63 protein-coding genes and 1 pseudogene (1 of these 64 cut by a window edge) are annotated in these 54,238 nt (G+C 67.9%); 44 read left to right on the plus strand and 20 right to left on the minus strand.

The window, feature by feature from the left end; genetic code table 11:
• Positions 1-853, plus strand: an 853-nt coding sequence (locus tag AC5Y4T_RS12955) for an HNH endonuclease signature motif containing protein (protein WP_499953511.1), incomplete at its 5' end; no start/stop codon positions are given.
• Positions 854-868: 15 nt separating this feature from the next.
• On the opposite strand, the gene AC5Y4T_RS12960 is transcribed toward AC5Y4T_RS12955, so the two are convergent.
• Positions 869-2,191, minus strand: coding sequence for an adenylate/guanylate cyclase domain-containing protein (locus AC5Y4T_RS12960; RefSeq protein WP_499953513.1), 1,323 nt, complete (start codon positions 2,189-2,191; stop codon positions 869-871).
• 327 nt (positions 2,192-2,518) lie between these two features.
• On the opposite strand from AC5Y4T_RS12960, the gene rplN reads away from it, so the two are divergent.
• The 10 genes from rplN (at position 2,519) to rplO (ending at position 6,791) form a co-directional block, all read left to right on the plus strand.
• Positions 2,519-2,887: a 50S ribosomal protein L14 gene (rplN, locus tag AC5Y4T_RS12965; RefSeq protein WP_003403649.1), complete on the plus strand. Its 369-nt coding sequence runs from the start codon at positions 2,519-2,521 to the stop codon at positions 2,885-2,887.
• Positions 2,888-3,205 (plus strand): 50S ribosomal protein L24, encoded by a 318-nt coding sequence (gene rplX, locus AC5Y4T_RS12970; protein ID WP_066999320.1) that lies wholly within the window; start codon positions 2,888-2,890, stop codon positions 3,203-3,205.
• Positions 3,205-3,768, plus strand: a complete 564-nt coding sequence (rplE, locus tag AC5Y4T_RS12975; protein WP_067122532.1) for a 50S ribosomal protein L5 — start codon at positions 3,205-3,207, stop codon at positions 3,766-3,768. The genes rplX and rplE overlap by 1 nt, the downstream gene beginning before the upstream one ends.
• A gap of 4 nt (positions 3,769-3,772) precedes the next feature.
• Entirely contained in the window at positions 3,773-3,958 is a 186-nt protein-coding gene (locus tag AC5Y4T_RS12980; RefSeq protein WP_003873499.1) for a type Z 30S ribosomal protein S14, read from the plus strand.
• Between the two features lie 85 nt (positions 3,959-4,043).
• Positions 4,044-4,442: a 30S ribosomal protein S8 gene (gene rpsH, locus AC5Y4T_RS12985; RefSeq protein WP_406817042.1), complete on the plus strand. Its 399-nt coding sequence runs from the start codon at positions 4,044-4,046 to the stop codon at positions 4,440-4,442.
• A 23-nt stretch (positions 4,443-4,465) separates the two neighbouring features.
• Positions 4,466-5,005, plus strand: a complete 540-nt coding sequence (gene rplF / locus AC5Y4T_RS12990) for a 50S ribosomal protein L6 (RefSeq protein ID WP_499953515.1) — start codon at positions 4,466-4,468, stop codon at positions 5,003-5,005.
• Between the two features lie 41 nt (positions 5,006-5,046).
• Entirely contained in the window at positions 5,047-5,415 is a 369-nt protein-coding gene (gene rplR / locus AC5Y4T_RS12995) for a 50S ribosomal protein L18 (protein WP_499920786.1), read from the plus strand.
• 37 nt (positions 5,416-5,452) lie between these two features.
• Positions 5,453-6,136: a 30S ribosomal protein S5 gene (gene rpsE / locus AC5Y4T_RS13000; protein WP_067346345.1), complete on the plus strand. Its 684-nt coding sequence runs from the start codon at positions 5,453-5,455 to the stop codon at positions 6,134-6,136.
• On the plus strand, positions 6,133-6,351 hold the full coding sequence (rpmD, locus tag AC5Y4T_RS13005; protein WP_499920710.1) for a 50S ribosomal protein L30: 219 nt from the start codon (positions 6,133-6,135) through the stop codon (positions 6,349-6,351). The genes rpsE and rpmD overlap by 4 nt, the downstream gene beginning before the upstream one ends.
• On the plus strand, positions 6,348-6,791 hold the full coding sequence (gene rplO / locus AC5Y4T_RS13010) for a 50S ribosomal protein L15 (RefSeq protein WP_064950241.1): 444 nt from the start codon (positions 6,348-6,350) through the stop codon (positions 6,789-6,791). The genes rpmD and rplO overlap by 4 nt, the downstream gene beginning before the upstream one ends.
• Here the strand turns inward: rplO and AC5Y4T_RS13015 are convergent, their stop codons facing one another.
• Positions 6,792-7,718: an LLM class flavin-dependent oxidoreductase gene (locus AC5Y4T_RS13015; RefSeq protein ID WP_499953517.1), complete on the minus strand. Its 927-nt coding sequence runs from the start codon at positions 7,716-7,718 to the stop codon at positions 6,792-6,794.
• A 38-nt stretch (positions 7,719-7,756) separates the two neighbouring features.
• On the opposite strand from AC5Y4T_RS13015, the gene sppA reads away from it, so the two are divergent.
• Positions 7,757-9,529, plus strand: a complete 1,773-nt coding sequence (gene sppA, locus AC5Y4T_RS13020; RefSeq protein WP_499953520.1) for a signal peptide peptidase SppA — start codon at positions 7,757-7,759, stop codon at positions 9,527-9,529.
• Here sppA and AC5Y4T_RS13025 read toward each other — a convergent pair.
• Genes AC5Y4T_RS13025 through AC5Y4T_RS13035 form a run of 3 tightly spaced genes read right to left on the minus strand, consistent with a single transcriptional unit; the run spans position 9,526 to position 12,299 of the window.
• Positions 9,526-10,455 (minus strand): class I SAM-dependent methyltransferase, encoded by a 930-nt coding sequence (locus AC5Y4T_RS13025; RefSeq protein WP_499953522.1) that lies wholly within the window; start codon positions 10,453-10,455, stop codon positions 9,526-9,528. The genes sppA and AC5Y4T_RS13025 overlap by 4 nt on opposite strands.
• A gap of 10 nt (positions 10,456-10,465) precedes the next feature.
• Entirely contained in the window at positions 10,466-11,362 is an 897-nt protein-coding gene (locus tag AC5Y4T_RS13030) for a class I SAM-dependent methyltransferase (RefSeq protein WP_499953525.1), read from the minus strand.
• Complete coding sequence (locus AC5Y4T_RS13035; protein WP_499953527.1) at positions 11,355-12,299, minus strand: class I SAM-dependent methyltransferase; 945 nt, start codon at positions 12,297-12,299, stop codon at positions 11,355-11,357. The genes AC5Y4T_RS13030 and AC5Y4T_RS13035 overlap by 8 nt, the downstream gene beginning before the upstream one ends.
• A 97-nt stretch (positions 12,300-12,396) precedes the next feature.
• Here AC5Y4T_RS13035 and AC5Y4T_RS13040 point away from each other — a divergent pair, with 97 nt between their 5' ends.
• The gene (locus tag AC5Y4T_RS13040) at positions 12,397-13,173 is read left to right on the plus strand and encodes an SDR family NAD(P)-dependent oxidoreductase (RefSeq protein WP_499953529.1); all 777 of its coding nucleotides are present in this window, start codon (positions 12,397-12,399) and stop codon (positions 13,171-13,173) included.
• Positions 13,170-14,402 carry a zinc-dependent alcohol dehydrogenase gene (locus AC5Y4T_RS13045; protein ID WP_499953531.1) on the plus strand — a complete coding sequence of 411 codons (1,233 nt, stop codon included), beginning with the start codon at positions 13,170-13,172 and terminating at the stop codon, positions 14,400-14,402. Before AC5Y4T_RS13040 ends, AC5Y4T_RS13045 begins: the two co-directional genes overlap by 4 nt.
• Here the strand turns inward: AC5Y4T_RS13045 and AC5Y4T_RS13050 are convergent.
• Genes AC5Y4T_RS13050 through AC5Y4T_RS13060 form a run of 3 tightly spaced genes read right to left on the minus strand, consistent with a single transcriptional unit; the run spans position 14,399 to position 17,086 of the window.
• Positions 14,399-15,433, minus strand: a complete 1,035-nt coding sequence (locus AC5Y4T_RS13050) for an NAD(P)H-dependent amine dehydrogenase family protein (RefSeq protein ID WP_499953533.1) — start codon at positions 15,431-15,433, stop codon at positions 14,399-14,401. The two genes, AC5Y4T_RS13045 and AC5Y4T_RS13050, sit on opposite strands and share 4 nt — an antisense overlap.
• 22 nt (positions 15,434-15,455) lie before the next feature.
• Positions 15,456-16,109: an L-fuculose-phosphate aldolase gene (locus tag AC5Y4T_RS13055; protein WP_499920689.1), complete on the minus strand. Its 654-nt coding sequence runs from the start codon at positions 16,107-16,109 to the stop codon at positions 15,456-15,458.
• Complete coding sequence (locus AC5Y4T_RS13060; RefSeq protein ID WP_499953535.1) at positions 16,106-17,086, minus strand: NAD(P)-dependent oxidoreductase; 981 nt, start codon at positions 17,084-17,086, stop codon at positions 16,106-16,108. The genes AC5Y4T_RS13055 and AC5Y4T_RS13060 overlap by 4 nt, the downstream gene beginning before the upstream one ends.
• A 30-nt stretch (positions 17,087-17,116) precedes the next feature.
• Between AC5Y4T_RS13060 and AC5Y4T_RS13065 the strand changes: the two genes are divergently transcribed.
• Positions 17,117-18,487 (plus strand): xylulokinase, encoded by a 1,371-nt coding sequence (locus AC5Y4T_RS13065; RefSeq protein ID WP_499953537.1) that lies wholly within the window; start codon positions 17,117-17,119, stop codon positions 18,485-18,487.
• Positions 18,488-18,496: 9 nt separating this feature from the next.
• Positions 18,497-19,162 (plus strand): GNAT family N-acetyltransferase, encoded by a 666-nt coding sequence (locus AC5Y4T_RS13070; RefSeq protein ID WP_499920683.1) that lies wholly within the window; start codon positions 18,497-18,499, stop codon positions 19,160-19,162.
• A gap of 4 nt (positions 19,163-19,166) precedes the next feature.
• Here AC5Y4T_RS13070 and AC5Y4T_RS13075 read toward each other — a convergent pair whose 3' ends face one another.
• Complete coding sequence (locus AC5Y4T_RS13075; RefSeq protein ID WP_499953539.1) at positions 19,167-20,081, minus strand: class I SAM-dependent methyltransferase; 915 nt, start codon at positions 20,079-20,081, stop codon at positions 19,167-19,169.
• 230 nt (positions 20,082-20,311) lie between these two features.
• Here AC5Y4T_RS13075 and secY point away from each other — a divergent pair, with 230 nt between their 5' ends.
• The 14 genes from secY to AC5Y4T_RS13145 all read left to right on the plus strand — a co-directional run bounded on the left by secY (position 20,312) and on the right by AC5Y4T_RS13145 (position 34,421).
• The gene (gene secY / locus AC5Y4T_RS13080; RefSeq protein WP_499920784.1) at positions 20,312-21,637 is read left to right on the plus strand and encodes a preprotein translocase subunit SecY; all 1,326 of its coding nucleotides are present in this window, start codon (positions 20,312-20,314) and stop codon (positions 21,635-21,637) included.
• Positions 21,634-22,179 (plus strand): adenylate kinase, encoded by a 546-nt coding sequence (locus AC5Y4T_RS13085; RefSeq protein WP_499920679.1) that lies wholly within the window; start codon positions 21,634-21,636, stop codon positions 22,177-22,179. The genes secY and AC5Y4T_RS13085 overlap by 4 nt, the downstream gene beginning before the upstream one ends.
• Positions 22,180-22,181: 2 nt before the next feature.
• On the plus strand, positions 22,182-22,982 hold the full coding sequence (gene map, locus AC5Y4T_RS13090; RefSeq protein WP_499953543.1) for a type I methionyl aminopeptidase: 801 nt from the start codon (positions 22,182-22,184) through the stop codon (positions 22,980-22,982).
• A gap of 61 nt (positions 22,983-23,043) precedes the next feature.
• Positions 23,044-23,589: a sigma-70 family RNA polymerase sigma factor gene (locus tag AC5Y4T_RS13095; protein ID WP_499947804.1), complete on the plus strand. Its 546-nt coding sequence runs from the start codon at positions 23,044-23,046 to the stop codon at positions 23,587-23,589.
• Positions 23,590-23,628: 39 nt separating this feature from the next.
• A complete protein-coding gene (locus AC5Y4T_RS13100) occupies positions 23,629-24,339 on the plus strand; it encodes an anti-sigma factor family protein (RefSeq protein WP_499920780.1) in 711 nt (236 codons plus the stop codon).
• A gap of 45 nt (positions 24,340-24,384) precedes the next feature.
• Positions 24,385-25,575, plus strand: a complete 1,191-nt coding sequence (locus AC5Y4T_RS13105) for a flavin-containing monooxygenase (RefSeq protein ID WP_499953546.1) — start codon at positions 24,385-24,387, stop codon at positions 25,573-25,575.
• Positions 25,576-25,584: 9 nt separating this feature from the next.
• The gene (locus AC5Y4T_RS13110; protein ID WP_499953549.1) at positions 25,585-26,925 is read left to right on the plus strand and encodes an FAD-binding oxidoreductase; all 1,341 of its coding nucleotides are present in this window, start codon (positions 25,585-25,587) and stop codon (positions 26,923-26,925) included.
• A gap of 92 nt (positions 26,926-27,017) precedes the next feature.
• The gene (locus AC5Y4T_RS13115) at positions 27,018-28,760 is read left to right on the plus strand and encodes a thiamine pyrophosphate-binding protein (RefSeq protein ID WP_499953552.1); all 1,743 of its coding nucleotides are present in this window, start codon (positions 27,018-27,020) and stop codon (positions 28,758-28,760) included.
• Positions 28,741-29,406 carry an SRPBCC family protein gene (locus tag AC5Y4T_RS13120; protein ID WP_499953554.1) on the plus strand — a complete coding sequence of 222 codons (666 nt, stop codon included), beginning with the start codon at positions 28,741-28,743 and terminating at the stop codon, positions 29,404-29,406. Before AC5Y4T_RS13115 ends, AC5Y4T_RS13120 begins: the two co-directional genes overlap by 20 nt.
• A gap of 10 nt (positions 29,407-29,416) precedes the next feature.
• Positions 29,417-30,436: a 3-oxoacyl-ACP synthase III family protein gene (locus tag AC5Y4T_RS13125; protein WP_499920667.1), complete on the plus strand. Its 1,020-nt coding sequence runs from the start codon at positions 29,417-29,419 to the stop codon at positions 30,434-30,436.
• Entirely contained in the window at positions 30,436-31,473 is a 1,038-nt protein-coding gene (locus AC5Y4T_RS13130) for a pyridoxal phosphate-dependent aminotransferase (protein ID WP_499953558.1), read from the plus strand. The genes AC5Y4T_RS13125 and AC5Y4T_RS13130 overlap by 1 nt, the downstream gene beginning before the upstream one ends.
• Positions 31,474-31,506: 33 nt before the next feature.
• Positions 31,507-32,013: a MarR family winged helix-turn-helix transcriptional regulator gene (locus tag AC5Y4T_RS13135; protein ID WP_499947792.1), complete on the plus strand. Its 507-nt coding sequence runs from the start codon at positions 31,507-31,509 to the stop codon at positions 32,011-32,013.
• Positions 32,014-32,088: 75 nt separating this feature from the next.
• The gene (locus AC5Y4T_RS13140; protein ID WP_499953562.1) at positions 32,089-33,303 is read left to right on the plus strand and encodes an FAD-dependent oxidoreductase; all 1,215 of its coding nucleotides are present in this window, start codon (positions 32,089-32,091) and stop codon (positions 33,301-33,303) included.
• Complete coding sequence (locus AC5Y4T_RS13145) at positions 33,303-34,421, plus strand: methyltransferase (protein ID WP_499953565.1); 1,119 nt, start codon at positions 33,303-33,305, stop codon at positions 34,419-34,421. Before AC5Y4T_RS13140 ends, AC5Y4T_RS13145 begins: the two co-directional genes overlap by 1 nt.
• On the opposite strand, the gene mmsB is transcribed toward AC5Y4T_RS13145, so the two are convergent.
• Genes mmsB through AC5Y4T_RS13160 form a run of 3 tightly spaced genes read right to left on the minus strand, consistent with a single transcriptional unit; the run spans position 34,396 to position 37,991 of the window.
• Positions 34,396-35,280, minus strand: coding sequence for a 3-hydroxyisobutyrate dehydrogenase (gene mmsB / locus AC5Y4T_RS13150; RefSeq protein ID WP_499953567.1), 885 nt, complete (start codon positions 35,278-35,280; stop codon positions 34,396-34,398). The genes AC5Y4T_RS13145 and mmsB overlap by 26 nt on opposite strands.
• 14 nt (positions 35,281-35,294) lie before the next feature.
• Positions 35,295-36,461 (minus strand): acyl-CoA dehydrogenase family protein, encoded by a 1,167-nt coding sequence (locus AC5Y4T_RS13155; protein WP_499953569.1) that lies wholly within the window; start codon positions 36,459-36,461, stop codon positions 35,295-35,297.
• 9 nt (positions 36,462-36,470) lie between these two features.
• Positions 36,471-37,991 (minus strand): CoA-acylating methylmalonate-semialdehyde dehydrogenase, encoded by a 1,521-nt coding sequence (locus tag AC5Y4T_RS13160; protein WP_499953572.1) that lies wholly within the window; start codon positions 37,989-37,991, stop codon positions 36,471-36,473.
• A gap of 119 nt (positions 37,992-38,110) precedes the next feature.
• Between AC5Y4T_RS13160 and AC5Y4T_RS13165 the strand changes: the two are divergent.
• The 6 genes and pseudogenes from AC5Y4T_RS13165 to AC5Y4T_RS13190 form a co-directional block, all read left to right on the plus strand.
• Positions 38,111-38,410, plus strand: a pseudogene (locus tag AC5Y4T_RS13165) (DUF7956 family protein); the annotation flags it as partial.
• A gap of 124 nt (positions 38,411-38,534) precedes the next feature.
• Entirely contained in the window at positions 38,535-39,074 is a 540-nt protein-coding gene (locus AC5Y4T_RS13170) for an RNA polymerase sigma factor (RefSeq protein WP_499920650.1), read from the plus strand.
• Positions 39,071-39,778: a QcrA and Rieske domain-containing protein gene (locus AC5Y4T_RS13175; protein ID WP_499920648.1), complete on the plus strand. Its 708-nt coding sequence runs from the start codon at positions 39,071-39,073 to the stop codon at positions 39,776-39,778. The genes AC5Y4T_RS13170 and AC5Y4T_RS13175 overlap by 4 nt, the downstream gene beginning before the upstream one ends.
• A 41-nt stretch (positions 39,779-39,819) precedes the next feature.
• On the plus strand, positions 39,820-40,209 hold the full coding sequence (locus tag AC5Y4T_RS13180; RefSeq protein ID WP_499920646.1) for a cupredoxin domain-containing protein: 390 nt from the start codon (positions 39,820-39,822) through the stop codon (positions 40,207-40,209).
• Positions 40,206-41,141: a metallophosphoesterase family protein gene (locus AC5Y4T_RS13185; protein ID WP_499953574.1), complete on the plus strand. Its 936-nt coding sequence runs from the start codon at positions 40,206-40,208 to the stop codon at positions 41,139-41,141. The genes AC5Y4T_RS13180 and AC5Y4T_RS13185 overlap by 4 nt, the downstream gene beginning before the upstream one ends.
• Complete coding sequence (locus tag AC5Y4T_RS13190) at positions 41,138-41,524, plus strand: hypothetical protein (RefSeq protein ID WP_499953579.1); 387 nt, start codon at positions 41,138-41,140, stop codon at positions 41,522-41,524. The genes AC5Y4T_RS13185 and AC5Y4T_RS13190 overlap by 4 nt, the downstream gene beginning before the upstream one ends.
• On the opposite strand, the gene rfbC is transcribed toward AC5Y4T_RS13190, so the two are convergent.
• The 5 genes from rfbC to AC5Y4T_RS13215 are packed head-to-tail and all read right to left on the minus strand — an operon-like array spanning position 41,496 to position 47,230.
• Positions 41,496-42,119 carry a dTDP-4-dehydrorhamnose 3,5-epimerase gene (gene rfbC, locus AC5Y4T_RS13195; RefSeq protein WP_499953581.1) on the minus strand — a complete coding sequence of 208 codons (624 nt, stop codon included), beginning with the start codon at positions 42,117-42,119 and terminating at the stop codon, positions 41,496-41,498. The genes AC5Y4T_RS13190 and rfbC overlap by 29 nt on opposite strands.
• A 1-nt stretch (position 42,120) precedes the next feature.
• Positions 42,121-43,116, minus strand: coding sequence for a dTDP-glucose 4,6-dehydratase (gene rfbB / locus AC5Y4T_RS13200; RefSeq protein ID WP_499953583.1), 996 nt, complete (start codon positions 43,114-43,116; stop codon positions 42,121-42,123).
• A gap of 26 nt (positions 43,117-43,142) precedes the next feature.
• Positions 43,143-43,994 (minus strand): LLM class F420-dependent oxidoreductase, encoded by an 852-nt coding sequence (locus AC5Y4T_RS13205; protein WP_499947772.1) that lies wholly within the window; start codon positions 43,992-43,994, stop codon positions 43,143-43,145.
• Positions 43,995-44,022: 28 nt separating this feature from the next.
• Complete coding sequence (locus AC5Y4T_RS13210) at positions 44,023-45,558, minus strand: ATP-binding protein (protein ID WP_499953585.1); 1,536 nt, start codon at positions 45,556-45,558, stop codon at positions 44,023-44,025.
• A 7-nt stretch (positions 45,559-45,565) separates the two neighbouring features.
• Positions 45,566-47,230 (minus strand): NAD(P)/FAD-dependent oxidoreductase, encoded by a 1,665-nt coding sequence (locus AC5Y4T_RS13215; protein ID WP_499947768.1) that lies wholly within the window; start codon positions 47,228-47,230, stop codon positions 45,566-45,568.
• Positions 47,231-47,482: 252 nt separating this feature from the next.
• On the opposite strand from AC5Y4T_RS13215, the gene infA reads away from it, so the two are divergent.
• From infA to truA, 8 genes are all read left to right on the plus strand, one after another.
• Positions 47,483-47,704 carry a translation initiation factor IF-1 gene (gene infA, locus AC5Y4T_RS13220; protein WP_003418601.1) on the plus strand — a complete coding sequence of 74 codons (222 nt, stop codon included), beginning with the start codon at positions 47,483-47,485 and terminating at the stop codon, positions 47,702-47,704.
• A 51-nt stretch (positions 47,705-47,755) separates the two neighbouring features.
• The gene (gene rpmJ / locus AC5Y4T_RS13225; RefSeq protein WP_003879483.1) at positions 47,756-47,869 is read left to right on the plus strand and encodes a 50S ribosomal protein L36; all 114 of its coding nucleotides are present in this window, start codon (positions 47,756-47,758) and stop codon (positions 47,867-47,869) included.
• Between the two features lie 183 nt (positions 47,870-48,052).
• The gene (gene rpsM / locus AC5Y4T_RS13230; protein ID WP_067129331.1) at positions 48,053-48,427 is read left to right on the plus strand and encodes a 30S ribosomal protein S13; all 375 of its coding nucleotides are present in this window, start codon (positions 48,053-48,055) and stop codon (positions 48,425-48,427) included.
• 6 nt (positions 48,428-48,433) lie between these two features.
• Positions 48,434-48,853, plus strand: a complete 420-nt coding sequence (gene rpsK / locus AC5Y4T_RS13235; RefSeq protein WP_067129334.1) for a 30S ribosomal protein S11 — start codon at positions 48,434-48,436, stop codon at positions 48,851-48,853.
• Between the two features lie 9 nt (positions 48,854-48,862).
• Entirely contained in the window at positions 48,863-49,468 is a 606-nt protein-coding gene (rpsD, locus tag AC5Y4T_RS13240; protein ID WP_067833946.1) for a 30S ribosomal protein S4, read from the plus strand.
• Between the two features lie 131 nt (positions 49,469-49,599).
• Positions 49,600-50,643, plus strand: coding sequence for a DNA-directed RNA polymerase subunit alpha (locus AC5Y4T_RS13245; RefSeq protein WP_007773471.1), 1,044 nt, complete (start codon positions 49,600-49,602; stop codon positions 50,641-50,643).
• A gap of 59 nt (positions 50,644-50,702) precedes the next feature.
• The gene (rplQ, locus tag AC5Y4T_RS13250) at positions 50,703-51,335 is read left to right on the plus strand and encodes a 50S ribosomal protein L17 (protein WP_499920633.1); all 633 of its coding nucleotides are present in this window, start codon (positions 50,703-50,705) and stop codon (positions 51,333-51,335) included.
• Positions 51,265-52,176 carry a tRNA pseudouridine(38-40) synthase TruA gene (truA, locus tag AC5Y4T_RS13255; protein WP_499920631.1) on the plus strand — a complete coding sequence of 304 codons (912 nt, stop codon included), beginning with the start codon at positions 51,265-51,267 and terminating at the stop codon, positions 52,174-52,176. The genes rplQ and truA overlap by 71 nt, the downstream gene beginning before the upstream one ends.
• Before the next feature lie 4 nt (positions 52,177-52,180).
• Here truA and AC5Y4T_RS13260 read toward each other — a convergent pair whose 3' ends face one another.
• The 3 genes in view from AC5Y4T_RS13260 to AC5Y4T_RS13270 are tightly spaced (at most 42 nt apart) and all read right to left on the minus strand, a layout consistent with a single transcriptional unit that may run on beyond the window.
• Positions 52,181-52,831, minus strand: a complete 651-nt coding sequence (locus tag AC5Y4T_RS13260; protein ID WP_499920629.1) for a cutinase family protein — start codon at positions 52,829-52,831, stop codon at positions 52,181-52,183.
• 2 nt (positions 52,832-52,833) lie between these two features.
• A complete protein-coding gene (locus AC5Y4T_RS13265; RefSeq protein WP_499920627.1) occupies positions 52,834-53,469 on the minus strand; it encodes a cutinase family protein in 636 nt (211 codons plus the stop codon).
• A 42-nt stretch (positions 53,470-53,511) separates the two neighbouring features.
• On the minus strand, positions 53,512-54,238 hold the 3' portion of the coding sequence (locus tag AC5Y4T_RS13270) for a cutinase family protein (RefSeq protein ID WP_499920776.1). The gene runs 101 nt beyond the window's last position; 727 of the gene's 828 nt are visible here — the last part of the coding sequence; the start codon falls outside the window, past its right edge; the stop codon is at positions 53,512-53,514.

The following is a 54,238-nucleotide window of genomic DNA, read 5'->3' on the forward strand; positions in this document are numbered from 1 at the left end:
CCTGGCGGGCACGGTGTGTGAGCACGATCCGCGTACCCACGAGCAGCGCCGCGCCGATGCGTTGGGCGCGCTGGCGGCCGGGGCGGACCGGTTGGGCTGTCGGTGCGGGCGATCGGAGTGCGCCGCGGGGAAGCGGCCCGCGTCGAGCCCGGTGGTGGTCCATGTGATCGCCGAGCGTCCCACGCTAGGTGATGGCCGGGCACCGGCGGTCGAAATGGGTGCTGAGGGGTTGATCGCGCCGGAGTTGATAGCCGAGTTGGGCGCCTCGGCCAAGGTGGTGCCGCTGGTCCATCCCGGTGATGCCGGCCCGGAGTCTGGTTATGTGCCGTCGAGGGCGTTGGCCGATTTCGTGCGGTGCCGGGATTTGACGTGTCGCTGGCCCGGGTGTGATCGCCCGGCGTCCGACTGCGACCTTGACCATACGATTCCGTACGCCGCCGGCGGGCCCACGCACGCCTCGAATCTCAAGTGCTTATGCCGCACACATCATTTGGTGAAAACGTTTTGGGGGTGGCGCGACCAGCAGCTGCCCGACGGCACGCTGATCTTGACCTCGCCGGCCGGACATACGTATGTCACCACTCCGGGCAGCGCGCTGCTGTTTCCCAGCCTGTGCCTGGCCACCGGCGCGATACCCGCCGCCGAGGCCGACCCATCCCCCGATTACTGCGCCGAGCGCACCGCGATGATGCCCAAACGTCGCACCACCCGCGCGCAAAACCGCGCCCATCGCGTCGCCACCGAACGGCGGCAAAACCACCATGCCCGCCTACCGAAACGCCGAGAACGTGAGGCCGCCTACTTCGGCCCCGCACCTCCGGCCGAAGGGGACGACGACCCGCCGCCATTCTGATTGGCGCGCAACCTTTTACCCAGAGGCGACGGCGAACAGACGCCACTCGCCGGGCACGCCCTTGAGCTGGTGAGCGCCGCGTTCCTCGAACTCGAGCCCTGAGCCGATCACTAAGTCGCGCAGTGTGCTGGAGACCAGCACGTCGTTCGGCCCGGCCAGGGCGCTCACCCGCGCGCCGATGTGCACGCCGATCCCGCCGATGTCGTCGCCGCGGACCTCGCACTCGCCGGTGTGCAGCCCGGCGCGCACCTGGATGCCCAGCGCCTGCACCGCGTCACGAATTGCCAAGGCGCAGCGGATCGCTCGCTGCGGGCCGTCAAACATCGCGAGGAAGCCGTCACCCGACGTGTTCACCTCGCGGCCCCGGAAGCGGGACAGCTGCGAGCGCACGATCGCGTCGTGTGCGTCGAGCAACGCACGCCAGTCCCGATCACCCATATCGGCCGCGCGCCGCGTCGAATCCACGATGTCGGTGAACAACACCGTGGCGAGAACCCGGTCATCGGCCACGTCGGCCTGCTCGCCGGTGAGGAACTCGGCGATCACCTGGAAGCATTCGCGCCACGGTTCGACGAAGTGATACGAGTTGCGTCCAGGCAGCTCAACGTATGTCGCGCCCGATATGCGATCGGCGACGTCCTTCCCTAGAACCGGCAGGGCGATCGGGTCGTCGGCGTGGTGCACGACGAGAGTCGGCACGCGGATTGTCGGAAGCACCGCCCGCACGTCCATTTCAGCCAGCAGCGGCTGCATGAGGGCGACGGTCGCTGGGCTCGCCGCCAAGCGTTCGTATCGGGCCCACGCTGCCCGGATCTCCTCATTCCACGGCATATCCGGATTAAGCACATGCTCGAGTTCTCCCGTGCCCCACATGGCGACCACGGCGGCAATGATTTCTTCGGCCGCGGGCGCTTCAGTCGTCAATTCGGCCTGCGGAATGGCGTAGCCCTCAAGCACGACGAGCGCGCTGGTGCGGGACGGATGTGATGCCGCGAACAGCGCCCCCGTCGCGAACGAGCCATCGAAGGTGACGAGGACCGCTTCGCGACTTCCGAGCTCGTCCAATACGGCGGTGATGCTGTCGGCCCACTGCTCCAAAGTCGGAAGGGCTCCCGGCGTGACCGGATCAGACGCTCCCGTGCCCGGCTGGTCCAAAAAGATCAGTCGCCCGAGCGACGTCATGGCCTCGACCCATCCTTGAACGGACGGTAGCTCCGGAAGAAGCTCGCAGCACGTGAACCAGTTCGGGACGACCACGATGTCTCGAGAACCTTCACGCGACGCGCGGTAGGCGACGCGCAGGTCCCCATTCATCGCATACCGCGTCTCGGAGAACATTGCGGAAGTCTAGTTCTCAGTAGGCGGCCCAGCAGGCGTTTCCGCAGTTCAAGAGCGTGCAGCGGAGGGATTCCTCGGCGATTTGAAGCCTTCAGTAGCCGAAGACGCTCCGCGTCTCGCTCGTCTTCGCGCAGAATTTGGCTCTGAGCTGGTCGTCCCCTAGACTCTAGGGGTTGCCTTGGGCAGACCTCGGCCGGTGCGAATCGGCCCCGCGTGCCCTTCGGTGACAAAGACCGCGCACGTCAGGTTTTTGGTGGGTCATGCCCGCCGAATGCTCACCCAGGTGGGTTCTCCTGCCGTGCACACGCAACCAGGTCAGGAGATCGAGTGATTCAGCAGGAATCGCGGCTGAAGGTCGCCGACAACACCGGCGCCAAGGAGATCTTGTGCATCCGTGTGCTCGGCGGTTCGTCGCGACGCTACGCCGGCATCGGTGATGTCATCGTCGCCACCGTCAAGGACGCCATTCCCGGTGGCAACGTCAAGCGTGGGGATGTCGTCAAGGCCGTCGTGGTGCGCACGGTCAAGGAGCGCCGTCGTCCCGACGGCAGCTACATCAAGTTCGACGAGAACGCCGCGGTGATCATCAAGCCCGACAACGACCCGCGCGGGACGCGCATCTTCGGGCCGGTGGGCCGCGAACTGCGCGAAAAGCGGTTCATGAAGATCATCTCGCTTGCCCCGGAGGTTTTGTAAATGAAGGTCCGTAAAGGCGACACCGTCCTGGTCATCGCCGGCAAGGACAAGGGCGCCAAAGGCAAGGTGTTGCAGGCTTACCCGGAACGCGACCGAGTGCTGGTCGAGGGCGTCAACCGGATCAAGAAGCACACCGCGATTTCGACCAACCAGCGCGGAGCGCAGTCGGGCGGCATCGTCACCCAGGAAGCCCCCATCCACGTCTCCAACGTGATGGTCGTCGACTCGGACGGTAAGCCCGCCCGCGTCGGTTACCGGGTCGACGAGGAGACCGGCAAGCGGGTTCGTATCTCCAAGCGCAACGGCAAGGACATCTGATGAGCACTGCAGAGAAAGTTCAGCCGCGCCTGAAAGAGCGCTACCGCAGCGAGATTCGTGATTCGCTGCAGCAGCAGTTCGGCTACGCCAACGTCATGCAGATCCCGACGGTGACCAAGGTCGTCGTCAACATGGGTGTCGGCGATGCGGCGCGGGACGCGAAGTTGATCAACGGCGCGGTCAGCGACCTGAGTCTGATCACCGGGCAACGCCCCGAGATCCGTCGCGCGCGCAAGTCCATCGCGCAGTTCAAGCTGCGCGAGGGCATGCCGATCGGTGCGCGGGTCACCCTGCGCGGGGACCGGATGTGGGAGTTCCTCGACCGGCTCACCTCGATCGCGCTGCCCCGTATCCGCGACTTCCGCGGGCTGTCGCCCAAGCAGTTCGACGGCGTCGGCAACTACACCTTCGGGCTCGCCGAGCAGTCGGTGTTCCACGAGATCGACGTGGACAAGATCGACCGGGTCCGCGGCATGGACATCAACGTCGTCACCTCGGCGACGAATGACGACGAAGGGCGAGCGCTGTTGCGGGCTCTCGGCTTTCCGTTCAAGGAGAACTGAGTAGATGGCAAAGAAGGCACTGGTCAACAAGGCCGCGCGCAAGCCGAAGTTCGCGGTGCGCGGCTACACGCGTTGCAACAAGTGCGGCCGCCCGCGCGCGGTCTTCCGCAAGTTCGGCCTGTGCCGGATCTGCCTGCGCGAGATGGCACACGCGGGCGAACTGCCCGGCGTGCAGAAGAGCAGCTGGTAACAGCCCTAACCCCCAAGACCAACCCAGAAAAGGTGCGCGACAGGCCCGGACCGGGAACCATCGCGAGGAAGGTACCAACGCTGTCATGACGATGACGGACCCGATCGCAGACTTCTTGACACGTCTGCGCAACGCCAATTCGGCGTATCACGACGAGGTGACGCTGCCGCACTCGAAGCTCAAGGCGAACATCGCCCAGATCCTCAAGAGCGAGGGCTACATCACCGATTACCGGACCGAGGATGCTCGAGTCGGCAAGTCGCTGGTTGTCCAGCTCAAGTACGGGCCGAGCCGGGAGCGCAGCATCGCCGGCCTGCGCCGCGTGTCCAAGCCCGGTTTGCGGGTGTACGCGAAATCCACCAATCTGCCGCGCGTGCTCGGTGGCCTGGGTGTGGCGATCATCTCCACTTCCTCGGGCCTGCTGACCGACCGCCAGGCAGCCCGACAGGGCGTGGGCGGCGAAGTCCTCGCGTACGTCTGGTAAGGGCGGGGAGGTAACGAAACACTATGTCTCGCATTGGTAAGCAGCCGGTTCCGGTTCCGTCCGGAGTCGACGTGACGATCGATGGTCAGAAGGTTTCGGTGAAGGGGCCCAAGGGTGTCCTGGATCTGACGGTGGCCGAGCCGATCACCGTGTCGCGCAACGACGATGGCGCGATCGTGGTCGCCCGTCCGAACGACGAGCGGCGCAACCGCTCGCTGCACGGACTGTCGCGCACCCTGGTGTCCAACCTGGTCACCGGCGTGACCGAGGGATACACCACCAAGATGGAGATCTTCGGCGTGGGTTACCGCGTGCAGCTCAAGGGCTCCAACCTCGAGTTCGCGCTGGGCTACAGCCACCCCGTGGTGATCGAGGCTCCGGACGGCATCACGTTCGCAGTGCAGTCGCCGACGAAGTTCTCCATCACCGGGATCGACAAGCAGAAGGTCGGCCAGATCTCGGCGAACATCCGCCGTCTGCGCCGCCCCGACCCGTACAAGGGCAAGGGTGTGCGCTACGAGGGTGAGCAGATCCGCCGCAAGGTCGGAAAGACAGGTAAGTGATCATGGCGCAAACAAAAGCTGACACCGCCGCGCGAAAGCCGGTGGGGCAGAGCGTTTCCGCGACCCGGCGCGTCTCTCGGCTGCGCAGGCACGCGCGGCTGCGCAAGAAGCTCGCAGGTACCCCGCAGCGGCCGCGGCTGGTGATCAACCGGTCCTCGCGACACATTCACGTGCAACTGGTCAACGACGAGAACGGGACCACGGTCGCCGCCGCGTCGTCGATCGAGGACGACGTGCGCAGCCTGCAGGGGGACAAGAAAGCCCGCAGCGTGCGGGTGGGCCAGCTGATTGCCGAGCGCGCGAAGGCCGCCGGCATCGACAGCGTGGTCTTCGACCGTGGCGGATACACCTACGGCGGACGGATCGCGGCACTGGCCGATGCCGCACGCGAGAACGGATTGCAATTCTGATGGACAACAGCTTGAACACGACTGGAAGGACCGCATAATGGCGGAGCAGCCGACCGGCGGACAGGGCGCCGGCGACAGCCGTGACTCGCGCGGTGACCGCGACAGCCGCGGTCGCCGTGGCGACGGCGGTCGTGGCGGCCGCGACCGCGACGGCGACAAGAGCAACTATCTGGAGCGGGTTGTCGCGATCAACCGTGTCTCCAAGGTGGTCAAGGGTGGTCGACGTTTCAGCTTCACCGCATTGGTGATCGTCGGCGACGGCCACGGCATGGTCGGTGTCGGCTACGGCAAGGCCAAGGAAGTTCCCGCGGCCATCGCCAAGGGCGTCGAGGAGGCCCGCAAGGGCTTCTTCCGGGTGCCGCTGATCCGCGGGACCATCACCCACCCGGTGCAGGGTGAGGCGGCCGCCGGCGTGGTGCTGCTGCGCCCGGCCAGCCCGGGTACCGGTGTGATCGCCGGTGGCGCGGCGCGCGCGGTGCTGGAATGCGCCGGCGTGCACGACATCCTGGCGAAGTCGCTGGGTAGTGACAACGCGATCAACGTGGTGCACGCGACCGTCGCCGCGCTGAAGCTGCTGCAGCGTCCCGAGGAGGTGGCCGCTCGGCGCGGCCTGCCCATCGAGGACGTTGCGCCGGCCGGAATGCTCAAGGCGCGCCGCGAAAGTGACGCGATGGCCAGTGCGGCCGCACGAGAGGCCCAGACTTCGGGGGCACAACCATGAGCAGTCAACTGAAGATCACCCAGGTGCGCAGCACCATCGGGGCCCGCTGGAAGCAGCGCGAGTCCCTGCGCACCCTGGGTCTGCGGCGGATTCGCCACTCGGTGATCCGCGAGGACAACGCGCAGACCCGCGGCCTGATCGCGGTGGTCAGCCACCTCGTCGAGGTGGAGCCGGCCGAGGCGAAGGCCACGGGCACCGGAGGTAGCAAGAAATGACGATCAAGCTGCACGATCTCAAGCCCGCGCGCGGTTCGAAGACCGCCCGCACCCGGGTCGGTCGCGGTGAGGGTTCCAAGGGCAAGACCGCCGGTCGCGGTACCAAGGGCACCAAGGCACGCAAGAACGTGCCGGCGACCTTCGAGGGTGGCCAGATGCCGATCCACATGCGGCTGCCCAAGCTCAAGGGCTTCCGCAACCGGTTCCGCACCGAGTACGAGATCGTCAACGTCGGCGACCTCAATCGGCTTTTCCCGCAAGGTGGTTCGATCGGTGTGGACGAGTTGGTGGCCAAGGGCGCGGTTCGCCGCAACTCCCTGGTCAAGGTTCTCGGCGACGGCAAGCTGACGGTCAAGGTCGAGGTGACGGCGCACAAGTTCAGCGGCAGTGCGCGCGAGAAGATCACCGCCGCAGGCGGTTCGGCGACCGAGCTGTCCTAGCTAGCTCAGCTGCGGAATCACTTCCGCGGCAAGGCGTTCCATCTGCTCGCGGTTCTCTCCCGTGTCTTTGCCGACGGGATTGAGCAGCACCATTTGCGCTCCGGCGTCGATGACCTCACGCAACCCGCGCACCACGTCATCGGGGGTGCCGGACACCGGTACGTCCTGCACGCCGGGCATGCGTCCGTAGATGCGGTCCAGCCCGTCGAGCACTCGCTCCCGCGCCCGCGCGGCGTCGTCGTCGACCATCAGGTAGACCCGTTTGCCGATGGTGAAATTCGCGGCATCCTTCCGTTGCTCGTCGAGCTCGCGGCGCACCACGGTCACCGCCCCGGCGAACGCCTCGGTGGTCGACGAGCCGGCGCCCAGGAACGAGTCGCCGTGGCGCACCGCGCGGGCAAGGGCTTTCGGGGCGAGGCCCCCGAACCAGATCGGCGGGTGCGGCCGCTGTACCGGCTTGGGCTGGATGGGCAGGTCGTCGACGTCGCGGAAGCGACCGTGAAACGTCACCCGCGGCTCGTCGGACCACGCCGCCTTCATCAGCTCCAGGCCCTCGGTGAAATACGAGATGAAGGTGTCCTTCTCGACGCCGAAGGCGGCGAATTTCCGCCTGCCACCGCCGGGTGCGACACCGAGGTCGAGCCGGCCGTGGCTCAGTCGGTCGACCGCGGTCGCCGCCGACGCCAACTGCAGCGGGTCGTGCAACGAGGTCACCATCACCGCGACGCCCAGCCGCAGCCGCTCGGTGCAGGCCGCGCAGTACGCCAGCAGCTCCAGGGGCGCCAGTAGCGGTGCGGGCCCGACGATCTGCTCGAGCAGCCAGCCGCCCTCGAATCCGAGCTCTTCGGCGCGCGCGAGAAAGGCGCGCAGTCCCGCTCCGTCGAAGCCGTCGTAGTCGAACTGCGGGATCGCGATGGCAAAGCTCACCCGACCACCGTACGGCCGTGCGTCGGTAGTCTGCAGGCATGTTTGCTTTCCTGCCTTCGATCCCCGGCGTCGATGAGGTTCGGGCCCTCGCCGGACGGGTCGATACCGCCCGCCATCATGGCGTGCCCAACGGCTGCGTGCTCGAACTGGACCTGCGCGCGATGCCGCCGGAGGCGTCGGGCTTTGATCCCCTGGCCCTCATCAGCGGGGGGAGCAGGCCGACGGCGCTGCGCGACATGGTGGCCGCCATCCACCGGGCGGCCGAGGACCCGCGGGTCGCCGGGCTGATCGCCCGTGTGCAACTCACGGCGTCGCCGGCGGCCGCGGTGCAGGAGCTGCGCGAGGCGGTCGTCGCCTTCACCGCCGCCAAGCCGTCACTGGCCTGGGCCGAGACCTACCCGGGCACGCTGTCGTACTACCTGGCTTCGGCCTTCGGTGAGGTCTGGATGCAGCCGGCCGGAAGCGTCGGCCTGATCGGCTTCGCAAGCAATGCCACGTTCCTGCGCGACGCGTTCGACAAGGCAGGGATCGAACCCCAATTCGTCGCGCGCGGCGAATACAAGTCGGCGGTAAACCGTTACACCGAGCACACATTCACCGAGGCCCACCGCGAGGCCGTCACGCGGATGTTGCGCAGCGTGCAAGAGCAGGTGTGGGAAGCGGTCGCGAAATCACGCAAGCTCGACGCCGCCACGCTCGACGCGCTGGCCGATCGTGCCCCGTTGTTGCGCGAGGAGGCCGTGGCCTCAGGCCTGGTCGACCGGATCGGCTTCCGGGACGAAGCCTTCGAGCGCATTGCGGAACTGGTTGGGGCGGAGGATGTTTCCGATACGACACCACCACGGCTGTACGTGTCGCGCTACGCGGGTACGGCCCGGTCACGGCTGACTCCGCCGGTGCCGTCGGTTCCCGGGCGCCGCGCCAAGCCGACGGTGGCGGTCATCAACGTCGACGGCGAGATCGTCGATGGTCGTGGTGGACCCCAGTTCCTGCCGTTCGCCAGCCCCGCTGTCGGCGGCGACACCATCGCCGCGGCGCTGCGGGAAGCCGCCGCCGACGACTCGGTGTCGGCGATCGTGCTGCGGGTGAACAGTCCCGGGGGCTCGGTCACCGCATCGGAAACCCTGTGGCGCGAAGTGAAAAGGGCGCGCAAGCGGGGCAAGCCTGTGGTGGCGTCGATGGGTGCTGTCGCCGCATCCGGCGGCTACTACATCGCGGTGGCCGCCGACGCGATCGTGGCCAGCCCCGCAACCATCACCGGTTCGATCGGCGTGTTCACCGGCAAGCTGGTGCTTCGCGATCTGCTGGAGCGGTTGGGCGTCGGGCTGGAAACCGTGCGCACCAACGCCAATGCCGACGCCTGGTCGATCGAATCGCCGTTCACCCCGGAACAGCGCGCCCACCGCGAGGCCGAAGCCGACTTGGTGTACGCGGACTTTCTGGAGCGCGTCGCCGACGGTCGCAACCTGACCACCGAGGCCGTCGAACGCGTCGCCCGTGGCCGGGTGTGGACCGGCGCGGACGCGCACGAGCGGGGCCTGGTCGACGAACTGGGCGGCTTCCGCACCGCGCTGCGCCGGGCGAAAATCCTTGCCGGACTGGACGAGGACACCGACGTGCGCATCGTGACCTACCCGGGTGGATCGCTGTTGGACATGCTGCGGCCGCGGGCCTCCTCGCAGCCGGCCGCGGCGTCGCTGCCCGACGCGCTCGGCGCGGTGCTGGGCCGCACCATCGGCGGCATCCTGGACAGCGTCGAAAGGTCCTACAGCGGGGCCAGCGCGCTCTGGCTGGGACCCGGGCGCCTCTAATCCGACGTGGGCGGCCCGGTCAGCTTCGCGGTGATGAAGACGATCTCGCCGAGGGGATCGTCGTTCTCCGGCGCGGGCACCTCGATGCCGCTGCGCCCAAAGAGTTCCGTGCGGGTCACGCCCTGCGCCTGCCATCCGATGCCGGACAGGTAGTCGACGACGTGGTTGCGATCGCCGGCGTAGACGAGCGACGCCATGTCGATGTCGACACCGTGCTCCCGGAATGACCCGGACATCTCGCGCACCCGTTCCGCGTCGAAATCCACGATGCCCGGCACGAATTCGGTGGCGATGGTGCTGCCGGGTGCGCTGAGCGCGGTGATGTTGTCGAACAGCCGATCCTGGGCCTCCGGTGGCAGATAGATCAGCAGTCCCTCGGCCAGCCAGGCCGTCGGCGCCGCCGTGTCGAATCCCGCCGCCTTCAGCGCGGCCGGCCAGTCCGCGCGCAGATCGATGGGGATGGTGCGCCGCGATGCCGTCGGCTCGGCACCCACATCGGCCAGGGTGGCGCTCTTGAACTCGATCACCCGCGGCTGGTCGATCTCGTAGACCACCGTGCCGGCCGGCCAGGGCAACCGGTAGGCGCGCGAGTCCAGGCCGGAGGCCAGGATCACCACCTGGCGCACTCCGCCACGCGTGGAATCGACGAAGTAATCGTCAAAGTACTTGGTGCGCACGGCTATTCCGTCGACCATCGATTGGAGACGCACCGGCGAGGCATTCTCGATGGCATCCACATCGAGTTCGCCGTCCATCATCTTGGTGAAGAACTCCACTCCGACCGCACGCACCAGCGGCTCGGCGAACGGATCGTTGATCAAACCGCGGGGATCCTTGGTCGCCATCGCGCGCCCGGCGGCGACCATGGTCGCGGTCGCGCCGACGCTGGACGCCAGATCCCACTCATCGTCGTGAGTGCGTGACATAGGTGGAACCCTACTTGAGAGTCGCGGCGACGTAGCTCAGGTCGCCGAAGGCGGCGACCAGTTCTTCGGGGAATTCGAAGCCGTTGCGCGCGTACAGTTCCCTGACGGCGTGGGCCCTCACATCCCACCCGTGCTCGGCCAGGTAGTCGACGACGACGCTGCGATCGCCCCGGTAGAACAGGTCACCCGCATCGAGGTCGAACCCGGCACGCCGCCACCGCTCGGTGATGCGCTGCAGGCGCTCGTCGGTGAAGGAATTGGGGTCCGGCACGTGTTCGGTGGCCAGCCGGCTGCCCGGCGCGCTGAGCGCGGTGATGTTGTCGAACAGCCGGTCCTGGGCGTCGGGCGGCAGGTAGGGCAGCAGCCCTTCTGCGCTCCACGCGGTCGGCTGGGAAACATCGAATCCCCCCTCGCGCAGGGCGGTTGGCCAGTCGTCGCGCAAGTCGATGCCGATGGTGCGGCGCTCGGCGGTCGGGGTGGCACCGAGGCCGGCCAGCGTATTGGTCTTGAACGCGATGACCTGCGGTTGGTCGATCTCGTAAACCACCGTGCCCGCGGGCCACGACAAGCGGTAGGCCCTGGTGTCCAGGCCGGAAGCGAGGATCACCGCTTGGCGGACACCGGAGTTGGCGAAGAAATCGTCGAAAAACCTGGTGCGCACCGTGATCTGCTCGGCCCTGGTCTTGCGGTTCATCAGCGGGTCGTCGCCGAAATCGACCTCACCGTCGATGATCCGGATGAAGGGGTCCAACCCGACGGCGCGGACCAGAGGATCGGCCAGTTGATCGTCAAGCAGCGGGTTGGGTCCCTGCGACGCCACGGCGCGGGATGCGGCGACCATCGTGGCCGTCGCTCCCACGCTGGACGCCAGGTCCCAGCTGTCGCCCTCGGCGCGTCCCTCACTCATAGATCCCCCAGGTGTACAGCATCTCGCTCATGCGCATGTCGTCGTCGGTGAGCGGGTCAAGTCCATTGGCCGCGAACAGTTCTGCGATGCTGGCGCTGTTCAGCCGCCACCCGCGATCGGCGAGGTATCCAGCCGCCTCGTTGCGGTCGCCGAAGTAGACCAGGCCCGCCATGTCCAGCTCGAACCCGTGCGCACGCCAGCGCTCGGAGATCGTCTGCATGCGCTCCTTCATCTTGTCCTCGTCGCCGGGCTCAGGGTTGGGGGCGCTTTCGGTGGCCAGCCGGCTGCCCGGCGCGCTGAGCTCGGTGATGGTGTCCAGCAGGCGGTCCTGCGCCTCGGGCGGCAAGTAGCCCAGCAGTCCCTCGGCGCTCCAGGCGGTGGGCTGGGACGGGTCGAAGCCGGCGTTGCGCAGCGCGGTTGGCCAGTCGTCGCGCAGATCGACGGCTACCACCCGGCGCTCGGTGGTGGGGGCGGCGCCCAGATCGGCCAGCGAGCGGGTCTTGAATTCGATGACCTGCGGTTGGTCGACCTCGTAGACCACCGTTCCGGCCGGCCACGCCAACCGGTAGGGGCGGGCGTCCAGGCCGGAGGCCAGGATCACCGCCTGCTTGATACCCGCGTTGGTCGCGGCCAGGAAGAACTCGTCGAAGAACTTGGTGCGGACCGCCATGTTGTCGGCCATCCGCGACATCGCCCCGGCGGACCCCGCGGCGCCGTCGTGCACGTCGTTCAGCTCGGCGGGATCGAGCTCGCCGCTGGCCGGCCGGGAGAGCAGGTCCACGCCGACCAGCTTGACCAGCGGCTCGGCGAACGGGTCGTCGATCAGTGGGCGCTCGGCGCGGGTGGCCATCGCGCGGGCCGCCGCGACCATCGTGGCGGTCACGCCGACGCTGGAGGCCAGGTCCCAGGTGTCGCCTTCGTACCTGGTGGAAGTCATGTTTGTGCCCCTATCGGAGATAGTCAATCTAATATTTAGCCGATATAACAAGCTTCCCCCACTGTACGCTTCCCGCGTTTAGCGGCAACCTTTACTGATGACGTACGCGGCGGCTGGCAAGCGGGTGCTCATCACGGGTGCCTCGTCGGGATTGGGGGCGGCCCTGGCGCGGCAGCTGGCCACCCGCGGCGCGGTGGTGGGGCTGATAGCGCGCCGGCGGGACCGGCTGGGCGAGGTGCTGGCCGACTGCCGGCACACCTCACCCGGATCGGCGATGTTCGTGGCCGACCTGGCCGACGCGTCGGCGCTGGGTGACCTGGCGCTGCGGGCCTGGGATGCGCTCGGCGGCATCGACGTGCTGATCAACAACGCCGCGATGCCCAAGCGGCGCAGCGTCGTCGAACTGGACCCGGACGAGGCCGAAGACGTCATGCGGGTCAACTTCTTCGCCCCGATGCGCCTGACGCTGGCGCTGTTGCCGCGGATGCTGACACGCGGATCGGGCATGATCGTCAACGTGTCCAGCGTCGGCGGCCGGCTCGGCATAATCCACGAAGCCGCTTACTGTGCAAGCAAATTCGCGCTCTGCGGCTGGAGCGAGTCGATGGCCGTCGATCTGCACGGCACACCGATCCGTGTGAAGCTGATCGAGCCGGGCCCGGTCGACACCGAGATATGGGACCACCCGGGCAGCGAGGAACCGCTCTACCAGGGACCCAAGGTGGCCGCGGACGTGGTGGCCGACGGCATCATCGAGGCCATGGGCAGTGAGCGCTTCGAGCACTACGTGCCCGACATGAAGGCCGTCATCGACGCCAAGAACGCCGACCTGGATGCGTTCATCGCCGGGGCGGCGGGGATGGCGTCCCGGTGAAGGCCCTCGTCTACGGCGTGCCGCCGGAGCCTTTCGAGGTCCCCGACGACGCCAACGCGTTGACCCGGAACCTGGCGCAAACCCCGACCGCCCTGCGCGATCTGCCGGATCCGGAACTGCCGCATGAGGACTGGGTGATCACCCGGCCGCGGCTGACCGGGATCTGCGGGTCGGACTCCAAGCAGATCCTGATGGACTTCGGCGAGGGCGACACCGACAACGCCATGGCGGCGTTCTGTTCGTTCCCGCAAGTCATGGGCCACGAGGTGGTCGCCGACGTGGTGGCGCTCGGCCCCAGGGCCCGAGGGCTGCAGGTCGGCGAGCGAGTAGTGCTCAACCCGTGGCTGTCCTGCGGGCCGCGCGGCATCCAACCGCCCTGTCCCGCATGCGAAGCCGGTGATTACACCCTGTGCTGGAGTTTCGCCGACGGCGACATCAAGCCGGGCATTCACACCGGGGTCTCGGCCGACGTGACGGGTGGCTACGCCGAACTGATGCCCGCCCACGACAGCATGCTGTTCGCCGTGCCGGAGTCGATGCCCGACGAGATGGCCGTGTTCGCCGACCCGTTCTCGGTGTCGCTGCACGCGATCACCCGCCACCCGCCGCCCCGCTCCGGCGCCGCGCTGGTGTACGGCGCCGGCTCGCTGGGGTTGTGTGCGGTCGCGATCCTGCGGGCGCTGTATCCCGACGTGGCCGTCGCGGTGGTGGCGCGCTTCGCCGCGCAGGCCGAGTTGGCTCGCCGATTCGGTGCCGCGAAAGTCCTTGCGCACGAACCGCGCCTGGCCATCATCGAGGAATTGGTCGCGTGGGGCGGTGGCCGGCTGCGCCAGCCGTTGCAGGGATTGCCGATGGCTCACCCCGGCGCGGTCGACGTCGTGTACGACACCGTCGGCAAGCCCGAGACTTTCGAAGTCGGCGTGCGGGTCCTGCGATCGCGGGGGACATTGGTGAAGGCCGGTGTTCACGCCCCCGGGCGGTGGGAGGACAGCCCGCTCTACTTCAAGGAGATCTCGTACGTCGGCTCGAACGCGTTCGGCGTCGAAGAGGTGGACGGGCAGCGCAAGCACGCCATCGCCCATTACCTCGACCTGGCCGCCGCCGGGCGGATGGACGTGCGTCCCATGCTCACCCACACCTTCGGGCTGGCGCAATGGCGGGACGCCTTCTCGGCGATCGCGAACCAGGGGGACAGCGGCGCGGTGAAGGTGGGGATCGACCAGCGCTAGGCAAGTGCCCCTTGGGATCCGGTGATCGGCAGGTCGATCGGGGTGATGACACCCGGCGGCGCGTCACAAACGAACGGTATGGCGTTGACCGCCGCGACGGCGGTGCTGTCCATCAACACGGTCATCACGTCCTCGCCAGGTCTGCCGAACCGGATGGTCGCGTCGATGAGTGGTTCACCGTCGATCACCACACTGAATCCCTTGGGGTCGGTCCATTTCGGGTCGAGCGCGTCGTCGCTCATGGTCCAGCAGATGGCCAACTCGACCACCGGGCGGCCGCCACGATAGCCGCGATAGGTGCGCCGCTGGCCCCCGGCGGTGCCGGCGGCATAGTTTACCCAGCCTAGATTCAAATCCCTTGTCAGCACGGCGGGTTCGACGAATGCCTCCTTGGCGTCGAGCTCGGTGCCCAGCATGGCTGCGATCATGTCCAGCGTCTCGAAGTAGCCGAGACCGTATCGCTGCGTCTCCGGGTCGAGGTAAGTCACCCGCTCACGGGGTGGTTTGCCGAATCCGAGCGCCTTCCACACGTCCTCTACGGGATAGGTTGTGCAGTCCAATGTTTCGACGAGCTTGACGCTGCGGACGCGTCGGCAGGCACCGGTGAGGAACCCGGCGACGACGTTGATGAAGCCCGGCTCGAATCCCGTGCCCAAAAAGGTCGCCCGCCCCTGCTGCGCCGCCTCCTCGAGAGCCGGCAGTTCGGCAGGGTGATGGGTGCCGGTCAGGAAATCTCCCGTCGTGACGACGTTGATGCCGCAGCGCAGCATCCTGATCACCAGCTCGTAGTCGATGACGCGGGGCATGTAGTTCACACAGTCCGGCCGAAGCCCGATCAACGCGTCGGCGTCCGCTGTTGCCTGCACACCGATGGGGGTTCGGTCGGCCAACACACCCACATCGCGGCCCACCTTGTCCGAACCGAACGCGTGAACGCCCACCACGTCGAAGTCGCCGCGGTCCAGCAGGACGCCGAGCGCTCGACTGCCGATGTTGCCGGTCGACCACTGGACTACGCGATATGGCGCCATGACTCACACCGTAAGGTTCGCGTCACGTGTTGGCGCGCAGATAGCCGTACACCGATGCGAAGTTACGGTTGACGTCCTCGGGAATGGGCACCGGGCCGCCGAGTGCGCGTGCGCCCCAGACGATTTGGGCGGTCCGCTCGACCAGGGCGGTGATGTGCAGGACCTTGTCCGGCCGCGGTCCCACCGCCACCAGGCCGTGGTTGGCGATCAGCGCGGCGCCGCGTCCCTCGAGCGCCTTCACGGCGTTGGTGCCGACGTCCGGCGTGCCCGATGCGGCATAGTCGGCGCACCGGACGTCGCCGCCGCAGTACACCGCGAACTCGTCGATGCACGCCGGGATCGCTTCGTGGGCGATGGCGAACATGGTCGCCCACACCGGATGGCTGTGGATGACGCTGCCGATGTCGTCAAAGGCCCGGTAGCAGGCCAGGTGCAGCTGCATCTCCGACGACGGTGAGCGGCCCTCGGCCGCCTGCAGCACCGAGCCGTCCGCGTCGATCAGCACCAGATCGTCGAGCTGCATGTCGCGGTAGTCCACCGACGACGGGGTGATGACGACGTTGCCGTCGGCGCGGCGGGCCGAGATGTTTCCCGCGGTACCCTCCACCAGGCCGCGGCGCAGCATGTCCTTGGCGGCGTCCAGCACCGCGGCTTCCGGGTTGTCGACGTACTTCATGGCCCCAGCACCTCCGGGTTGACGATGTGAACGGGCGCCTTGCCGGCCAGCAGCGCCTCCAGGTCGTCGGCCACCATCTGCGCCTGCCGCGCCTCGGTGTCGAAGGTGGCGCCCCCGATGTGCGGCGTCAGCACCACGTTGGGCATCGCCACCAGCGGGTGATCGACCGGCAGCCATTCGCCGGCGAAGTGGTCGAGCCCCGCGGCGCCCACCTTGCCCGCGGCCAGGGCGTCCACCAGGGCATCGGTGTCGTGCAGCTGGGCGCGCGCCGTGTTGAGGAAGACCACGCCGTCGCGCATGGCGGCGAACTCCCGCGCGCCGATCATGCCTGCGGTGTCGTCGGTGACCGGGGCGTGCAGCGAGACCACGTCGGCCTCGCTCAGCAGCTCGTTGAGGCTGTGCCGGGCGTCGGGGTTGTAGGGGTCGTGCGCGATGACCCGCAGGCCCAGTCCGGACAACCGCCATTGCGTCGCCCGGCCGACGGCGCCCAGGCCCACCAGCCCCGCGGTGAGGCCGGCGATCTCGGCCGCGCGAAACCGCTGATACGGGATGCTGCCGTCCCGAAAGATGTTGCCGCTGCGGACATCCGCGTCCGCGCTCAGCACGTGACGGGTGGCGGCCAGCAGCAGCGCCACCGTCATCTCGGCGACGGCATCGGCGTTGCGGGCCGGGGTGTTGAGCACCGGGATGCCGGCCGCGGTGGCGCCCGCGATGTCGACGTTGTTGGGGTCGCCGCGGGTGGACGCGATCGCCCGCACGCCGAGGCCGAACACCGGGCCGCGCACCGAATCGCCTTCCACCACCACGATTTCGGCGGATTCGGCGGTGATTCGCTCGGCCAGCTGCTCGGGGCTGTAGATGCGCAGCGGGGTCTGCTCGATCCAGGGGTCGTACACGACGTCGGCCAGCTCACGCAGTTTGGCGAAGCCCGCCCCCCGCAGCGGGGCGGTCACCAAGGCGCGCGGTTTAGACGTCACGAGTGCCAATGCTGGCGTACGGTGACGCCCGTGTCACGCAAAGACGTCACAATCGGCATCGACGTCGGCAGCACCGCGGTCAAGGCGATAGCCGCCGACGCCGACGGCAACGTGACGGGCCGCGTGCGCATCCCGCATGAGCTGCGGGTGCCGGCGCCCGACCAGCTGGAGCACGACGCCGAGGCGGCGTGGCGCCGTGGGCCGTCGGCGGCCCTGGGCGAGCTGATCCACCAGCCCGGCATCGCGGCGGCGGCCGTCTCCGCGATGGTGCCGTCGATGACCGCCGTCGACGACAGCGCCACGCCCATCACCCCGGGGCTCCTCTACGGCGACGGCCGGGGCCGCGCGCCCGGCGGCCCGGAACAACAAGCGCAGCCGCTGCCCGCGCTCGGCGAGGCCGCGGAGTTCCTGCGCTGGACGGCCGCCCACGCACCGGGCGCGGCCGGCTACTGGCCCGCGCCGGCGGTGGCCAACCACGCGCTGGCGGGCCAGCCGGTGATCGACATCGCCACCGCCGCCACCGCGTTCCCCCTGTTCGACGGGACCGGCTGGAATGCCGAGGCCTGCGCCGAGCGCGGCGCGGCCGTCGAACAGATGCCCCGAGTGGAGAGCATGGGAGCCGTCGTCGGGCAGGTGCGCGGCACCGACGCCGCGTTGGCCACCGGCGCCATCGACGCGCTGTGCGAGCAGATCGTCGCCGGCGCCGACCACGACGGCGACGTACTGGTGATGTGCGGCACCACGCTGATCGTGTGGACCACCATCTCGCAGGCGCGGCAGATGCCCGGCCTGTGGACCATTCCGCACACCACGCCCGGCAAGAGCCAGATCGGCGGTGCCAGCAACGCGGGCGGGCTGTTCCTGGGCTGGGTGGATCGCGTTGTGGCAGCGGCGGATCCGACCGATGTGGAACCAGGGCGCGTTCCGGTGTGGGCGCCCTACCTGCGCGGTGAGCGCACGCCGTTTCACGATCGGGACCGCCGGGGCGTGCTCGAGGCCCTGGATCTCACCCACGACGCCGCCGCGCTGCGGCGCGCCGCCTACGAGGCGTCCGGCTTCGTGGTCCGCAGCCTCATCGAACTCGGCGGCGCCCCGGTGTCGCGCATCGTGGCCACCGGCGGCGGCACGCGAGTCGCGCCGTGGCTGCAGGCGATCGCCGACGCCACCGGGCGGCCGGTCGAGGTCTCCGGGGTGGCGGAAGGGGCGGCGCTGGGAGCGGCATTTCTGGCGCGGATGGCGGTTGGGCTGGAGACGACCATCGCCGATGCCGCCCGATGGGCCCGCATCGATCGCATCGTCGAGCCAGATCCCGCCTGGGCGAGCGCGGTCGAGGATCGCTATCAGCGCTTCGGGGAGCTGGGGAGCCGCAGATGTAGCGCGGTGACACCACCGGCGTTCTAGGCTGGTGCAATGACCGACCAGGACCGCAAAGCCGCCCGCCGCGAAATCGCGGACGCACTGTTGAAAGCCCTTGAGCGACGGCACGAAATCGCCGACGTCGTCGTGGAATCGGAGAACAAGGCGGCCGCGGTGGAGGCGATCGTCCGCCTGCTCGACACCTCCCACGTCGCCGCCGAAGCGGTGATGGGCATGTCGTTCGATCAGCTCACCGTCGACTCGCGCCGCAAGATCCTCGCCGAGCTCGAAGACCTGAACAAGCAGCTGAGCTTCACCCTGGGCGAGCGTCCGGCGAGCCTGGGCGAGACGCTCGAGCTGCGGCCCTTCTCCGCCGCGGCCGACCGCGACATCTTCGCCGTGCGCACCGAGGACATCGGCTTCGCCGGCGACGGCTCCGGTGGACCCGCCGGCAACGTGGACGACGAGATCAAGGCCGCGCTGGCACGCGTCGCCGACGAAGAGGCCGCGTGGTTCGTGGCCATCGACTCCGGCGAGAAGGTCGGCATGGTGTTCGGCGAGCTGGTCCGGGGCGAGGTCGACGTCCGGATCTGGATCCACCCCGATCACCGCAAGCGGGGCTACGGCACCGCCGCGCTGCGCAAGTCGCGCTCGGAGATGGCGTGGTGTTTCCCCGCGGTGCCCATGGTCGTGCGCGCGCCGGCGGCCAACCCCCGCTGAGCTTTCAGCGCAGGGTGGCGGTGACGGAGACGATGTTGCGGAACTGCGCCGTCGCCTCGTCGTCGTGGAATTCCAGGCCGTAGTCGCCGAACAGCTCGCGGCGCGGGCGGGCGGCCACCTCCCAGCCCTTGCCGGTCAGGTAGTCCACGACGTTGCTGCGCTCGCCGTCGAAGAACAGGCCCGACAGGTCGATGTCGCAGCCGACTTTGGCCCACCTGTCGTTGAATTCCTGGGCGCGCTGCGACATCGTCGTGCCCGCGGCGGCGGGGTGGTACTCGGTGGCCAGCACGCTGCCGGGGGCGCTGAGCTCGGTGATGTTGTCGAAGAGCCGGTCCTGGGCCTCGGGCGGCAGGTACATCAGCAGGCCCTCGGCGCTCCACGAGCTCGGTTGCGTCGCGTCAAAACCGCTGGCGCGCAGCGCGGCCGGCCAGTCGTCGCGCAGGTCGACGCCGACAGTGCGCCGCTCGGCGGTCGGCGTGGCGGCCAGGCTGGACATGGTGGCGCTCTTGAACTCGATGACGGCCGGCTGGTCGACCTCGTAGACCACGCAGCCGGGCGGCCAGCTCAGCCGGTAGGCGCGGGCGTCGAGGCCGGCCGCCAGGATCACGGCCTGGCGGACCCCGTCGCGGGCGGCGCCCGTGAAGAAGTCGTCGAAGAAGCGGGTGCGCACCGCGATGGAGTCGGTCTCCAGCCCCAGATCCTTGCCCCTACCCTCGGAGCCCTCGGACCCGGCGACCTCACCGTCGACCAGGCGCCGGAAGAAATCCAGACCGACGGCGCGCACCAGGGGCGCGGCGAACGGGTCGTTGATGATCGGGTTGCCGGCCTCGCTGGCCAGTGCGCGGGCCGCGGCGACCATCGTGGCCGTGGCACCGACGCTCGAGGCCAGGTCCCAGCTGTCCTGGTCAGTGCGTGTCATGCTGCTCCCAAGTTATTTAGCAAATGCAACGAGTCACGACGAACTCTACGCCTCACGGCTTACGGCTGCGGGGTATCGAAAGGCCGACGCAAAGGCCCTGACCAGACCTTGGCGTACCAGCTGTTAGTCTCGTACACGGTTTGACGCGCTTTAGATAAGGCGGCCGTACGTCCTGGCCTGCGGGTGTTGGGCGCGTGATGCAGGAAACCCCGGCTGCGCAGGAGGAAGAGTTGCTTTCCGCTTTCATCTCATCGCTGCGGACAGTCGACCTGAGACGGAAGATCCTCTTCACGCTTGGCATCGTCGTCTTGTATCGGGTCGGCGCCGCGCTACCGTCCCCTGGCGTCAACTTCCCCAACGTCCAGCAGTGCATCAAAGAGGCCAGCGGCGGCGCGGCCGGACAGATCTATTCGCTGATCAACCTGTTCTCCGGTGGTGCGCTGCTCAAACTCACCGTGTTCGCGGTGGGGGTGATGCCCTACATCACCGCCAGCATCATCGTGCAGCTGCTCACGGTGGTCATCCCGCGGTTCGAGGAGCTGCGCAAGGAAGGCCAATCCGGCCAGGCCAAGATGACGCAGTACACCCGGTATCTGGCCATCGCGCTGGCCATCCTGCAGGCCACCAGCATCGTGGCCCTGGCGGCCAACGGTGGGCTGCTGCAGGGCTGCTCGCTCGACATCATCGCCGACCAGAGCATCTTCACGCTGGTCGTCATCGTGCTGGTGATGACCAGCGGCGCGGCGCTGGTGATGTGGATGGGTGAGCTGATCACCGAGCGCGGCATCGGCAACGGCATGTCCCTGCTGATCTTCGTGGGCATCGCGGCGCGCATCCCCGCCGAGGGCAAGCAGATCCTGGACAGCCGCGGCGGGATGATCTTCGGCGCGGTCCTGATCGCCGCGCTGGTCATCATCGTCGGCGTGGTGTTCGTCGAGCAGGGCCAGCGCCGGATCCCCGTCCAGTACGCCAAGCGCATGGTCGGGCGCCGCATGTACGGCGGAACGTCGACGTATCTGCCGCTCAAGGTCAACCAGGCCGGTGTTATCCCGGTGATCTTCGCGTCCTCGCTGATCTACATCCCGCACCTGATCACCCAGCTGATCCGCAGCGGCGCCGGAGGCGTGGGCAACAGCTGGTGGGACAAGTTCGTCGGCACCTACCTGTCCGACCCGAGCGACCCGGTGTACATCGCCATCTACTTCGGCCTGATCATCTTCTTCACGTACTTCTACGTCTCGATCACCTTCAACCCCGACGAGCGCGCCGACGAGATGAAGAAGTTCGGCGGCTTCATTCCCGGCATCCGGCCGGGCAAGCCGACGGCCGATTACCTGCGTTTCGTGCTGAGCCGGATCACCCTGCCGGGCTCGATCTACCTCGGCGCAATTTCGGTGCTGCCCAACTTGTTCCTGCAGATCGGCAATAGCGGAGCGGTTCAGAATCTGCCGTTCGGCGGTACCGCGGTGTTGATCATGATTGGCGTGGGCTTGGATACGGTCAAGCAGATCGAGAGCCAGCTCATGCAGCGCAACTATGAAGGGTTCCTCAAGTGAGAGTCGTTTTGCTGGGACCGCCGGGGGCGGGCAAGGGGACGCAGGCCCAGAAGCTCGCGGAGAAGCTGGGAATCCCGCAAATCTCCACCGGAGAGCTGTTCCGTAGCAACATCGAGAACGGCACCAAGCTCGGCCTGGAGGCCAAGCGCTACCTCGACGCCGGCGACCTGGTGCCCTCCGAGTTGACCAACCAGCTCGTCGACGACCGGCTGAACGAATCGGACGCGGCCAACGGTTTCATCCTGGACGGGTACCCACGCTCGATCGAGCAGGCCAAGGCGCTGCACGACATGCTGGGACGCCGGGGCACCGACATCGACGCCGTGCTGGAATTCCGGGTCTCCGAAGACGAGTTGCTGCAACGGCTGAAGGGCCGCGGGCGCGCCGACGACACCGACGACGTCATCCTGAACCGGATGAAGATCTACCGCGCCGAGACCGCGCCGCTGCTGGATTACTACAGCGACGAACTCAAGACGGTCGACGCCATCGGCACCATGGACGAAGTGTTCGCCCGCGCGCTGCAGGCGCTGGGCAAGTAGGGATGAACCCGCTGGCGCGGCTGCGGGGTCGCAAGGTGGTGCCGCAGCGCAGTGCCGGCGAACTCGACGCGATGGCCGCGGCCGGCGCGGTGGTGGCGGCCGCCTTGCGGGCGGTCCACGCGGCCGCGGTGTCCGGGGTGTCGACGCTGAGCCTGGACCAGATCGCCGAATCCGTGATCCGGGACGCCGGCGCGGTGCCGTCTTTCCTGGGCTATCACGGGTACCCCGCGTCGATCTGCGCGTCGGTGAACGAGCGCGTGGTGCACGGGATTCCCTCGGCCGCCGAGATTTTGGCGCCCGGTGACCTGGTGTCGATCGATTGCGGGGCGGTGCTCGACGGCTGGCACGGCGACGCCGCGATCACCTTCGGAGTGGGGACGCTGGATGCGGCCGACGAAGCCTTGTCGCAGGCGACCAGGGAATCGCTGGAGGCGGGGATCGCGGCCATGGTGCCCGGTAACCGGTTGACCGACGTCTCGCACGCCATCGAGATGGGCACCCGCGACGCCGAGGCCCGCCATGCGCGGTCGTTCGGGATCGTCGAGGGCTACGGCGGCCACGGCATCGGCCGCCAGATGCACATGGACCCGTTTTTGCCCAACGAGGGCTCGCCGGGACGCGGCCCCCTGCTGGCCGCCGGATCGGTGCTGGCCATCGAACCGATGCTGACGCTGGGAACCGGCAAGACCGTGGTGCTCGATGACCAGTGGACGGTCACCACCACCGACGGGTCGCGGGCGGCCCACTGGGAGCACACCGTGGCGGTCACCGACGCCGGGCCACGCATCCTGACCTCGGCTTAGGCGCCGACTAGCCTTGAACTAAACGCCCACTCGCCTCGTTTCCCCGGCAGGAGGTGATCGAGTGGCTCGGGTTTCTGGCAGTCGCGGAGTGACCGGCCCCGCCGAAGCCGCTCTGATGAAGGCGCTTTACGACGAGCACGCCGCGGTGCTGTGGCGGTATGCGCTGCGGCTGACGGGGGACGCGAGCCAGTCCGAGGATGTGGTTCAGGAAACGCTGCTGCGGGCGTGGCAACACCCCGAGGTCATCGGCGACACCGAGCGCTCGGCGCGGGCGTGGTTGTTCACCGTGGCCCGCAACATGATCATCGACGACCGGCGCAGCGCGCGTTTCCGCAACGTCGTCGGCTCCACAGACGTCGAGGGCGCGCCCGAACAGTCCACGCCGGACGAGGTCAATGCGGCGCTGGACCGGTTGCTGATAGCGGACGCGATCACCCAATTGTCCGCCGAGCACCGCGCGGTGATCGAACGGTCCTACTACCGCGGTTGGACCACCACACAGACTGCTGCAGACCTAGGAATCGCAGAGGGGACGGTGAAGTCGCGACTACACTATGCCGTGCGGGCGTTGCGGCTCACTCTGCAAGAACTTGGGGTCACCCGATGAGGGGCTCCGAATGCGCGAGGGGTGAGAGAGATGGATGAAATGAGGACGCCGGTGCGCGATATCGGCCCTCCCGAAGATCGTTATGCGATGTGGGACGCCGCATACGTGTTGGGCTCGTTGTCGGCCGCGCAACGGCGCGAATTCGAGACGCACCTGACGCACTGCCCGGCCTGCCGGTCCGCGGTCGCCGATCTCAGCGGGGTGCCGGCGCTGCTGTCACAGCTCGACCGTGACGAGGTGGCCGCCATCGACCAGTCCGGTCCGGCCCCGCAGATGTCTGAGGAATTGCTGCCGTCCCTGCTGGCGACGGTTCGTTGGCGGCGCCGCCGCGCCCGGGTGGTGACCTGGGTGGCGTCGACGGCCGCGGCCGCGGTGCTGGCCATCGCGGTGTTCGTCGGCCTGCACGGGTGGTCGTCGGCCCCGTCGCAGCAGATGACCGCGTCGGCGGAGCCGATGGCGCAGGTGGGCACCAGCCTGCTGACGTCGACGGTGGCCGTCAGCGGCCAGCACTGGGGGACGTCGATCAACCTGCGCTGCGTGTGCCTGGCTCCGCTGACCGCGCACCATGACACGCTCGCGATGGTCGTGTTGGGCCGCGACGGCAGCCAGACCCGGCTGGCGACATGGGTGGCCGTGCCCGGGCACACGGCGACCCCGGCGGGTGCGATCTCGACTCCGGTCGACCAGATCGCCGCCGTGCAGGTGGTTGCCGCCGACACCGGACAGGTCCTGTTGCAGCGCTCTCTGTAAACACCGCGCGGTGAACCCAACGGCCTCGCCTGTCGTTACACCGGCATGCCAAGGACCCACCTCGCGGCCGGGCTTCGGGACAGCGTCGATGCCGTTGTCATCGGAGCCGGGCCCGCGGGCCTGGCCGTCGCGCGGCAACTCCACCATCGGCACGGTGTCACAGCGCTCGTGCTCGACCGGGCGGCGGCCCCGGCGATCTCCTGGCGCACGCGTTATGACGACTTCCGCCTCAACACGACGGGGTTCTTGTCTCACCTACCGGGACAACGTATCCCGTTGAGTGCCGGCCGTTGGCCCACCAAGGAGGACATGGTCCGCTACTTCGATCGCTACGTCGTGCGGCAGCAGATCCCGCTCTTGCTCGGGTGCGAAGTCCACTCGCTCGACCGCTGCGGGGGAGTGTGGCGGCTGGACACATCGACGGGCGAAATCCAAAGCCGGACAGTCGTTCTCGCAACAGGAAACTATGGCGCGCCGGTCGCCCCTCGCTGGCCGGGGCTGAAAAGCTTCGAAGGCGAGATCGTTCACTCCGCGGACTTCGTCAACGCGTGGCCGTATCGCGGCCGAGACGTGCTCGTCGTCGGGGCGGGTAACTCCGCCGCCGACATCGCCGTGCAGTTGGCCGACGACGGCGCCCGCCGGATCTGGCTGGCGGTGCGCACCCCGCCGCACCTGGTGCGGCGGGCCATCGGCGGGTTCCCGTCGGACATCTTCCTCGAGCTGTCCGCACGGGTCCCCGCCCGCATGGTCGATCCGCTGATCGCCCGCGCGACCCGCCTGATGTGGGGCGACCTGTCCCGCTACGGTTTTCGGCGGCCGGCGGTGGGCCTCAAAGCGACCGTCGAGACCCGCGGACGCATTCCCACGCTGGCCGACGGGCTGGTCGACGCGGTGCGAGCGCGCCGCGTCGAAGTCGTCGGCGCGGTCACCAGGCTGCAATCCGGCTCCGTCATCCTCGCCGACGGCACGTCGGTGGCACCCGAGGTGATCATCACCGCAACCGGGTTCGAGGCGAACCTGCGCGGTGTGGTCGGCCACCTCGGCGTCCTCGACGAGCACGGCAACCCGCGCGGCGGCTTCGCCTGCCACGTCGGCGAGGGACTCTTCGCGATCGGATACGGGATTCCGCCGAACGGCCCGCTGCGGGCGATCCGGCTGGCCGCCACGCCGCTGGCCGCGAAGGTCGCGGGTTACCTCAGAAGGTCGCAGAACAGCGACCAACTGGCGACGGTGTAAGGAACGCGAATGGCCCTGCTCACCACCGAACGCACTTTCTTTCGCGGCGAAGCCGGCTACGAAACGGCCCGTCTCGACACCGTGTGGAACGGCCTTGTGCCGGAACGGTTTCCGGATGTCATCGTGCAGGCGCGCGACGCCGACGACGTGGTCTCGGCGCTGCGTTACGCGGGGGCGAACGGGCATCGCATCGGGGTGTGTTCGGGAGGGCGCAGCTGGGTCGCCAGCCACCTTCGCGACGGCGGCCTGCTCCTGGACGTCAGCCGCCTCGACCACTGCAGCGTCGATCCGCAACGGATGACCGCGAACGTCGGCCCGGGAAAGAGCGCCAGCGTCTTCGCGGCCGAACTCGACGCGCAAAACCTGTTCTTCCCCGCGGGCCATTGCGAGGGGATCTGCCTCGGTGGCTATCTGCTGCAGGGCGGCTACGGCTGGAACAGCAGGGCCCTCGGGCCGGCGTGCGAGAGCGTGCTGGGGCTGGAGGTGATCACCGCGGACGGTGAGCGGATCTATTGCGATCCCGAGAACCACCCCGATTTGTATTGGGCTGCAAGAGGTTCGGGCCCCGGCTTCTTCGGCGTCGTGACCTCGTTCAAGCTACGGGTCTATCCGCGTCCGGCGGTGTGGGGCACCTGCCTGTACATGTACCCGATCGAACTCGCCGACGAGGTCTTCACGTGGGCGCGCTCGATCAGCGCCGAGCTCGACGACCGGGTCGAACTGCAGATGCATACCGCCCGTAGCTTCCCGGGAGCCGGCCTCGAGCAGCCGGGCATCACGATCGCCTCGCCCGTCTTCGCCGATTCGGAAGAGGAGGCGGCCAAAGCCCTTGCGCCGCTGGGCAGTTGCCCGGTCGTCGACAAGGCGATCGTCGGCCTTCCCTACGCGCCGACGACCCTGGCCAATTGGTACACGGCGGTGATGACCAATTACCCGAAGGGCCACCGCTACATTGCGGACAGCATGTTCACCGCGGCTTCCGCCGAAGAACTACTGCCGGGCATCCGCCGGATCATCGACACGATGCCGCCGCACCCGTCACACTTCATCTTCACGGGCTGGAAGACGTCGCCGAGCCGCACCGAGATGGTGTACGGCCTCGAAGACGACATCTATTTGGCGCTGTACACCATCTGGCGGGACCCGGCGGACGACGAACGGTACCGCAACTGGGCCGCGTCCAACATGGCCGCCATGTCGCACCTGGCGACCGGTATCTCGCTGGCGGACGAGAACCTGTGCCGGCGCCCCGCGCGATTCGTCACCGAACCGAACATGGCACGGCTGGACCGGGTGCGCGCCGCCTACGACCCGGATGGCCGGTTCCACAGCTATTTGACACATATCTAAAAGCGCTGGCAGTCCGCGGGCATCCGCTGCCGGAGTGAACTGAAGTCACCTGCGGGTCGTGTCACTGGCATCGTCATAAGTTAGGTGAGCAGATGTCGAGGCAACACCGGGTGGTCGACCACATCGTCGAGCATCTCGCGAGGACCGACGCCGACTACATCTTCGGTGTCGACGGCGCCAACATCGAAGACCTCTACGACGCCGCACACTTCTGCGCGGACATCACCGCCGTGCTGGCCAAGCATGAATTCTCCGCGGCCACGATGGCCGACGGGTACAGCCGCAGCGGCGCGGGCCTGGGCGTCGTGGCGGCGACTTCCGGCGGGGGAGCTCTCAATCTTGTTCCCGGCCTTGGGGAATCGTTGGCCAGTCGCGTCCCGGTGCTGGCATTGGTCGGCCAGCCGGCGACAACGCTGGACGGTCGGGGCAGCTTCCAGGACACCAGCGGCCGCAATGGCGCGCTGGATGCCGAGGCGCTGTTCTCGGCGGTATCGGTCTGGTGCCAACGAGTGCTGACGCCCTCCGACATCGTCACCGCCCTGCCCGAGGCCATCGCGGCCGCACGCGGCGGTGGCCCGGCTGTCCTGTTGTTGCCCAAGGACATTCAGCAGAAGCCGGTCACGGTCATCAGTCGCGACGGGCATGCCGCCGGTCCGTCGGTGGCGCCCCGGATCGGTGATCTGGATCCGGTACTGCGCGCGCTACGCGCCCCCGATGGGCCGGTCAGCATCATCGCCGGCGAGCAGGTGGCCCGCGACGACGCCCGAGCGGAGCTGGAGGCGCTGCGCGCGCTGCTGCGCGCACGGGTGGCATGCGTGCCCGACGCCAAAGACGTCGCGGGCACGCCGGGTTCGGGCTCGTCGTCGGCGCTGGGCGTGACCGGTGTCATGGGGCATCCCGGCGTGGCCGAGGCGGTCGGTGACAGCACGGTGTGCTTGGTGGTGGGCACCCGCCTGTCGGTGACGGCCCGGGCGGGCCTCGACGACGCGCTGACGGCGGCGCGGACGGTCTCGATCGGATCCGCGGCTCCCTACGTCGAATGCGCGCACGTGTACACCGACGACCTGCGGACCTCGTTGCGCATGGTGGCCATGGAACTGTCCGGGCGGGGCCGGCCGAGGGGCCTGCGGGTGCCCGATTTCGTGACCGACACCGAACTGCGCCCACCGCCGTACCGCGGTCCCGGCGTCCGCTACCGCGATGCGCTGACGGTGCTGGACCGGATGCTGCCCGACGGGGTGGACATCGTCGTCGACGCGGGCAACACCGGTGCGGCGGCCATTCATCATCTGCCGGTCCGCCGTGGCGGGCGGTTCGCCGTCGCGCTCGGCATGGGGGGCATGGGTTACAGCTTCGGTGCCGCCATCGGGATGGCCTTCGGCCGTGCCGTGGGCAGCCGGCTCAGCCGGCGCACGGTCGTCATCGCCGGCGACGGCGCATTCTTCATGCACGGCATGGAAGTTCACACGGCGGTGCAGTACCGGCTGCCGGTGACGTTCGTCCTGTTCAACAACAACGCCCACGCCATGTGCGTGACCCGCGAGCAGCTGTTCTACGACGACCTCTACAGCTACAACCGGTTCGGCCCCAGCCGGCTGGGCGCCGGGCTGGCGGCGATGTTCCCGGGGCTCTCGGCGATAGACGTGGCCGACGTCGACGCGCTGGCCGCCGTGCTCGACGGGGCGATGACCACCGATGGCCCGTCGGTGATCAGCGTTGAGTGCTCCGCTGACGAAATCCCACCCTTCGCAACATTTTTGAGCCAGCAAGCGACCAAATGCATTGGCCGACCGACACCTAAAGGGGAAAGACCAGATGTCCCTGCCCGCGCTTGACGACATTCACGTTCACACCGGCACCACCGAGCCGATCGAGGGGCTGGTCCGCATCGAGACCTCGCCGCTCGAGAAGACCGCGCCGATGTTCATGGCCCAGATGCGGTCCGTGTACCCGCACGACGAGGTCTTCGGGCGGTACTGCACGGTCAGCGACTACGTCGACTGCCCACCCGACGAGCTGTTCGAATACCTGGCCGACACGCGCAGCCTCGAGGAGTGGACCTACACGCTGCGCGACTTCACCCCCACCAATGAGCCCGGGCTGTGGCTGGCCCACGACCGGCTGCTGCCGGATACCAAGATTTTCACCCGAACGGTGGCCAACGCCGAGGCGGGCACCGTCGACTACCACTGCGCCTGGGACCAGGGCGAGCACCTGTGGATGATCTACCTGATGCGGGTCGTCGACGCGCAGCTGGTGTTGAACAAGCCCGGTTCCGTTGTGCTGTGGACCAATTGCCACCATCCCTTCTACGACAACAACCCGTACACCGACGCCGCGCCGCCGGATCGGACGGGTTGGGTGGGTGACTTCTGGGACATCTTCGGTGCCGGCCACGGGGTCGAACTGCACAACCTCAAGACCATCGCCGAGTACCGCCACCGCAACGGCCTGCCGATCACGCCGGTTTGGATGAGTTGAGCACCGCACAATGAAGCAACCGAGCGCGAGCCTGACCGACGTCTCCACCTACCTGCCCGGAAAACCCATCGGCGCAAGCTATTACGCGCAGTTCGCCGGCTCCGATGAGCTGGCCGACAACTTGATGTTCCGCGCCCCTAAATTCCGCCATCACGTCGCGGCCGACGAAACCGCAGTCGACATGGTGGAGCGGGCCGCCGCCGGTGTCATCGAACGCAACGGCCACGACGTCATCGCCAACGTGGACGTGCTGATCACCCACACTCAAATGCCCGACATGCCGTTCTACGGCGGGGGCGGCAGCATCGCGCACCGCCTGGGCATGCGACCCGACTGGGTATTGGATCTGCACAACGGCGGGTGCGCGGCGTTCGTGCTGGCGCTCAAGGTAGCCCGACGTCTCCTGACGTCCGGCGAAGGGCGCACCGCACTGATCGCTGTCGCGCAGAACGCCGCCGGGCAGATCTTCGACCAACCCGGCGTGCGGGCGAAGGCGCAGTCGTCGGTGCCCGGCGACGGCGCCGCCGTGGGACTCGTCACGCTGTCGGACGATTCACCGATTCTCGACGTCGAGTGCCGCACCTACGGCGAATACGCCGGCGACATGACGATCGCGGTCGACCCGCCCCGCAAATGGTGGCAACCCGGACCGGGTGAAGGCTGCATCGGTTTCACCGAAAGCAAGATCACCAAGGTGTTGGCGCGCGGCAACAGGCAGGTCCCCGAAGTCGCGCTCGCGGTCTGCGACCGGATCGGCTTGCCGTCCAAAGAGATCGACCTGCTGGTGACCAATCAGCCCAATCGGGTGTTCTTGCGCAACTGGCGCGAGGCGCTCGACGTGCCGGCCGAACGCCATCGCGACACCTTCGACGAGTGCGGCAACCTGTTCGGCGCCGGCATCCCCATCAACCTCGACCGCGCGATATCCGACGGCCAGCTCAAGGCCGGCGACATGGTGCTGATGGCCGCCTTCGCGCACGCCGGTGACTTCGCGGGCGCGGCCGCCGTCCGGTGGGGCGGGCGAGACTGATGTCGGCCGTGCTGGAAGCGGACCCCGTCGAGCTGGGCGGCGCACTGCCGGACGCGATCGATCCGCTGGCGCTGTCCCTCAACGAGAACCCGTTCCCGCCGCTGCCGGCCGTGCGGTCGGCGTTGATCCGCTCGATCGACGCCGCCAACCGCTACCCCGAATTCCGGCCCGAACGGATGCGGACCATGGTCGCCCGGCACGTCGGGGTCGGCGACGAGCAGGTCGTCCTCGGAGCCGGGGCGAGCGGGGTGGCGATGCAGGTCCTGTACGCGGTGACGCGGCCCGGCGACCGAGTCGTGTTGAGCGAACCGACATTCGACGGGTATCCGATCTTCGCGCAGATGGCCCACCTGACGCCGGTCACCGTTGCGCTCCACGAATCCGGTCACCACGATTTGCGGGCCATGGCCGAGGCGGCGGCGGGCGCGAAAGTCGTCGTGCTGTGCCGGCCGCACAATCCGACCGGAACCATGGAGCCCGTCGCGGAGGTCGAACGATTCCTGCGCCGCGTGCCGGACGACACCGTCGTGCTGCTCGACGAGGCCTACATCGAGTTCGTCGCCCCCCAGCACCGCGTCGGCGGGCCGGATCTGGTGCGCCGCTTCCCGAATGTCGTGGTGCTGCGGACGTTCTCGAAGGCCTACGGCCTGGCCGGACTGCGTATCGGCTACGGGTTCGCCGCACCGCAGCTCGCCGCGATCCTGTGGAAGATGCAGCTGCCGTTCGGCATGGGGATCACCAGCCTGGTCGCGGTGGCCGCATCCTATGCGGCCGACGACCAGTTGCGGCAACGGATTCTGCGAATCGCCGGTGAGCGGCACTACCTGTCCCGCCGCCTCGCCGCGTTGGGGGTGCGCACCACCGACGGACACGCCAACTTCGTCTACCTGCCGCCCGTCGGGCGGCACTGGCAACAGGTGTTCGGTGAGGCCGGGCTGAAGGTCCGGCACTATCCCGACGGAGGTGCGCGGATCACCGTCGGGAGCCGCGCATCCACCCGAGCGGTGCTGGCCGCCGTGGCAAAGTCACGAGCCTGAGGTAAATCGCGGCCAAGTGCGGTAAGAAAGGGCGTGGCCCCTTCTGCATCCGACAAACCCGACCCGATCGCACTGGCGAGGGCGAACTGGACGCGGGCCGGCTGGGGTGACGTGGCGCCGGGCATGGTTGCGGTGACGTCCGTGATGCGGGCCCACCAGATCCTGCTCGCCCGCGTCGAGAACGCGCTGCGCCCCTACGACTTGAGCTTTTCGCGCTTCGAATTGTTGCGGCTGTTGGCCTTCAGCCGCAGCGGCGCGCTGCCTATCACCAAGGCGTCCGACCGCCTGCAGGTCCACGTCACCAGCGTCACGCATGCGATCCGCCGGCTCGAGGCCAACGGGCTGGTGCAGCGGGTGCCCCACCCCACCGACGGGCGCACCACACTGGTGCAGATCACCGATCTCGGGCGCTCGACCGTCGAGGACGCCACCATCACGCTCAACGAGCAGGTGTTCGCCGACATCGGAATCGACGCCGATGAGTCCGAAGCGCTCGTGTCGTCCATTGAGACACTGCGGCGCCACGCCGGCGACTTTTGAACCTCTCGCCGACGTCCTACGTGGTAGCGGTAGGAGGTCTGCGATGAACCTTGGCCCTACGCGGAACTGACGCCGATGCCGCTTCGCGTCCTCGTCGTCGGCGCCGGTGTCGGCGGCATCTCCGTTGCCCGGGGACTCATGCGCGACGGGCATGACGTCACCGTCTTCGAGCGGCGCCCGGATTCGCAGCCAGGCGGGGGCGCCGTAACCGTTTGGCCCAATGGCGCAGAGGTTTTGGACCAGCTCGGCGTCGATATGGACGGCGCCGGGCAGCTACTTTCCAGCGTGCGCGTCACGACACCCACCGGCCGCCGGATCACCACGGTGGACCTGACGGCCGTCACGGCACGATTGGGCGCACCGGTCCGGATGGTCCCGCGTCGGCTCCTGCTCGAACGCCTGCTGGAAGGGCTTCCCGCGCAGCGCATTCGGTTCAACCGCCGCGCCACCCATTTCGCCAACACCCCCACTGGGGTGCGAGCCGAATTCGACGACGGCACTTCGGTCGAAGGGGACCTGCTGATCGGCGCGGACGGCCTGCACTCGAGGGTCCGTGACTATGTCGGCGGGCCGGCCGCGCGGCCCACGGGCTGGTGCAGCTGGCAGGGACTTGTGACGCTTCCGGGCGACGTCGATCGGAACGTCGCGCTCATGATCATCGGCGAGCATGGCAACCTCGGCCTGTGGCCGGCGGGAGGCTCGGATCTGCAGTGGTGGTTCGACTTGCCGTGGTCGTCGGATTTCGTCAGGCCGCCGCGCCCGCTCGACACGCTGCGTTCCCACTTCACCGGGTGGTCCGGTCTTGTCGACCGCGTGCTGGTGACGCTGAGCGATGAGGATCTTGCCCCTTCGCCATTCCCGCATTTCCGCCATCCGATTCCCCGCGCGGGCCGTGGCGCCGTCACGCTGCTGGGCGATGCCGCACACACGATGCCGCCCACCCTTGCGCAGGGGACCAACCAGGCGCTGCTCGACACGATGGTGTTGTGCCAGGCGCTTTCTCATCTCGTCCGGACAGTTCCTCCCGGCAGCAGACGTGATCTCGCGAGCGCGCTGCGCCGGTATGAAAAGACCCGGCGGCGCCAGGTCAGGACCGTGTCCTGGGTGACCACGCAGCAGGTGTCCCGCAGCGAGTCCATGCTGAGGCCGGCGGCGATGATCTCGGACCGGTTCATGACCTGGGCGCTGGCGGCGTTCCTGCACAAGGTGAGTCACAGCCGGATGTCCGCCCAGATCAGTCGGGAGCTCGCGGCGGGCGCGCCGGCGCGCGTCCGATCGGAGGTGAGGTGATGCCGACGAGCGCCAAGCCGCCGCCGCCGCGGCTGGCCCGCGTTGTGGAGTGGATCCGTCATCGCCTATATCGGGCACATCAACGGCTGGTCCCCCCGCCGGCGGCGATGATGGAAATGATCACCGCCACTTGGACTTCGCAGGCGATCACGGTGGCGGCCCAGTTGGGCATCGCCGACGCGCTGGCCCACGGCCCGCTGCCGATCGAGGAACTGGCGGACCGGGTTGGCGCGGACGCCGACGCGCTACGACGGTTGCTGCGCGCGCTGATCGGCCGCGGAGTCTTCCGCCGCCGCCGCGACGGCCGCTACGAGCTGAATCCCCTTGCGGCGACGCTGCGTTCGGATGCGCCGGTGCCGACAACATCGGCGGCGCGATTCTATGGATCGCGGGAGCAGCGCGAACGATGGACCCTGCTCGTCGATTCGGTCCGCACCGGTCTGTCCGTCGTCCCGGCGCTGCACGGCAAGGACAGCTTCGCCTACTTCGCCGACGAGCCCGAGCTCGCCGAGCTCTTCAACCAGACGATGACGAACATTTCGGAGCTGACCACCGCGTCGGTGGTGGCCGGATACGACTTCGGCGCCTACCCCACGATCGTCGACGTCGGCGGCGGTCACGGCCCGCTGCTGGCCGCCGTCCTCGCGGCGGCGCCCGGTTCGCGCGGTGTGCTGTACGACTTGCCCTCGGTCGTCGCGAGCGCGCGGCCATTGCTCGAAAAGCACTGTGTGGCCGACCGGGTGCGCATCGCGGAGGGATCGTTCTTCGACACCGTTCCGGGTGGGGGTGACGCCTACATCCTGAAGAACATCATCCACGACTGGCGCGACGATATGGCGGTCCGGATCCTGCGTAACGTTCGCGCCGCGGCGGGCCCGCGGGCCAGGGTGCTGCTGGTCGAGATGGTCATTCCGGACCACGACCGCGACTTCCCGGGAAACTGGGTGGACCTGGAGATGCTGTTGAATCTGGGCGCTCGGGAGCGTACGGCCGCCGAGTATCGATATCTGCTGAGCGAAGCGGGGTTCGAGATGACCAGGATCCGACGAACCGCTTCACCGCTCAGCGTGGTGGAAGCCAGTCCGCGTGAGTTCAGCTGCCGCGCAGCATCTCGATGACCGCGCTGAAGTCCTTATCCGCGTGATCCGCAGCGAATTTCGCGTAGATCTCGGCGGCGTGGGCGCCCAGCGGCGCCGCCGATCCGCTGGAGGACACCGCATCCATCGCCAGCCCCAGATCCTTGTTCATCAGCGCCGTCGCAAAACCCGGCTTGAAGTCGTTGTTGGCCGGTGACGTCGGGACCGGGCCGGGCACAGGGCAATTGGTGTGCACGGCCCAGCAGTTGCCGGTCGCCCCGGTGATCACATCGAACAGGGACTGGGCGGACAGCCCGAGCTTCTCGGCCAGGACGAACGCCTCGCCGATCGCGATCTGCTGCACCGCCAGCACCATGTTGTTGCACACCTTGGCGGCCTGCCCCGCTCCGGCCGCACCGCAGTGAATGATCTTGCCCGCCATGGGTTCCAGCACCGGCCGCGCCCGTCGCAGGGCGTCCTCGTCGCCGCCCACCATGAACGCCAGCGTCCCGGCGACGGCACCCTTCACCCCGCCGGACACGGGTGCGTCCAGCTGCGCCACGCCGTTCGATTCGGCCAGCGCATGCACCTCGCGGGCGTCGTTGACCGAGATCGTGGAGCTGTCGATGAACAACGCGCCGGGCCGCGCCGCCGGCAGGACTTCCGCGTAGCAGCGTTTGACCAGTTCCCCGTTGGGCAGCATGGTGATGACCACGTCGGAGCCGGCCACCGCGTCGGTGGCGCTGCCGAATCCGGTGACCCCGGCCTCGGTCGCCGCGGACAGCGCCGCCGGCACCGGATCGAATCCGCGCACCGCGTGCTTGGCCGCAACGAGATTCGTCGCCATTGGCCCACCCATATGGCCCAGGCCCAGGAAGGCCACCGTCAGGTGCTCGGTCATCTCCGAAGACCCTTCTACGCGTTTGCGCGGACCCGTGCGGCCTCGGCCCGGCCGATGACCACCCGCATGATTTCGTTGGTGCCTTCCAGGATTCGGTGCACGCGCAGGTCGCGGACGATCTTTTCCAGACCGTACTCGCGCAGGTAGCCGTAGCCGCCGTGCAGCTGCAGGGCTTTGTCGGCGACCTCGAAGCAGGTGTCGGTGACGTAGCGCTTGGCCATCGCGCACAACTCGACCTTGTCGGGATCGTCGGCGTCCAGCGCATTGGCCGCCCGCCACAACATCATTCGCGACGTCTCGAGGCCGGTGGCCATATCGGCCAGGGTGAACCGGATGGTCGGCTCGTCGAGCAGGGACGACCCGAACGCTTGCCGGTCGCGCACGTAGGCGCCGGCCTTGTCGGCGGCGGCCTGGGCGCCGCCGAGCGAGCACGCCGCGATGTTGAGCCGACCGCCGTTGAGGCCCTTCATCGCGATGCCGAATCCGGCGCCCTCGCCGTCGGCGCCGCCCAGCATCGCCTCGGCCGGCACCCGGACGCCCTCCAGGATCACCTGCGCGGTGGGCTGGGCATGCCAACCCATCTTCTCCTCGAGCGAGCCGAAACTCAGCCCGGCAGCGCACTTTTCGATCACGAACGCCGATATGCCCCGCGGCCCCTCACTGCCGGTCCTGGCCATCACCACGTAGACGTCCGAGGCGCCCGCGCCGGAGATGAACTGCTTGACGCCGTCGAGCACGTAGTCGCCGCCCTGTCTGACCGCGCGGGTACTCAGCGCGCTCGCGTCGGACCCGGCGCCGGGCTCGGTGAGGCAGTAGCTGGCGATGACGTCCATCGACGCCAGCCGCGGGACCCAGTCCTTGCGCTGCTCGGCGGTGCCGAAGCTGTCGATCATCCACGCGCACATGTTGTGGATCGACAGGAACGCGGCGGTGACCGGGTCGGCGATGGCCAACTGCTCGAAGATGCGCACCCCGTCGAGCCGGCGCAGGCCGCTGCCGCCGACGTCCTCGCGGCAGTAGATCGCCGCCATGCCGAGCTCGGCCGATTCGCGCAGCACGTCGACCGGGAAGTGTTTGGCCGCATCCCATTCCAGGGCGTGCGGGGCGAGGCGCTTGGCGGCGAACGCGGCGGCCGTCTCGGTGATCACCCGTTCGTCGTCGTCGAGGGTAAAACAAGCCATAGAGCAGTCTCAATCCATTGTGGGAATGACGAATTCGGCGCCGTCCTTGATGCCGGACGGCCACCGCGACGTCACCGTCTTGGTTTTGGTGTAGAAGATGATCGACGACGGGCCGTGCTGGTTGAGGTCACCGAAGCCGGAACGCTTCCAGCCGCCGAAGGTGTGGTAGGCCACCGGCACCGGGATGGGCACGTTGACACCGACCATGCCGACCTGCACGCGGGAGACGAAGTCACGGGCCGCGTCGCCGTCGCGGGTGAAAACCGCCACCCCGTTGCCGTATTCGTGCTGAGAAGGAAGCGCCAGCGCTTCTTCGTAGTCGTGCGCCCTTACGATGCACAGCACGGGACCGAAGATCTCGTCGGTGTAGATCGACATCTCCGGGGTGACGTGGTCGAACAGGGTGGGGCCGATGAAGAAGCCGCCTTCGAGGTTGGCGTCGCCGAAAGTCAGGTCGTCGCTGGCTCGTTCGCGGCCGTCGATGACCAGTTCGGCCCCCGCGTCGACGCCCTGGGCGATGTAGTCGCGCACCCGTGCCACGGCGGCCTCGGTCACCAGCGGGCCGTAGTCGGCCTTGGGGTCCAGGCTGTGGCCGACGCGCAGGTTGTTGATCCGCTCGATGAGCCGGGCGCGCAACCGGTCGGCGGTCTTGTCACCGACCGGGACCGCGACGCTGATCGCCATGCAGCGCTCGCCGGCGCTGCCGTACCCGGCGCCGATCAGGGCGTCGACGGCCTGGTCCAGATCGGCGTCGGGCATCACGATCATGTGGTTCTTGGCTCCCCCGAAGCACTGCGAGCGCTTGCCGGTGGCCGCGGCCCCCGCGTAGATGTACTGCGCGATGTCGGAGCTGCCGACGAACCCGACCGCCTGGATGTCGGGTTGGTTCAGGATGGCGTCGACGGCCTCCTTGTCGCCGTGCACGACCTGGAACACGCCGGGCGGCAGGCCCGCCTCTAGAAACAGTTCGGCCAGCCGCACCGGGACCGACGGGTCACGCTCGCTGGGCTTGAGCACGAATGCGTTGCCGCAGGCCAGCGCCGGGCCGGCCTTCCACAACGGGATCATCGCCGGAAAGTTGAACGGCGTGATGCCGGCGACCACGCCCAGCGGCTGGCGCAGCGAGTAGACGTCGATGCCCGGGCCGGCGCCTTCGCTGTACTCGCCCTTGAGCAGGTGGGGGATGCCGATGCAGAACTCGATGACCTCGATGCCGCGCTGGATGTCGCCCTTGGCGTCGGCCAGAGTCTTGCCGTGCTCGCGCGACAGCAACTCGGCCAGCTCGTCGATATGTTTGTTGACCAGCTCGATGAAGCGCATCATCACCCGCGCGCGGCGCTGCGGATTTGTTGCGGCCCAACCCTTTTGGGCCTCGACGGCCGACGCCACCGCGGCGTCGATGTCGGCTTGGCCGGCCATCGGCACCGTCGCCTGGACCTGGCCGGTGCTGGGATCGAAGACGTCAGCGCTGCGGACGGACCGTCCGGCGGTGCGCTGCCCATCGATGAAGTGCGGAATCTGTGTGGTCATGGGGCCCTCGAGTGTGGTTGACGCGCTTAAGCGGATACTTGCATATCCTAGTAACCCGGATCCGACGTTGGCAAGGTGGGTGACTTGTCGCCATTTCCTGCAGTAATTACCGTTTCGGCGTGGCGGAGCAGACCGGGCGCGGCGCCGATGCGGCCCGCGGTCGAGAGGTGGAGCTGACCGAGGCTGCGCGGGTGCCCGGCGCGGCAGATCGAGCAGTCGGCCCCACGCTGCGTGCCGCCTATCAAAGTGCACTGCGGGGACGGCGGCAGCTCGACGCCATCGCGATCGACATCGAAACGGCCGTCGCGAAACAGCAGGCGTTGCTCGACATCGGCCGCACGGTGGGCTGCTCACCGTACGAGAACGACTTCACGTTGCCGGAGTTTCCCGAAGGATGGCGCAACCGGTCAGTCGGGTGGCGCGTGGACGACTCTTGAAGGCCGTAAGCCAGGCTAGCCTGACACCTGTATGCGCACCATCGAGGCCCACTACGCGCCCTGAGCCGTGTAACCCGAGCCGCTATTCATCGGGTGAAGGAGGCAAGTGGCCGCAAGAAACGAACCCGTCGGGCCGCGACCCCTGCGCGCGGTGCCCGACGACGGCTACCCGAACTGGGAAGCCGTGTACTCCGACAACGTGACCTGGGTGTACCGCACGCTGTTCGCGCGCGTCGGCAACCAAACCGACGCCGAAGACCTCACCGCCGAGGTGTTCCTCGCCGCGCTGCGGCCGCTGCGGCTGACCGCGAGCGTCGCCGAGGTGCGCGCGTACCTGCGGGCGACCGCCAGGACGGTGCTGGCCGCGCATTGGCGCGAGACGCTGGGGCGAGAGATAACCTCGATCGAGGACATCGAACAACCCGCCGACAGCCAGGAGGCGATCAGCACCGCGCCGCAGCGCGTTGCCCGGGTTCTGGACAGCCTGCCGGACCGCTACCGCCAGATTTTGGAATCCCGCTTCCTGCGGGGTAATTCGATCAAGGAGTCAGCCGCGGAACTCGGAATCAGCGTGGCCAACGCCAAAGTGCTCCAGCACCGCGCCCTGCGGCTGGCGGCGCAGGTCAACGATGGGGGCCAGCCATGAATGCGCGAGGGCTGCGACGGTATGTCGACGACCTGTTGCGGGGGCGCCGGCCCAGGCCCTTCGCGCCGGACGACTTCGAGGCCGCGCAGGTCCGCACGGCGATCGAACTGCGCGCGGCTCGCGAGGGCGGTGACGCGCCGCGCCCGGAGTTCGTCGCCGACCTGCACCGGCGAGTCGCCGAGCAGATGTCGGGCGCGCCAACGGAAACGGCTCGGGGCCACGGCAGCACGCGGCGCCAGGTCATCGTCGGCACGTCGGCCGCCGCCACCGCGGCGGTCGCCGCGGTGTCCGTCGACCGCGCCCTGATCTCGGGCCGAGCCGGCGACGGTCGCACCCCCGAGACTGCCGCCGGGCAACTCACGCCTACCGAGGGCAGCTGGCAGCGCGTCGCGGACGGCTCGGACGTGCCCGACGGTGCCATGCACGCGTTCGACCTCGGCTCGGTGACCGGGTTCGTCCGCCGCGTCGGCGGCAGAATTCAGGCGATCTCCGGGGTGTGTACCCACCAGGGCTGCAGGCTCTGGTTCGACGCACCGGAGGACACCCTGCGCTGCCCCTGCCACACCACGTCGTTCTCGCCCGCCGGGCAGGTGCTCGCCCACCAGTTGCCGATAGCGCCGAAACCGCTGCCGGCCTTGATGGTTCGTGAGGTCAACGGGGTCATCGAGGTGTTCGCCCCGGCGGCCCCCGAGCGCCCGGCCTGAGCGTGTAACCCGCCGCGCTATCTCTTGGCATGGATATCCCCATGCGACGAAGACTTTTGGCGGCCGTTCCGGCCGTAGGCGTGTTACTGCTGGCCGGTTGCTCCCAGCCCCGGCCGACGGCGACCACCGCCGCGCCCACGACCACCGCGGTGTCGATCACCGCGCCGGCGGCTCCGGTGCGCGGCGACCAGGTCAGCATCGACGGATTCGCGTTCGCGCCGGTGACCCTGACCGTGCCCGCCGGGACCACCGTCACGTGGACCAATCGCGACGAGGAACCCCACACGGTGGCAGCGAGCGACGGCTCGTTTCACTCACCCGGCATGGGAACGGGTGCCACCTTCACCCACACCTTTTCCACCGCAGGGACTTTCGAGTACGTCTGTTCGATACATCCGATGATGCACGGCACCGTGGTGGTGACGGGATGAGCCGCCCCGGCGACGACAAGGGCATGACTCGCCGCCAACTCATCCGGCACACGGCATGGTTCGGTGCGGCGGTCGGATTCGCCGTGGCCGGGGGCGAGGTCATCTCGCACGTCGCGGGCCAGGCGGGGGCGCAGCATGTGGCGGCCAAGCCCACCCTGCGGTTCGCCCAGATCAGCGACAGCCACCTCGGGTTCAGCGGGCCGCCCAACCCCGACGTCACCGCGACGTTCGGCCACGCGATCGATCTGGTCAACAACCTCGGTTACACACCGGATTTCGTCATCCACACCGGGGACCTCACCCACCTGTCCAGCCCGGAGCAGTTCGACCAGGTGAAGCAGATGATGAACGGACTCAAGACGCCACACGTGTTCACCGTCCCCGGAGAGCACGACTCGATCGACGACGCGGGGCAGAAGTATCGAAACGCGTTCGGCGCCGGCTCCGTTGGCGACGGGTGGTACAGCCACGACATCGCCGGTGTGCACCTGATCGCGTTGGTCAACACGCTGAATCTGCGCAAGCTCGGTCATCTCGGTGCCGATCAGTTGGAGTTCGTCAAGAAGGACGTCGCGGGACTTTCCAGCGACACTCCCATCATCGTGTTCAGCCACATCCCCCTGTTCGCGATGTACCCGCAATGGGGCTGGGGCACCGACGATGCCACCCAGGCGCTGAGCTACCTGCGCCGCTTCTCTTCGGTGACGTGTCTGAACGGCCATGTCCACCAACTATTCTCCAAGACGGAGGACAACGTCACTTTCCACAGCGGCACCACCACCGCCTACCCGCTGCCGCGACCGGGCGACGGACCCGCGCCCAAGCCGGTCACGCTTCCGGCCGGCAAGCTGCGCGACGCGCTGGGCATCCGCGAGGTCAGCTACGCCAAGGGGCAGACCGCTCTGGCCCTGAAGGAGACGACACTGCAATGAGTTTGACGAGCATCCTGGTCCGCCTCGGCCTCGCCGTGTCGTTGACCGTCAGCGCCGCCAGTCACGCCTACCTCTATGTGCATGGCTACCGGCATATTCCGACGATCGGCACGGCGTTCCTGGTTCAGGCCAGCCTGTCGTTCGCGGTCGCGCTGCTGATCCTGATCGGCGGTCCCGCGTGGCTGCGCTGGGCCGGCGCCGCGCTGGCCGCCGGTTCGCTGGTCGCGTTCGTCATGTCGCGCACCGTCGGCCTGTCCGGCTTCCTTGAACGGGGTTGGGACCCAGCACCGTACGCCGCCGTCAGCGTGATGGCCGAAGTGCTCACGGTGGCCTTGTGGGCGAGCGCTGTGGCGGCTAGGCGGAATCGGGCCGCTTCTGTTTGAGTCTGTCCACATACGCCGTGGTCTCATCCCAGGTGGGTAGCAGGCCGGAGGCGCGCACCTGAGCGAAGCTGGGTGCCGCGGCGTCCCGGTCCGACAAGTTGGGTGCCGCCCCGTGGACCAGCGGCCAGTCGATGGCCAGCTCCGGATCGGTCGGGCAGATCGTGTGTTCGCGCTGTGGGCTGTATTCCGCCGAGCACAAATACATCACGGTCGAATTGTCTTGCAAAGCAAGGAAACCATGCCCCAGGCCTTCGGAAATGTAGATCGTACGGCGATCGGAGTCGTCGAGCAGGACCGAATCCCACTGCCCATATGTCGGCGAGCCCACCCGGATGTCGACGACGACGTCGAACACCGCACCGCGAACGCAGGTCACGTATTTGGCCTGGCTAGGCGGCAGCTGCGCGAAGTGCAATCCGCGCAACACGCCGGCCGACGACACCGAGCAATTGGCCTGCATGACCTCCAGTCCGTGGCCGGTGAAGGAGCGGAATCCCTTGTCGCTGAGCCATTCGAAGAACAGACCGCGCGAATCACCATGAAGGGTGGGCGTGATCTCCCAGGCACCGGGAATCTTCAGTTCGCGTACGTGCACGCTACTGCCCACGCTCTTCGTAGCGGGCTTCCGAGGCGTCTTTCAACGGACGCCACCACGATTCGTTCGCGCGATACCAGTCGATGGTGGCACGCAGGCCGTCCTCAAAATCGGTATGCTTTGGCGCCCAACACAATTCGTCACACAGCGACGAGGGGTCGATGGCGTAGCGCAGATCGTGACCGACGCGGTCGGTGACCCGGTCGAAGTTGTCGGGCTCGCGGCCCATCATCTGCAGCAGCGTGCGCAGCACGGTCAGGTTGTCGCGCTCTCCTTCGGAGCTGATCAGGTAGGTGCGCCCGATTTCGCCGGATTCCAAGATGCGCCGGACCGCACTGTTGTGGTCGTCGACGTGGATCCAGTCGCGCACGTTGGCGCCGGCGCCGTAGAGCTTGGCCCGGCGCCCGGTGAGCACGTTGGTGATCTGGCGCGGGATGAACTTCTCCACATGCTGGTACGGCCCGTAATTGTTGGAGCAGTTCGAAATCGTCGCGCGCACCCCATAGGAGCGGACCCAGGCGCGCACCAGCATGTCGGCGGCGGCCTTGGTCGCCGAATACGGGCTGGACGGGTTGTAGGGCGTCGCCTCGGTGAACCGCTGCGGGTCGTCGAGCTCCAGGTCACCGTAGACCTCGTCGGTCGAGATGTGGTGCAGCCGCACGCCGTAACGGCGCACCGCCTCGAGGATGGTGAAGGTGCCGACGACGTTCGTGTGCAAGAAAGGCTCGGGACTGTCCAATGCGTTGTCGACGTGGCTCTCCGCGGCGAAATGCACCACCGCGTCCGATTCGGCGACCAGCCCCGACACCAGCTCGGCGTCGGTGATGTCACCGACCACCAGCTCTATGGCGTCTTCGACGTCGGCCAGTGACTCACGCCGACCGGCGTAGGTCATGGCGTCGAGCACCGTCACGGAGTCCTCGGGGTGTTCGCGGACCGTGCTGTGCACGAAGTTCGCGCCGATGAATCCAGCGCCGCCGGTGACCAGTAACCGCATGCCCAAACCCTAACCGAGCCGATCGGTCACGTTGCACGAGTCAGCCCCAGGGGCCCCGCCAGTTCGGCCAGCGCCGAGACCAGGTTTTCATCCTTCGTCAGGACCTGCACCGGGACGTGGTCGGCGCCGGCGTCCAGGTGTTCTTTGAGCCGCGCCGCGATCTGGTCCGCGGTGCCATATGCCACCACCGCGTCCACCAGGCGGTCGCTACCGGGGCGGTTCACTTCGTCCTCGGTGAAACCCAGCCGCTTCCAATTGTTTCGGTAGTTGGCGAGATTGAAGTAGATGTCGAGGGCCTTGCGGCCCACGGCCCGGGCCTTCTCCGGGTCGGTGGTCAGGATGGCCTTGTGCTCCGGGGCCAGGAAAGCGGACGGTCCGATGAGCTCGCGTGCCTGCGCGGTGTGTTCCGGGGTGGTCAGGTAGGGGTGCGCCCCGGCCGAGCGTTCCGCGGAGAGCTTGAGCACGCGCGGGCCCAGCGCCGCCACCACCCGGCGGTTGGCGGGCACGCCGTAGTCGTCGAGCTGCTTCAGGTAGTCGGTGAGCGCGTCGTAGGGCTTGCGGTATTCGGTGTGAGCCTCGGGATGGCCGACGCCGATGCCCAGCAGGAACCGGCCCGGGTAGGCCTTGTCGATGCGGTGGAAGGATTCGGCGACCGGCTTGGCCGCCGCGGTCCAGATGTTCACGATGCCGGTGCCCACCTGCAACGTCGTCGTCGCCTCCAGGAGGGGCTCGACCCACGCCAACTCGGCGGGCGGGGAACCGCCGACCCAGACGGCGCCGTAGCCCAGCGCTTCGATGTCCCTGGCCTGCTCGGGGGTGACGCCGCGTCCGAACGATCCGAACCGGCCAAGATTGGGTTTGCTCGCTGCATCGGTCATGGTGTTCGTAACCCGCACCCCGTGAGACCTATTCCGGAACGGCGACATCCTCGTCGGCGGCGAGGTCCGCTGCGGCGGCGTCCACGGCGGGGGGCTCCAGCGGCAGCAGCACGATGAACCGGGTGTCGCCGGGCGCCGACTCCACCCGCAGGTCCCCGCGATGCTTCTTCACGACGATGTTGAACGCCAAGTCCAGGCCCAGGCCGGTGCCCTCGCCGAAGGGTTTGGTGGTGAAGAACGGTTCGAAGATGTGCTCGCGCACGTCCTCGGGTATCCCGGGCCCGGTGTCGCAGATCTCGATGCGGGCCAGGTTGTCGCCTTCCCGGCAGGTGCGGATGGTCAGGGTGCCGCCGGTATCGCGCATCGCCGCGATCGCATTGTCGATGATGTTGGTCCACACCTGGTTGAGATCGCCTGGATAGCAAGGGATTTCGGGCAACGTCTGGTCGAAGTCCTTGACCACCGTGACGGCGTGGTCCTTGCCGGCGCCTTTGCCCACCTCCTTGGTCAACCGGTCGGCGAACATCACCAGCGTGCTGCGCAGCAGGTCGTGCACGTTGGTCACCTGGAACGGGGCCCGATCCATTTGCGAATACTGTTTGGCGTCGGCGACCAGTGCCGAGATCCGTTTGCTCGCTTCCATGATTTGGTTCATCAGCAGCTCGCTCTCGATGGTGTAGTTGATCCATCGGATCGCCTGCTCCAGCGACGTCGACCCGAGCTCCTCGCTGACCGCGGAAATGCGCTCCAGCCAATCGGTGTCGATGCCGCCCTCGACGAACGTCGGCGCGATGTCCCACCCGTCGTCGATGCCGTGGCCTTCCAGCCAGTCGCCGACGGCGTCCTCGCGATCGGAGGTCTCGAGCGCGCTCAGGTGCTGTGACGCCGACTTGGCGACCTGCTCGGCGACTCTCTCCTGCAACCGCACAAGCGCGCTCAATGCCTCGGCGCTGATGGTGCCGTCGGCGAGCATCGCCAGCTTGTGCCGCATGTTGGCCACGCGCTCGCGCAGATCCGCCGCGGACCGTGAGATCGCGGCCGCGGGGTTGTTCAGCTGATGCGTCAGCCCGGCCGACAGCCGGCCCAGGGCCAGCAGCTTCTCCCGATTGCCGATGATCCGGCGGGTCCGGTCGGTGCCGACGGCGATGCCGTCGAGCAGATGCACCGCCATCGGGAACTGGTCCTTCATGAACCGGGCGAAGACCGGCGCATCCATCACGAAGAAGCGCGACGGCTTGGTCACGTGCACCGAGGCGTCGTAGCTCTTCTGGTTGCCGCCGGTGAACGCCCGCCAGGCCCCGCAGTACACGCCGCGCTGCGAGGTGCGGTTGGTTTCGATGTCCTGGCCGCCGGACAGCTTGCTCATGGTCAGCTCCCCGTCGATGAGGACGTAGAAGCAGGTCGCCGGTTCGCCTTCCACGCAGATCGGACCCGGTTCGTAGCGCTGGATGTGCCCGTTGGCGCACAGCACCGCGAGCTGCTCGTCGGTCAGCGCCTCGAACAAGAAGAGACTGCGCAGCTCGTCGGGCTCACACGGCATCGGCCTCGATTCGGTGGCGGTCATGCCCCTCCTAGCTCTCGGCCAGGTAGCGGTGGACCAGCATGACGGCCATCGATCCCTCACCGACGGCGGCCGCGACCCGTTTGGCCGACGTCGAGCGGACGTCGCCGGTGGCGAACACCCCCGGGACGCTGGTTTCCAGGTGATGCGGCGGGCGATCCAGCGTCCAGCCGCACACGTTGCGCAGGTCCGGACCGGTCAGGATGAAGCCGTGGTCGTCGCGGGCCACCACCCCGTCCAGCCAGTCGGTGCGCGGGGCGGCCCCGATGAAGATGAACATCCGGGCGCAGGCGACTTCTTGGGTCTCTTCGGTCCGGTTGTTGACCAGGGTCAGCTTCTCCAGGTGGCCCTCGCCGGTCGCGCGCCGCACCTCGGTACAGGTCAGGACGTTGATCTTCGGGTTCGCCTCGATCTGCTGGATCAGGTAGTAGGACATCGACGCCTCCAGCGACGGGGCGCGCACGACGATGTTGACCGACTTGGCCGTCCGGGACAGGTACATGGCGGCCTGGCCGGCCGAGTTGGCCCCGCCGATCACGTAGACGTCTTCGTCCTCGCAGTCCGACGCGACGGAGACGGCCGCCCCGTAGTAGATGCCGCAGCCGGTCAGTTCCGAGCAGCCCTCGGCCTGCAGCTGGCGGTAGGCGACCCCGGTGGCGAGGATGACCGCGTGCGCGTCGATGGAGCCGCCGTCGGCGAACCGCACGGTGCGCTTGGATCCGTTCACCTCCAGGGCGACGGCCTTGCGGGCGGTGATCAGCTCGGCGCCGAACTTCTCCGCCTGCCGGCGGGCGCGGTCGGCCAGCTGACCTCCCGAAACCCCGTCCGGGAAGCCCAGATAGTTCTCGATGCGCGAGCTCTGGCCCGCCTGACCGCCGGTGGCGGTGTGCTCGATGAGCACCGTGCGCAGGCCCTCGGAGGCGCCGTATACGGCGGCGGCCAGGCCCGCGGGGCCCCCGCCGACGACGATCAGGTCGTAGAACTCCTGCGACGGCGTGGTGGTCAGGCCGAGCTTGTCGGCCAGCTCGGCGTCGGTGGGTTCGACGAGCGGGTGGCCGCGTTCGGTGATGACGACGGGTAGCCGCAGGCTGTCGGCGCCGGCGGCGTTGAGCAGCCGCTCGCCGGCGGGCTCGTCGGCCATGAACCACGTGTAGTACAGGCCGTTGCGGGCCAAGAAGTCGCGGACCTCCCATGAACGCGCCGACCAGCGGTGGCCGACCACCTTGGTGTGTGGGACGGGGTGCTCGGGCGCGGCCCGCCAGGCGTCCAATAGCCCGTCGATGACGGGGTAGAACTTCTCCTCCGGCGGATCCCACGGCTTGAGCAGGTAGTGGTCCAGGTCGACGACGTTGATCGCGTCGATGGCGGCGTGCGTATCGGCGTAGGCGGTCAGCAGCACCCGGCGCGCCGCGGGATACAGGTCCATCGCCTGCTCGAGGAACTCGATGCCGCTCATCTGCGGCATCCGGTAGTCGGCGATGAGCACCGCGACCGTCTCGCCGCGCAGTTTGAGCTCCTTGAGCGTGCCCAGGGCGTCGGGCCCGGATTCCGCGCGCACGATCCGATGGGCCTCGCCGTAGTGGCGGCGCAGGTCCCGGGCGACCGCCCGGGACACCGAGGGATCGTCGTCGACGGTCAGCATGACGGGCTTGCGCGGGCTTGAGGGGTTGGTCATCGGCGTCAAGTATGCGCTCGTCAGCGGCCGTGTGGGAGGTCGAGGGCGGCCGCCGCGTTCCGCCGACAGCGATTTTGGTGGAGCGGATTCACCAGGTATCGTGGAACAACGGTGCGGCATCCGCGCCGACTTTTTGTGTGCCAAGTTCCTAGGAATTTCCTGTCACCGGCTCACGTTCCAAGTCGGTGCAATGTTGCGTCGAGGCGGGCGCAGACGAGAACGAAACTATACGACGAGGATTCTTAACTAGTTATGGCCAAGAAGGACGGCGCCATCGAGGTGGAAGGCCGGGTGGTCGAGCCCCTGCCCAATGCGATGTTCCGCATTGAGCTGGAGAACGGTCACAAGGTGCTTGCCCACATCAGCGGCAAGATGCGGCAGCACTACATCCGCATCCTGCCCGAGGACCGGGTGGTGGTGGAGTTGTCTCCCTACGACCTGTCCCGCGGCCGCATCGTGTACCGGTACAAGTAAAAGCGCCTGATCTCCAACAACTCGAACGAAACAGAACAGGATCGAACAGCCGTGAAGGTGAACCCGAGCGTCAAGCCAATCTGTGACAAGTGCAGGGTGATCCGTCGGCATGGGCGGGTCATGGTGATCTGCTCCGATCCGCGCCACAAGCAGCGCCAGGGCTAGCCGGTAGGCGCTGCGGCGCCCCGGTAGTACCCACACAACTGAATGCAGACCTCCCAGCACCAGTGAGCGGCTGGCATCTATAGAGATGGGCTAGCTCATCCACGCCCGGACGGAGGCCGGGCCCCCATCAAGGGGAACGGGCTGGGAACAGACCTCCGCCTAGAAAAAGAGGAAACGCCACCTATGGCTCGACTAGTCGGCGTCGATCTTCCGCGTGATAAGCGGATGGAGATCGCCCTGACCTACATTTTCGGCGTCGGCCGCACGCGGTCGAACGAGATCCTGGCAGCTACCGGCATCGACAAGGACCTGCGCACCAGGGATCTGACCGATGACCAGCTGACCCACCTGCGTGACTACATCGAGGCAAACCTGAAGGTGGAGGGTGACCTCCGCCGCGAGACGCAGGCCGACATCCGCCGCAAGATCGAGATCGGCTGCTACCAGGGCCTGCGGCACCGCCGCGGCCTGCCGGTACGCGGTCAGCGGACCAAGACCAACGCGCGTACCCGCAAGGGCCCCAAGCGCACCATCGCCGGCAAGAAGAAGGCCAGGTAACCCCCGATGCCACCAGCAAAGAAGGCGGGCGCCTCGGCGCCCAAGAAGGGTCAGAAGACCCGCAGGCGGGAAAAGAAGAACATTCCGCACGGTGCCGCCCACATCAAGAGCACCTTCAACAACACGATCGTCACGATCACCGACCCCCAGGGCAACGTCATCGCATGGGCTTCGTCGGGTCACGTCGGCTTCAAGGGGTCCCGCAAGTCGACCCCGTTCGCAGCCCAGCTGGCCGCCGAGAACGCCGCGCGCAAGGCGCAGGAGCACGGCGTCAAGAAGGTCGATGTGTTCGTGAAGGGCCCGGGTTCGGGCCGCGAGACCGCGATTCGGTCGCTGCAGGCCGCCGGCCTGGAGGTCGGTGCGATTGCCGACGTCACCCCCCAGCCGCACAACGGCTGCCGACCGCCGAAGCGCAGAAGGGTCTAGGAGACAACCATGGCTCGTTACACCGGACCCATCACTCGCAAGTCGCGCCGGCTGCGCACCGACCTCGTCGGTGGCGACCAGGCCTTCGAGAAGCGTCCCTACCCGCCGGGCCAGCACGGCCGCGCGCGGATCAAGGAAAGCGAATACCTGCTGCAGCTGCAGGAGAAGCAGAAGGCCCGCTTCACCTACGGCGTGATGGAGAAGCAGTTCCGTCGCTACTACGAAGAGGCCGTGCGGCAATCCGGCAAGACCGGCGAGGAGCTGCTGCGCATCCTGGAGAGCCGGCTGGACAACGTCGTGTACCGCGCCGGTCTGGCGCGGACCCGGCGGATGGCGCGTCAGCTGGTCAGCCACGGACACTTCAGCGTCAACGGCGTGCACGTCAACGTGCCGAGCTACCGGGTGTCCCAGCACGACATCATCGATGTGCGGGACAGCTCGCTGAACACCGTGCCGTTCCAGATCGCGCGGGAGACTGCGGGCGACCGGCCGATCCCGAGCTGGCTGCAGGTGGTGGGGGAGCGTCAGCGCATCCTCGTCCACCAGCTGCCCGAGCGGGCGCAGATCGACGTGCCGCTCACCGAGCAGCTCATCGTCGAGTTCTACTCGAAGTAACGGACTTCCGGGCCGTCCGGCTCGGGAACTTGCGGGGATCGCAAGCGCGGCGAAGCCGGGCGCAGCGGGTCACCGCGAGACAACACCGCGGCATCAAATAGCGGGTGCCGAGAAGGAGAAGAAGAAACACCATGCTGATCTCTCAGCGACCCACATTGTCGGAGGAAGTTCTCACCGACAGCCGCTCCCAGTTCGTCATCGAGCCGCTGGAGCCGGGATTCGGCTACACCCTGGGCAATTCGTTGCGCCGGACGCTGCTGTCCTCGATTCCGGGTGCGGCCGTCACCAGCATCCGCATCGACGGCGTGCTGCACGAGTTCACCACCGTGCCGGGCGTCAAGGAAGACGTCACCGCGATCATCTTGAACCTCAAGAGCCTGGTGGTGTCGTCCGAGGAGGACGAGCCGGTCACCATGTACCTGCGCAAGCAGGGCCCGGGCGAGGTCACCGCGGGTGACATCGTGCCGCCGGCCGGTGTCACCGTGCACAATCCCGACCTGCACATCGCGACGCTGAACGACAAGGGCAAGCTCGAGGTCGAGCTGGTCGTCGAGCGCGGCCGTGGCTACGTGCCCGCCGTGCAGAACCGCGCCTCCGGTGCCGAAATCGGCCGTATCCCAGTCGATTCCATCTACTCGCCGGTGCTCAAGGTCACCTACAAGGTGGACGCCACCCGTGTCGAGCAGCGCACCGACTTCGACAAGCTGATCCTGGACGTCGAGACCAAGAGCTCGATCAACCCACGTGACGCGCTGGCGTCGGCCGGCAAGACGCTGGTCGAATTGTTCGGTCTGGCACGCGAACTCAACGTCGAGGCCGAGGGCATCGAGATCGGGCCGTCGCCGGCCGAGGCCGACCACATCGCGTCGTTCGCCCTGCCGATCGACGACCTGGACCTGACGGTGCGGTCCTACAACTGCCTCAAGCGCGAGGGCGTGCACACCGTCGGTGAACTGGTGAGCCGCACCGAGTCCGACCTGCTCGACATCCGCAACTTCGGTCAGAAATCCATCGACGAGGTGAAGGTCAAGCTGCACCAGCTGGGCCTGTCGCTCAAGGACAGCCCGCCGAGCTTCGACCCCTCGCAGGTCGCGGGTTACGACGTCGCAACGGGCACCTGGTCCAGCGAGGCGTCCTACGACGACCAGGACTACGCGGAAACCGAACAGCTGTAATCAATCCGTCCCGGCCCTACCTGATACGGGGGCCGGCCCCCAATGAGGAGATAGTCGCAATGCCCAAGCCCACCAAGGGACCTCGCCTCGGCGGGTCGTCTTCGCACCAGAAGGCCCTGCTGGCCAACTTGGCCACCTCGCTGTTCGAGCACGGCCGAATCAAGACGACCGAGCCCAAGGCGCGCGCGTTGCGGCCGTATGCGGAGAAGCTGATCACGCACGCGAAAAAGGGTGCGCTGCACAACCGTCGAGAGGTGCTGAAGAAGATCCGCGACAAGGACGTGGTGCACGTCCTGTTCGAGGAGATCGGTCCCTTCTTCGCCGACCGCAACGGCGGCTACACCCGCATCATCAAGGTCGAGCCGCGCAAGGGCGACAACGCGCCCATGGCCGTGATCGAGCTGGTGCGGGAGAAGACGGTCACCTCCGAGGCCGATCGGGCTCGTCGGGTGAAGGCGTCGAAGAAGGCCGATGCTCCTGTCGCGGCAGCGGCGGCACCTCAGGCGGCCGTCGAGCCGCAGGAAGCCGTCGGCCCGACGGCCGAGGAAGTCACCGAGCCGGCCGAGACCGAGGCGGCGGAAACCGAGGCCACGCCGGCCGAGGCCGCCGCTGAAGAGAAGCATGACGAGGCCGTGGCCGCGCGAGCCGAAGCCGAAGCCGCCGAGGCGAACGACGAGGCTGACGAGAGTTAACGATCACGTCCGTCTGCGGCTCGACATCGCCTACGACGGAACAGGTTTCGCGGGCTGGGCCACTCAAGCCGGCCAACGGACCGTGGCGGGAGTGCTCGACGAAGCGCTGACGACCGTCCTTCGCACGCCGGTGCGGCTGCGCGCGGCGGGACGCACCGACGCCGGAGTGCACGCCACCGGCCAGGTGGCTCACGTCGACGTGCCGCTGGACGCGCTGCCGAACGCCTACCCGCGCGCACCGCACGTCGGTGAACCCGAGTTCCTGCCGCTGCTGCGGCGGCTGGGCCGGTTTCTGCCCACCGATGTCCGGGTCGTCGATATCACCCGCGCGCCTGCGGGCTTCGACGCCCGGTTCTCTGCGCTACGCCGTCACTATGTGTATCGCATCTCGACGGCGCCCTGGGGTGTGCAGCCGCTGCAGGCCCGCTATGTCACCGCCTGGCCGCGTCAACTGGATGTCGAGGCGATGGCCGCCGCATCACGAGATCTGTTGGGGTTGCACGATTTCGCCGCGTTCTGTCGTCATCGCGAGAACGCCACCACCATTCGCGACCTGCAGCGACTGGACTGGGCTCGCGACGGTGACCTGATCACCGCGTCCGTCAGCGCCGACGCGTTCTGCTGGTCGATGGTGCGCTCACTGGTCGGCGCGCTGCTGGCCGTCGGCGAACATCGCCGCCCGGTCTCTTACTGCCGCGAATTGCTCACCGCCACGGCACGATCCAGCGATTTTGCCGCCGCGCCCGCCCACGGCTTGTCGCTGGTCGGTGTCGACTACCCGCCGGATGACCAACTCGCCGCGCGCAACTTGATCACCCGGGATGTGCGCTCGCGGGACTGAGCGGTCACAGCCTGGCAGCGACGAAGTCGGCGGCCTGATCGACCAGCCCGGAGTCGATATACGAGGGCTGCAGATGCGAAGGCCAATTCAGGCCGGCCGCCGAACAGATCGGGTCCCCCTTCGCGCACACATCGATGGTCTTGGCGGCGAAGGCGCGGTCGAAGTCCGGGACCGGGCCAAGCACTTTGCGGGTGCCGTTACCGAACAAGGCGACGGCCGCCACCTGCTGATCGAATGCCGGCGGCAGCGGGTTGGTGAATCCGAATGCCGGTTGCGTCACGGCGACAACCAGATCGGCGGAAACGGCACCCAGCGAATAGCCGCCGAGCACCTCGCGGGTACCCGGGCAGGTTCTCGCCATCTGCTGGACGTGCGCGCTCATGTCGTTCGCGCCCTTGGCCGGGCTGACATCGGCGGGATAGTTGACGCCGTAGGCCCCCACCGGCATACGCACCTTGGCGCGCAAAGAATTGACGAATGCGGCGCCGACATAACCGACGCCGGGTGGCTCCTCGCGGCCGCGGGCGAAAACCACTTCGGCGCCTGGGCATTCCGCCGATGCGGCCGGTAGGGGGAGGGTGGTGACCGCCAGGGTGAGCAGCGATGCCCCGGCGATGGACGCGGCACCCGCCGCGCCGTACCAGCGCTGACTCAAAATCAGACCCTGCCCGCCACGAAATTCGCGGCCCTGTTGGTCAATCCGGGCACGTAGCTCAGGTGCGAACTCCATTGCGTGCCCCCCGAGCAGATCGGGTCGCCCGGATTGCACAGGTCGATGGTCTTGCCCTCGAAATTCGGGGACAGAGCGCTCATCAGCTGACCCGCGCGGCCGGACGGATTGCCGAACAGGGCGACGGCTGCGACATGGTCGGCGGCCTGGGGCGGCAACGGCTGGCGGTAGCCGAGGGCGGATATCGGTGCGGCCGTGACGATGTCGACGACGGCGGCGCCCTGGGAGTAGCCGCCCAGCACCAGTTTGGTGTTGGGACAGTTGACGGCCATCTGCTGAACGTGGGTGCTGGCGTCGTTGGCGCCGTTGGTGGCGGCCAGGAAGTCCTTGCTGGCCGGGTAGTTCACCGCATATGCGCCAACGCTTTTGCGGGTCTGCTCGCGCAACGCGCTGACGAAGGCACCGCCCACCTTGCCGACGCCCGGTGGCTCGTCGGTGCCCCGGGCGAACACCACTTCAACGCCGGGGCACGACGCCGACGCATGCGGAATCAGTTGGGGAGCAATCAATAACGCTCCCGTCACGCCAACTCCGATGCCCAGCCCGAACGGGATAAGCCTCACACAGCGATGTTAAGGGGGCGTTGATAACCCGACGGTAACGATTTAGACGAGAGGTGCTTGCGGTGAAGCCGTAGCCGGCGCGGGCACCGCCGGCGTGGGCGCCGGACCGGGGCCGGTACCGCCATGGATCGACGGGCCCGACCCGGGCTGCTGTGGACCGTAGCCGGGGGAGGTCTGCGGGCCGGTTCCTAGCGGTGGCCCGAAGGCGGGCGACTGCTGGCCGAGACCGGCGCCGGCCAGTTTCTGCGCGACGAAGGCCGCGGCCTGGGTGGTGTAGACGGGGACGTAGCCCTCGGTGTGCCCACTCCACTCGTTGCCGGGGCCGGCATGGCAGATCGGGTCGTTGGGGTTGCACAGGTCGATGGCCTTGGAGCCCAGCATCGCGCTCTGGCTGGGCAGCGTGCCGCCGGCGCGGTCGGCCACGTCACCGAAGGTAGCGACCGCCGCGATGTTGTTGGCGTACTGCGCAGGCAGCGTGCTGCCCCAGCTGATGCCACCGATCGGGACGCCGGCCACGATGTCCATCACCGAGGCGCCCTGCGAGTAACCGCCCAGCACGATCTTGGTGTTGGGGCACTTCTCCACGCTCTTCTTGACGCGGTCGATCGTGTCGTTGGCGCCGTCGCCGCCGTGCAGCTGCAGCTTGCTGGCCGCGTAGTTGACGCCGTAGGGCAGGATGTTCAGGCCGGTCTGCTGGCGCAGCGAGTCCACAAACGCGTCGCCCACCCGGCCCAGGCCAGGGGGCTCGTTGGTGCCGCGGGCGAAGATC

The organism is Mycobacterium sp. NGS11, assembly GCF_059813315.1.

Bases quoted from the DNA above. Each gene is read 5' to 3' on its own strand.
- AC5Y4T_RS12960 (WP_499953513.1), bottom strand. From the start codon at position 2,191: ATGTTCTCCGAGACGCGGTATGCGATGAATGGGGACCTGCGCGTCGCC.
- rplX (WP_066999320.1), top strand. From the start codon at position 2,888: ATGAAGGTCCGTAAAGGCGACACCGTCCTGGTCATCGCCGGCAAGGAC.
- rplE (WP_067122532.1), top strand. From the start codon at position 3,205: ATGAGCACTGCAGAGAAAGTTCAGCCGCGCCTGAAAGAGCGCTACCGC.
- AC5Y4T_RS12980 (WP_003873499.1), top strand. From the start codon at position 3,773: ATGGCAAAGAAGGCACTGGTCAACAAGGCCGCGCGCAAGCCGAAGTTC.
- rpsH (WP_406817042.1), top strand. From the start codon at position 4,044: ATGACGATGACGGACCCGATCGCAGACTTCTTGACACGTCTGCGCAAC.
- rplF (WP_499953515.1), top strand. From the start codon at position 4,466: ATGTCTCGCATTGGTAAGCAGCCGGTTCCGGTTCCGTCCGGAGTCGAC.
- rpsE (WP_067346345.1), top strand. From the start codon at position 5,453: ATGGCGGAGCAGCCGACCGGCGGACAGGGCGCCGGCGACAGCCGTGAC.
- rpmD (WP_499920710.1), top strand. From the start codon at position 6,133: ATGAGCAGTCAACTGAAGATCACCCAGGTGCGCAGCACCATCGGGGCC.
- rplO (WP_064950241.1), top strand. From the start codon at position 6,348: ATGACGATCAAGCTGCACGATCTCAAGCCCGCGCGCGGTTCGAAGACC.
- sppA (WP_499953520.1), top strand. From the start codon at position 7,757: ATGTTTGCTTTCCTGCCTTCGATCCCCGGCGTCGATGAGGTTCGGGCC.
- AC5Y4T_RS13025 (WP_499953522.1), bottom strand. From the start codon at position 10,455: ATGTCACGCACTCACGACGATGAGTGGGATCTGGCGTCCAGCGTCGGC.
- AC5Y4T_RS13030 (WP_499953525.1), bottom strand. From the start codon at position 11,362: ATGAGTGAGGGACGCGCCGAGGGCGACAGCTGGGACCTGGCGTCCAGC.
- AC5Y4T_RS13035 (WP_499953527.1), bottom strand. From the start codon at position 12,299: ATGACTTCCACCAGGTACGAAGGCGACACCTGGGACCTGGCCTCCAGC.
- AC5Y4T_RS13040 (WP_499953529.1), top strand. From the start codon at position 12,397: ATGACGTACGCGGCGGCTGGCAAGCGGGTGCTCATCACGGGTGCCTCG.
- AC5Y4T_RS13050 (WP_499953533.1), bottom strand. From the start codon at position 15,433: ATGGCGCCATATCGCGTAGTCCAGTGGTCGACCGGCAACATCGGCAGT.
- AC5Y4T_RS13055 (WP_499920689.1), bottom strand. From the start codon at position 16,109: ATGAAGTACGTCGACAACCCGGAAGCCGCGGTGCTGGACGCCGCCAAG.
- AC5Y4T_RS13070 (WP_499920683.1), top strand. From the start codon at position 18,497: ATGACCGACCAGGACCGCAAAGCCGCCCGCCGCGAAATCGCGGACGCA.
- AC5Y4T_RS13075 (WP_499953539.1), bottom strand. From the start codon at position 20,081: ATGACACGCACTGACCAGGACAGCTGGGACCTGGCCTCGAGCGTCGGT.
- map (WP_499953543.1), top strand. From the start codon at position 22,182: ATGAACCCGCTGGCGCGGCTGCGGGGTCGCAAGGTGGTGCCGCAGCGC.
- AC5Y4T_RS13100 (WP_499920780.1), top strand. From the start codon at position 23,629: ATGAGGACGCCGGTGCGCGATATCGGCCCTCCCGAAGATCGTTATGCG.
- AC5Y4T_RS13105 (WP_499953546.1), top strand. From the start codon at position 24,385: ATGCCAAGGACCCACCTCGCGGCCGGGCTTCGGGACAGCGTCGATGCC.
- AC5Y4T_RS13110 (WP_499953549.1), top strand. From the start codon at position 25,585: ATGGCCCTGCTCACCACCGAACGCACTTTCTTTCGCGGCGAAGCCGGC.
- AC5Y4T_RS13115 (WP_499953552.1), top strand. From the start codon at position 27,018: ATGTCGAGGCAACACCGGGTGGTCGACCACATCGTCGAGCATCTCGCG.
- AC5Y4T_RS13120 (WP_499953554.1), top strand. From the start codon at position 28,741: ATGTCCCTGCCCGCGCTTGACGACATTCACGTTCACACCGGCACCACC.
- AC5Y4T_RS13125 (WP_499920667.1), top strand. From the start codon at position 29,417: ATGAAGCAACCGAGCGCGAGCCTGACCGACGTCTCCACCTACCTGCCC.
- AC5Y4T_RS13130 (WP_499953558.1), top strand. From the start codon at position 30,436: ATGTCGGCCGTGCTGGAAGCGGACCCCGTCGAGCTGGGCGGCGCACTG.
- AC5Y4T_RS13140 (WP_499953562.1), top strand. From the start codon at position 32,089: ATGCCGCTTCGCGTCCTCGTCGTCGGCGCCGGTGTCGGCGGCATCTCC.
- AC5Y4T_RS13145 (WP_499953565.1), top strand. From the start codon at position 33,303: ATGCCGACGAGCGCCAAGCCGCCGCCGCCGCGGCTGGCCCGCGTTGTG.
- mmsB (WP_499953567.1), bottom strand. From the start codon at position 35,280: ATGACCGAGCACCTGACGGTGGCCTTCCTGGGCCTGGGCCATATGGGT.
- AC5Y4T_RS13155 (WP_499953569.1), bottom strand. From the start codon at position 36,461: ATGGCTTGTTTTACCCTCGACGACGACGAACGGGTGATCACCGAGACG.
- AC5Y4T_RS13160 (WP_499953572.1), bottom strand. From the start codon at position 37,991: ATGACCACACAGATTCCGCACTTCATCGATGGGCAGCGCACCGCCGGA.
- AC5Y4T_RS13175 (WP_499920648.1), top strand. From the start codon at position 39,071: ATGAATGCGCGAGGGCTGCGACGGTATGTCGACGACCTGTTGCGGGGG.
- AC5Y4T_RS13180 (WP_499920646.1), top strand. From the start codon at position 39,820: ATGCGACGAAGACTTTTGGCGGCCGTTCCGGCCGTAGGCGTGTTACTG.
- AC5Y4T_RS13185 (WP_499953574.1), top strand. From the start codon at position 40,206: ATGAGCCGCCCCGGCGACGACAAGGGCATGACTCGCCGCCAACTCATC.
- AC5Y4T_RS13190 (WP_499953579.1), top strand. From the start codon at position 41,138: ATGAGTTTGACGAGCATCCTGGTCCGCCTCGGCCTCGCCGTGTCGTTG.
- rfbB (WP_499953583.1), bottom strand. From the start codon at position 43,116: ATGCGGTTACTGGTCACCGGCGGCGCTGGATTCATCGGCGCGAACTTC.
- AC5Y4T_RS13205 (WP_499947772.1), bottom strand. From the start codon at position 43,994: ATGACCGATGCAGCGAGCAAACCCAATCTTGGCCGGTTCGGATCGTTC.
- AC5Y4T_RS13210 (WP_499953585.1), bottom strand. From the start codon at position 45,558: ATGACCGCCACCGAATCGAGGCCGATGCCGTGTGAGCCCGACGAGCTG.
- AC5Y4T_RS13215 (WP_499947768.1), bottom strand. From the start codon at position 47,230: ATGACCAACCCCTCAAGCCCGCGCAAGCCCGTCATGCTGACCGTCGAC.
- infA (WP_003418601.1), top strand. From the start codon at position 47,483: ATGGCCAAGAAGGACGGCGCCATCGAGGTGGAAGGCCGGGTGGTCGAG.
- rpsM (WP_067129331.1), top strand. From the start codon at position 48,053: ATGGCTCGACTAGTCGGCGTCGATCTTCCGCGTGATAAGCGGATGGAG.
- rpsK (WP_067129334.1), top strand. From the start codon at position 48,434: ATGCCACCAGCAAAGAAGGCGGGCGCCTCGGCGCCCAAGAAGGGTCAG.
- rpsD (WP_067833946.1), top strand. From the start codon at position 48,863: ATGGCTCGTTACACCGGACCCATCACTCGCAAGTCGCGCCGGCTGCGC.
- AC5Y4T_RS13245 (WP_007773471.1), top strand. From the start codon at position 49,600: ATGCTGATCTCTCAGCGACCCACATTGTCGGAGGAAGTTCTCACCGAC.
- rplQ (WP_499920633.1), top strand. From the start codon at position 50,703: ATGCCCAAGCCCACCAAGGGACCTCGCCTCGGCGGGTCGTCTTCGCAC.
- truA (WP_499920631.1), top strand. From the start codon at position 51,265: ATGACGAGGCCGTGGCCGCGCGAGCCGAAGCCGAAGCCGCCGAGGCGA.